The sequence below is a fragment of the Tropicimonas isoalkanivorans genome, assembly GCF_900112335.1.
GTDB classification, from domain to species: Bacteria; Pseudomonadota; Alphaproteobacteria; order Rhodobacterales; family Rhodobacteraceae; genus Tropicimonas; species Tropicimonas isoalkanivorans.
Map to the genome: position 1 here is coordinate 1 of NZ_FOLG01000005.1, position 55,563 is coordinate 55,563.

58 protein-coding genes, 2 tRNA genes and 4 pseudogenes (1 of these 64 only partly in view) are annotated in these 55,563 nt (G+C 62.9%); 42 read left to right on the forward strand and 22 right to left on the reverse strand.

Features of this window, described 5'->3' with window-relative positions; all coding sequences use genetic code 11:
* From BM075_RS25100 to BM075_RS10165, 5 genes are all read right to left on the reverse strand, one after another.
* Window positions 1–248: transposase (locus tag BM075_RS25100; protein WP_342741244.1), on the reverse strand; the 248-nt coding region annotated here is incomplete at its 3' end.
* A gap of 165 nt (window positions 249–413) precedes the next feature.
* Window positions 414–1,685: a restriction endonuclease subunit S gene (locus tag BM075_RS10150; RefSeq protein WP_093360578.1), complete on the reverse strand. Its 1,272-nt coding sequence runs from the start codon at window positions 1,683–1,685 to the stop codon at window positions 414–416.
* The gene (locus BM075_RS10155) at window positions 1,685–4,711 is read right to left on the reverse strand and encodes a type I restriction endonuclease subunit R (protein ID WP_093360804.1); all 3,027 of its coding nucleotides are present in this window, start codon (window positions 4,709–4,711) and stop codon (window positions 1,685–1,687) included. Before BM075_RS10155 ends, BM075_RS10150 begins: the two co-directional genes overlap by 1 nt.
* Window positions 4,712–4,847: 136 nt before the next feature.
* Window positions 4,848–5,045, reverse strand: coding sequence for a type II toxin-antitoxin system Phd/YefM family antitoxin (locus BM075_RS10160; RefSeq protein ID WP_093360579.1), 198 nt, complete (start codon window positions 5,043–5,045; stop codon window positions 4,848–4,850).
* A gap of 91 nt (window positions 5,046–5,136) precedes the next feature.
* Entirely contained in the window at window positions 5,137–5,547 is a 411-nt protein-coding gene (locus BM075_RS10165; RefSeq protein WP_143089856.1) for a hypothetical protein, read from the reverse strand.
* 521 nt (window positions 5,548–6,068) lie between these two features.
* Here BM075_RS10165 and BM075_RS10170 point away from each other — a divergent pair.
* The 7 genes and pseudogenes from BM075_RS10170 (at window position 6,069) to BM075_RS10200 (ending at window position 8,770) form a co-directional block, all read left to right on the forward strand.
* Window positions 6,069–6,311 carry a MerR family transcriptional regulator gene (locus BM075_RS10170; protein WP_093360581.1) on the forward strand — a complete coding sequence of 81 codons (243 nt, stop codon included), beginning with the start codon at window positions 6,069–6,071 and terminating at the stop codon, window positions 6,309–6,311.
* Between the two features lie 68 nt (window positions 6,312–6,379).
* Window positions 6,380–6,505 (forward strand): hypothetical protein, encoded by a 126-nt coding sequence (locus BM075_RS24995; RefSeq protein WP_281244932.1) that lies wholly within the window; start codon window positions 6,380–6,382, stop codon window positions 6,503–6,505.
* 82 nt (window positions 6,506–6,587) lie between these two features.
* Window positions 6,588–6,863, forward strand: coding sequence for a hypothetical protein (locus tag BM075_RS10180; protein WP_093360583.1), 276 nt, complete (start codon window positions 6,588–6,590; stop codon window positions 6,861–6,863).
* A gap of 6 nt (window positions 6,864–6,869) precedes the next feature.
* A complete protein-coding gene (locus BM075_RS10185; RefSeq protein WP_093360584.1) occupies window positions 6,870–7,271 on the forward strand; it encodes a VRR-NUC domain-containing protein in 402 nt (133 codons plus the stop codon).
* Window positions 7,268–7,459: pseudogene (locus BM075_RS25170) on the forward strand (helix-turn-helix domain-containing protein); the annotation flags it as partial. The gene BM075_RS10185 and the pseudogene BM075_RS25170, both read left to right, overlap by 4 nt.
* 340 nt (window positions 7,460–7,799) lie before the next feature.
* Window positions 7,800–8,315: a hypothetical protein gene (locus BM075_RS10195; protein ID WP_245758810.1), complete on the forward strand. Its 516-nt coding sequence runs from the start codon at window positions 7,800–7,802 to the stop codon at window positions 8,313–8,315.
* A gap of 11 nt (window positions 8,316–8,326) precedes the next feature.
* Window positions 8,327–8,770: a DUF6362 family protein gene (locus BM075_RS10200; protein ID WP_093360587.1), complete on the forward strand. Its 444-nt coding sequence runs from the start codon at window positions 8,327–8,329 to the stop codon at window positions 8,768–8,770.
* Between the two features lie 457 nt (window positions 8,771–9,227).
* On the opposite strand, the gene BM075_RS10210 is transcribed toward BM075_RS10200, so the two are convergent.
* The 3 genes and pseudogenes from BM075_RS10210 to BM075_RS10220 form a co-directional block, all read right to left on the reverse strand.
* On the reverse strand, window positions 9,228–10,202 hold the full coding sequence (locus BM075_RS10210; RefSeq protein WP_093360589.1) for a zinc metalloprotease: 975 nt from the start codon (window positions 10,200–10,202) through the stop codon (window positions 9,228–9,230).
* A gap of 16 nt (window positions 10,203–10,218) precedes the next feature.
* A complete protein-coding gene (locus BM075_RS10215; protein WP_093360590.1) occupies window positions 10,219–11,250 on the reverse strand; it encodes a trypsin-like serine protease in 1,032 nt (343 codons plus the stop codon).
* Window positions 11,251–11,558: 308 nt separating this feature from the next.
* Window positions 11,559–11,786, reverse strand: a pseudogene (locus BM075_RS10220) (transposase); the annotation flags it as partial.
* A 563-nt stretch (window positions 11,787–12,349) separates the two neighbouring features.
* Here BM075_RS10220 and BM075_RS10225 point away from each other — a divergent pair.
* From BM075_RS10225 to BM075_RS10355, 28 genes are all read left to right on the forward strand, one after another.
* Window positions 12,350–13,717, forward strand: a complete 1,368-nt coding sequence (locus BM075_RS10225; RefSeq protein ID WP_218152848.1) for a site-specific DNA-methyltransferase — start codon at window positions 12,350–12,352, stop codon at window positions 13,715–13,717.
* Complete coding sequence (locus BM075_RS10230) at window positions 13,714–14,286, forward strand: hypothetical protein (protein WP_093360591.1); 573 nt, start codon at window positions 13,714–13,716, stop codon at window positions 14,284–14,286. Before BM075_RS10225 ends, BM075_RS10230 begins: the two co-directional genes overlap by 4 nt.
* Window positions 14,283–15,014 (forward strand): phospholipase D-like domain-containing protein, encoded by a 732-nt coding sequence (locus BM075_RS10235; protein WP_093360592.1) that lies wholly within the window; start codon window positions 14,283–14,285, stop codon window positions 15,012–15,014. The genes BM075_RS10230 and BM075_RS10235 overlap by 4 nt, the downstream gene beginning before the upstream one ends.
* A 1-nt stretch (window position 15,015) precedes the next feature.
* Window positions 15,016–15,615 (forward strand): elements of external origin, encoded by a 600-nt coding sequence (locus BM075_RS10240; protein ID WP_093360593.1) that lies wholly within the window; start codon window positions 15,016–15,018, stop codon window positions 15,613–15,615.
* Window positions 15,602–17,587, forward strand: coding sequence for a phage terminase large subunit family protein (locus BM075_RS10245; protein WP_281244934.1), 1,986 nt, complete (start codon window positions 15,602–15,604; stop codon window positions 17,585–17,587). The genes BM075_RS10240 and BM075_RS10245 overlap by 14 nt, the downstream gene beginning before the upstream one ends.
* Before the next feature lies 1 nt (window position 17,588).
* Window positions 17,589–17,798, forward strand: a complete 210-nt coding sequence (locus BM075_RS10250) for a phage head-tail joining protein (RefSeq protein WP_093360594.1) — start codon at window positions 17,589–17,591, stop codon at window positions 17,796–17,798.
* Window positions 17,795–19,342, forward strand: coding sequence for a phage portal protein (locus tag BM075_RS10255; protein WP_093360595.1), 1,548 nt, complete (start codon window positions 17,795–17,797; stop codon window positions 19,340–19,342). Before BM075_RS10250 ends, BM075_RS10255 begins: the two co-directional genes overlap by 4 nt.
* Window positions 19,343–19,346: 4 nt before the next feature.
* A complete protein-coding gene (locus tag BM075_RS10260) occupies window positions 19,347–21,395 on the forward strand; it encodes a prohead protease/major capsid protein fusion protein (protein WP_093360596.1) in 2,049 nt (682 codons plus the stop codon).
* Window positions 21,396–21,484: 89 nt separating this feature from the next.
* Window positions 21,485–21,823, forward strand: coding sequence for a DUF2190 family protein (locus BM075_RS10265; protein WP_093360597.1), 339 nt, complete (start codon window positions 21,485–21,487; stop codon window positions 21,821–21,823).
* Window positions 21,823–22,137 (forward strand): head-tail joining protein, encoded by a 315-nt coding sequence (locus BM075_RS10270; protein ID WP_093360598.1) that lies wholly within the window; start codon window positions 21,823–21,825, stop codon window positions 22,135–22,137. The genes BM075_RS10265 and BM075_RS10270 overlap by 1 nt, the downstream gene beginning before the upstream one ends.
* Window positions 22,134–22,793, forward strand: a complete 660-nt coding sequence (locus tag BM075_RS10275) for a DUF6441 family protein (RefSeq protein WP_093360599.1) — start codon at window positions 22,134–22,136, stop codon at window positions 22,791–22,793. Before BM075_RS10270 ends, BM075_RS10275 begins: the two co-directional genes overlap by 4 nt.
* On the forward strand, window positions 22,793–23,230 hold the full coding sequence (locus BM075_RS10280) for an acyl-CoA transferase (protein ID WP_093360600.1): 438 nt from the start codon (window positions 22,793–22,795) through the stop codon (window positions 23,228–23,230). The genes BM075_RS10275 and BM075_RS10280 overlap by 1 nt, the downstream gene beginning before the upstream one ends.
* A gap of 22 nt (window positions 23,231–23,252) precedes the next feature.
* Window positions 23,253–24,206, forward strand: a complete 954-nt coding sequence (locus BM075_RS10285) for a phage tail tube protein (RefSeq protein ID WP_093360601.1) — start codon at window positions 23,253–23,255, stop codon at window positions 24,204–24,206.
* A gap of 8 nt (window positions 24,207–24,214) precedes the next feature.
* Entirely contained in the window at window positions 24,215–24,670 is a 456-nt protein-coding gene (locus tag BM075_RS10290; RefSeq protein WP_093360602.1) for a hypothetical protein, read from the forward strand.
* An 11-nt stretch (window positions 24,671–24,681) separates the two neighbouring features.
* Window positions 24,682–24,888, forward strand: coding sequence for a DUF7697 family protein (locus BM075_RS10295; RefSeq protein ID WP_093360603.1), 207 nt, complete (start codon window positions 24,682–24,684; stop codon window positions 24,886–24,888).
* Complete coding sequence (locus BM075_RS10300) at window positions 24,881–26,899, forward strand: phage tail tape measure C-terminal domain-containing protein (protein ID WP_093360604.1); 2,019 nt, start codon at window positions 24,881–24,883, stop codon at window positions 26,897–26,899. Before BM075_RS10295 ends, BM075_RS10300 begins: the two co-directional genes overlap by 8 nt.
* A complete protein-coding gene (locus BM075_RS10305; protein WP_093360605.1) occupies window positions 26,899–27,525 on the forward strand; it encodes a DUF2460 domain-containing protein in 627 nt (208 codons plus the stop codon). The genes BM075_RS10300 and BM075_RS10305 overlap by 1 nt, the downstream gene beginning before the upstream one ends.
* Entirely contained in the window at window positions 27,522–27,881 is a 360-nt protein-coding gene (locus BM075_RS10310; RefSeq protein WP_093360606.1) for a hypothetical protein, read from the forward strand. Before BM075_RS10305 ends, BM075_RS10310 begins: the two co-directional genes overlap by 4 nt.
* Window positions 27,874–28,005: a hypothetical protein gene (locus BM075_RS25000; RefSeq protein ID WP_281244937.1), complete on the forward strand. Its 132-nt coding sequence runs from the start codon at window positions 27,874–27,876 to the stop codon at window positions 28,003–28,005. The genes BM075_RS10310 and BM075_RS25000 overlap by 8 nt, the downstream gene beginning before the upstream one ends.
* 6 nt (window positions 28,006–28,011) lie before the next feature.
* The gene (locus tag BM075_RS10315) at window positions 28,012–28,635 is read left to right on the forward strand and encodes a lysozyme (RefSeq protein WP_093360607.1); all 624 of its coding nucleotides are present in this window, start codon (window positions 28,012–28,014) and stop codon (window positions 28,633–28,635) included.
* Window positions 28,636–28,637: 2 nt separating this feature from the next.
* Window positions 28,638–28,862 carry a hypothetical protein gene (locus BM075_RS10320; protein WP_093360608.1) on the forward strand — a complete coding sequence of 75 codons (225 nt, stop codon included), beginning with the start codon at window positions 28,638–28,640 and terminating at the stop codon, window positions 28,860–28,862.
* A gap of 4 nt (window positions 28,863–28,866) precedes the next feature.
* Window positions 28,867–29,751 carry a DUF2163 domain-containing protein gene (locus BM075_RS10325; protein ID WP_093360609.1) on the forward strand — a complete coding sequence of 295 codons (885 nt, stop codon included), beginning with the start codon at window positions 28,867–28,869 and terminating at the stop codon, window positions 29,749–29,751.
* Between the two features lie 38 nt (window positions 29,752–29,789).
* On the forward strand, window positions 29,790–30,248 hold the full coding sequence (locus BM075_RS10330; protein ID WP_093360807.1) for an NlpC/P60 family protein: 459 nt from the start codon (window positions 29,790–29,792) through the stop codon (window positions 30,246–30,248).
* A gap of 6 nt (window positions 30,249–30,254) precedes the next feature.
* Window positions 30,255–34,154, forward strand: a complete 3,900-nt coding sequence (locus BM075_RS10335; protein ID WP_093360610.1) for a baseplate multidomain protein megatron — start codon at window positions 30,255–30,257, stop codon at window positions 34,152–34,154.
* 12 nt (window positions 34,155–34,166) lie between these two features.
* Entirely contained in the window at window positions 34,167–35,243 is a 1,077-nt protein-coding gene (locus tag BM075_RS10340) for a DUF2793 domain-containing protein (RefSeq protein ID WP_093360611.1), read from the forward strand.
* A 157-nt stretch (window positions 35,244–35,400) separates the two neighbouring features.
* Window positions 35,401–36,480: a DNA cytosine methyltransferase gene (locus BM075_RS10345; RefSeq protein ID WP_093360612.1), complete on the forward strand. Its 1,080-nt coding sequence runs from the start codon at window positions 35,401–35,403 to the stop codon at window positions 36,478–36,480.
* Window positions 36,477–36,719 carry a hypothetical protein gene (locus BM075_RS10350; RefSeq protein ID WP_093360613.1) on the forward strand — a complete coding sequence of 81 codons (243 nt, stop codon included), beginning with the start codon at window positions 36,477–36,479 and terminating at the stop codon, window positions 36,717–36,719. Before BM075_RS10345 ends, BM075_RS10350 begins: the two co-directional genes overlap by 4 nt.
* Window positions 36,719–38,305 carry a sialate O-acetylesterase gene (locus BM075_RS10355; protein ID WP_093360614.1) on the forward strand — a complete coding sequence of 529 codons (1,587 nt, stop codon included), beginning with the start codon at window positions 36,719–36,721 and terminating at the stop codon, window positions 38,303–38,305. Before BM075_RS10350 ends, BM075_RS10355 begins: the two co-directional genes overlap by 1 nt.
* Before the next feature lie 209 nt (window positions 38,306–38,514).
* On the opposite strand, the gene BM075_RS10360 is transcribed toward BM075_RS10355, so the two are convergent.
* On the reverse strand, window positions 38,515–39,075 hold the full coding sequence (locus BM075_RS10360; RefSeq protein ID WP_143089858.1) for a hypothetical protein: 561 nt from the start codon (window positions 39,073–39,075) through the stop codon (window positions 38,515–38,517).
* Between the two features lie 299 nt (window positions 39,076–39,374).
* Here BM075_RS10360 and BM075_RS10365 point away from each other — a divergent pair, with 299 nt between their 5' ends.
* The 4 genes from BM075_RS10365 (at window position 39,375) to BM075_RS10380 (ending at window position 41,932) form a co-directional block, all read left to right on the forward strand.
* On the forward strand, window positions 39,375–39,611 hold the full coding sequence (locus tag BM075_RS10365) for a ribbon-helix-helix protein, CopG family (protein ID WP_093360616.1): 237 nt from the start codon (window positions 39,375–39,377) through the stop codon (window positions 39,609–39,611).
* A gap of 331 nt (window positions 39,612–39,942) precedes the next feature.
* Entirely contained in the window at window positions 39,943–40,491 is a 549-nt protein-coding gene (locus BM075_RS10370; protein ID WP_093360617.1) for a GTP cyclohydrolase II, read from the forward strand.
* A 10-nt stretch (window positions 40,492–40,501) separates the two neighbouring features.
* Window positions 40,502–41,065: a hypothetical protein gene (locus BM075_RS10375; protein WP_143089859.1), complete on the forward strand. Its 564-nt coding sequence runs from the start codon at window positions 40,502–40,504 to the stop codon at window positions 41,063–41,065.
* Entirely contained in the window at window positions 41,066–41,932 is an 867-nt protein-coding gene (locus BM075_RS10380; RefSeq protein WP_093360619.1) for a dCTP deaminase domain-containing protein, read from the forward strand.
* An 85-nt stretch (window positions 41,933–42,017) separates the two neighbouring features.
* Here the strand turns inward: BM075_RS10380 and BM075_RS10385 are convergent.
* A pseudogene (locus BM075_RS10385) lies at window positions 42,018–42,319 on the reverse strand (integrase core domain-containing protein); the annotation flags it as partial.
* 157 nt (window positions 42,320–42,476) lie between these two features.
* Window positions 42,477–42,553, reverse strand: a tRNA-Met gene (locus tag BM075_RS10390).
* Between the two features lie 200 nt (window positions 42,554–42,753).
* On the opposite strand from BM075_RS10390, the pseudogene BM075_RS10395 reads away from it, so the two are divergent.
* Window positions 42,754–43,960, forward strand: a pseudogene (locus BM075_RS10395) (IS256 family transposase).
* Between the two features lie 247 nt (window positions 43,961–44,207).
* A complete protein-coding gene (locus tag BM075_RS10400; RefSeq protein WP_245758811.1) occupies window positions 44,208–44,828 on the forward strand; it encodes an IS5 family transposase in 621 nt (206 codons plus the stop codon).
* A gap of 109 nt (window positions 44,829–44,937) precedes the next feature.
* Here BM075_RS10400 and BM075_RS10405 read toward each other — a convergent pair.
* Window positions 44,938–45,014, reverse strand: a tRNA-Arg gene (locus BM075_RS10405).
* Window positions 45,015–45,132: 118 nt separating this feature from the next.
* Between BM075_RS10405 and BM075_RS10410 the strand changes: the two genes are divergently transcribed.
* Window positions 45,133–46,200 carry a ligand-gated ion channel gene (locus BM075_RS10410; protein ID WP_177208313.1) on the forward strand — a complete coding sequence of 356 codons (1,068 nt, stop codon included), beginning with the start codon at window positions 45,133–45,135 and terminating at the stop codon, window positions 46,198–46,200.
* A gap of 8 nt (window positions 46,201–46,208) precedes the next feature.
* Here the strand turns inward: BM075_RS10410 and BM075_RS10415 are convergent, their stop codons facing one another.
* The 10 genes from BM075_RS10415 to BM075_RS10465 form a co-directional block, all read right to left on the reverse strand.
* A complete protein-coding gene (locus BM075_RS10415) occupies window positions 46,209–47,429 on the reverse strand; it encodes a cysteine desulfurase (protein ID WP_093360621.1) in 1,221 nt (406 codons plus the stop codon).
* Entirely contained in the window at window positions 47,422–48,036 is a 615-nt protein-coding gene (locus BM075_RS10420; RefSeq protein ID WP_093360622.1) for a YIP1 family protein, read from the reverse strand. The genes BM075_RS10415 and BM075_RS10420 overlap by 8 nt, the downstream gene beginning before the upstream one ends.
* An 8-nt stretch (window positions 48,037–48,044) precedes the next feature.
* Window positions 48,045–48,554, reverse strand: a complete 510-nt coding sequence (locus BM075_RS10425; RefSeq protein WP_093360623.1) for a YIP1 family protein — start codon at window positions 48,552–48,554, stop codon at window positions 48,045–48,047.
* Between the two features lie 3 nt (window positions 48,555–48,557).
* Window positions 48,558–49,853, reverse strand: a complete 1,296-nt coding sequence (locus tag BM075_RS10430) for a SufB/SufD family protein (RefSeq protein WP_093360624.1) — start codon at window positions 49,851–49,853, stop codon at window positions 48,558–48,560.
* A 1-nt stretch (window position 49,854) separates the two neighbouring features.
* Window positions 49,855–50,610 (reverse strand): Fe-S cluster assembly ATPase SufC, encoded by a 756-nt coding sequence (sufC, locus tag BM075_RS10435; protein ID WP_093360625.1) that lies wholly within the window; start codon window positions 50,608–50,610, stop codon window positions 49,855–49,857.
* 83 nt (window positions 50,611–50,693) lie between these two features.
* Window positions 50,694–50,972 (reverse strand): hypothetical protein, encoded by a 279-nt coding sequence (locus BM075_RS10440; protein WP_093360626.1) that lies wholly within the window; start codon window positions 50,970–50,972, stop codon window positions 50,694–50,696.
* A 411-nt stretch (window positions 50,973–51,383) separates the two neighbouring features.
* Window positions 51,384–52,907 (reverse strand): Fe-S cluster assembly protein SufB, encoded by a 1,524-nt coding sequence (gene sufB / locus BM075_RS10450; protein ID WP_093360628.1) that lies wholly within the window; start codon window positions 52,905–52,907, stop codon window positions 51,384–51,386.
* Between the two features lie 27 nt (window positions 52,908–52,934).
* On the reverse strand, window positions 52,935–53,987 hold the full coding sequence (locus BM075_RS10455; RefSeq protein ID WP_245758812.1) for a cysteine desulfurase family protein: 1,053 nt from the start codon (window positions 53,985–53,987) through the stop codon (window positions 52,935–52,937).
* A gap of 63 nt (window positions 53,988–54,050) precedes the next feature.
* Window positions 54,051–54,869 (reverse strand): ChaN family lipoprotein, encoded by an 819-nt coding sequence (locus BM075_RS10460; protein ID WP_093360629.1) that lies wholly within the window; start codon window positions 54,867–54,869, stop codon window positions 54,051–54,053.
* A protein-coding gene (locus BM075_RS10465) for an RNA polymerase factor sigma-32 (RefSeq protein WP_093360630.1) crosses the window boundary here: on the reverse strand, window positions 54,866–55,563 show its 3' portion. It continues 181 nt past the right edge of the window; 698 of the gene's 879 nt are visible here — the last part of the coding sequence; its start codon lies beyond the right edge, outside the window; its stop codon occupies window positions 54,866–54,868. Before BM075_RS10465 ends, BM075_RS10460 begins: the two co-directional genes overlap by 4 nt.

The following is a 55,563-nucleotide window of genomic DNA, read 5'->3' on the forward strand; positions in this document are numbered from 1 at the left end:
GCGAAGGCCGTCGGCTCATCCGACATCTCGGCGGCGGGCAGGACCAGCTTGCCCTCTTTGGCCAGGCATCGCCACGCCGACAACTGGTTCGGCTTCATCCCGTAACGCGCCGCCACGGCGTTGACCGTCGCGCCCGGCTCAAGTGTCTCCGCGACAGCCTGTGCCTTCACCTTCTCCGGCCACCGGCGGTGCCCGCTCTCGAAGATCTCAACTCCCAGCGATCTGAGAAACGCAGTCTGAGCATCCATTGCGAAACGCACTCCCATCTTGAGATGGGTATCACCTCGCAGTCCGCGCCGACGCAGACAACGTGCCGCTCAGACACCGCTTACAGTGGATGTTCGCCACGTCGCTGCGCAACCTGGCCGCGAGCGTCTTCAAACTCTTGTAATGATAGACCTTCGGTGCATTGCTCACGACTTCTCACCTTGGATAGATGGAAAGAGGTTCTGCGAAAGGCCGAGCTTATGAGCTTCTAATTCATTAACTTTTCGTAGTTGCGTTGCCTGTATTTCATCGAGCACCGAGAGGCACGAAGCAATTCGCTTCTGTTCGTCCGGTTTAGGAAAGACCAACTCAAGGTCTTCTAACTCGTCAGTGTTCAACCTGCCGGTTCCGTGGCCAGCGATATCAACCATGATTAGCAAACGCTGCTTATTCGCTTGCAACAGGTAGGCCAAGAAAAGTCTGTGTACTTCAGCGTTTGGAAGGAGAGCTTTGACATCTTGATTGAAACTCATTTCGCGGCGCAATATGCATATAGGTACATCGCTGCGCAGGGTCATCCCACGCGTCAGCATCAGTACCGTGCCGGCGGGGACTAACTTAGCGCCGCCTTCTACAGCCTCTTGAGTGATGTGATCTTCGGTATCCGCCAAATACATGCGCTTCATGTCCTTGGCGGAAACCCATGGAATCGATCCGTTCCAGAGTGAGGGATTCGATTTTGAGGGTGTCCCTCCAGAACGAAACCGGACCAACTTTCCCAGTCTACTCGGCCTCCAATCTCCAGCATCCCGAAATTCCGGGTGCCGAAGTGTAGGTAGAGACTCACCAGGAGCGGGGAAAAGAACAGTCATTAGTGCTTGTTTGTAGCGCTGCAGTGTTTCGAGTTTTGAGCGCTCTGCCGAAAGCAGTTCATCAAGAGAATCAAGACAATCGACGATCCTCTGTTGCTCACTTGCCTTGGGCGTAGGGACTGGCATCTTCATAAAGTCATCGTTGGAGATGGCCATGCGGTCATGCCGTGCACCGCTATTAGAAACGCGCCGTAGATACTCGTGCCAGTTGGACGCCTGGAAGTAGTGAGCGAAATAGTCGTTATTTTCACTCCTAAAGCGAAACACCGTATAAAGGGGCGATATGACGCCCCTTCCAATATGATTTTTGGAAATGGGCCCTACTGGCGCTGTGGCAGAAACACGCGGATTATAGACGTAGTCACCTTTCTCTACGACGAAGTAATTATCCGTTTTGACTGCGATCACTTTGTCGAAGAAATCCTTTTGGTCGACAACGCCATGCTCGGCGGAATTGGTTAGAGCCCGCAACTCGGCTCCGTCAGAGTTCCTCGTTGTAACGCGCTTCGCAAGCTTGCCAAGGGCCGGGCATTCCCAAGGTGGTTCACTAGCGAACTCCGGGAAGCGGAGCTTCGGCAAGGCGCGCACGGGCTTATTTGCTGTCATCACGCGCCACCGTGCTCATAAGCGTCGAGCCCTGAGATGTCCCGACCGTGAGCCCGCTTATTCAGAACGGGCACAAGGTCGGCCATCAACGCCAATTCACGCTCGCGGCGTTCACGCCAGCCCAGATCGAGCGGCGCCATCAGATCGGTAAGTTGTTCGCCGTCAAAGATCATGCGTTGCAGGATCGTGTGGACGAAGTCAGCGAGGGCCTCGGTTGTCAGGCCGTGGGTTTGAGCCAGGTCTTTAATCTCGTCGCTTTGCTTTGCCGCTTTGAAACGCTCGTAGCCGTCGCGGATTGCGGCTTCGTCAAGGCCTTCGCCTTCAGTCAGCGACCGGACGTATTCGGTGATTTCCTCTCTCTCATTGAGGAATTTGGCGTCCGAATGGATTAGACCAATGAGCTGCTCGCGGCTGATCTTGAGTTTCTTCGGATCCTGCGCCGAGTACTTGGCGATTAGCTTCATGATGTAATCGTAGTCGATCATGGCTGAGGCAAAGAGGACGAACTCAAAGTCGAGCTGGTCAACATGGGGGTTGGCAGCCTCGCCATCGCCAACGGGCCTGCCCTGCAGCTCTTTCAGGCGCTGGGCGGTTTCCAGATAAACGCCGCGGAAAGCACGGAGATCATCTTTGGGTAGGGCCTGCTCAATCTGCTCCCGCTGCTCGTCGGTGAGATCGGTGTACTGATCAAGCTGCGTTTGCAGGCGTTGGACTTCTTTGAAGCGGTTAATGAATTGGGCCCGAGCTTCGTCACCCATGAGGTTGTTGACCTGGTCGGGCCTGGCCTCCAAGCCGTGCGACTGCATGAACCTGTCGAGGTCGCCAATAGCCTGTTTGAACTGGTCGATGACAACGGGAGCCTTGTCGACAAGCCAAATCTCGCGAGCCCGGTCTGGCTGTGCCCCGGAAAAGAGGGTGATCGCGGCGTCAACGTTGTCTTGCTGCTGGCGGAAATCCAGGATGTGCCCGTAGGGCTTTGTTGCGTTGAGAACGCGATTTGTACGGGAGAAGGCCTGGATCAAGCCGTGGTGCTTGAGATTCTTGTCGACATAGAGCGTGTTGAGGAACTTTGCATCGAAGCCGGTGAGCAGCATGTCTACGACAATGGTGATGTCGATCTTTTCATCGCCTTTGTGGGGCAGGTCGCGATTGGGGAACTGCTGATCTTTGATGCGCTGCTGGACGTCTTGGTAGTAGAGATCGAACTGGTTGATGTCGTGGTTCGTATCGTACCGCTTGTTATAGTCGGCGATTATGGCTTTCAGCGCACGCTTTTTGCCCGCGGGGTCGTGCCGATTGTCTTCCCTTTCTTGAGGAAGATCTTCCTGGATCTGCTGAACGTCCTTGTTGCCCTCCGCTGGCGGCGAGAAGACGGCGGCAATCTTTAACGGGACGAATTGGGAGTCGTCGGCCAGTCGCTCGGCCTGAAGCTTTGCAAATACATTGTAGTACTCGATGGCATCATTGATCGAGGCAGTCGCTAGAAGAGCGTTGAAGCGCCGGTCTCCCGACGCGGAGTCATGCTTGTCGAGAATTGCCTGGACCACCGCCTTTTTGGCGAGAGTCTGGCCTGGCTTGAGGGCTGCAGCGTCATTGGGCTTGTAGTAATCGACGTGGAAGCGCAGAACATTTCGATCCTCGATCGCGTGAGTGATCGTGTAGGCGTGGAGCTCTTTCTGGAAAAGGTCGTTTGTCGTACGAAGGGTGGCAATGTCTCCCTCGATTTGCTTAACAGTCGCGTTGTCCTCGAAGATCGGGGTGCCAGTAAATCCGAAGAGCTGGGAGTCCGGAAAGAACTCTTTGATAGCCTTGTGGTTCTCACCGAATTGCGACCGGTGGCATTCGTCGAAAATGAATACCATTCGTTTGCCGCTAAGCTGCTTGAGCCGTTGCTTGAACGTTGTTCGACCCTGGGCAATTTTCTGTTTGTTGTGCTTGCTGTTCTCGTCGAGCGCGAGTCCAAGCTTTTGAATCGTTGTGACGATGACCTTGTCCGCGTAGTCGTCGGACAGAAGTCGGCGGACGAGCGCTGCGGTGTTTGTGTTTTCCTCGACGCAGTTCTCTTGGAACCGATTAAACTCCTCACGGGTCTGGCGGTCGAGGTCTTTTCGATCAACGACGAAGAGGCATTTATGGATGCTATCGTTGGTCTTCAGGAGCGTCGACGCTTTGAAGGATGTCAGCGTCTTTCCGGAACCGGTCGTGTGCCAGATATACCCATTGCCGCAGTTCTGATCGATGCAATCGACGATCGCTTTTACGGCATAGATTTGGTAGGGTCGCATCATCATAAGCTTCTGCTCGCTCGCGATCAAAACCATGTACTTGCTGATCATGTGACCGAGCGTGCACTTGGCGAGGAACCGATCAGCGAAATCGTCTAGATGCGTTACTTTTGCGTTGTCGTCATCAGCAAATTGGTAGATCGGAAGGAACCGCTCGTCGGCATCGAAGGCGAAATGGCGCACATTGTTGTTGGCGAAGTACCAGGTGTCCGAGCGGTTGCTTACGATGAAAAGCTGGACGAAGCAGAGGAGCGTTTTGGTGTATCCGTTACCTGGGTCGTTCTTGTACTCGACGATTTGCTCCATTGCCCGCCGAGGGCTGATCCCAAGCGTCTTTAGCTCGATCTGCACAACAGGTACGCCATTAATCAGGAGCATCACATCGTAGCGATGATGGCTATAATCAGTATTTATCCGGAGCTGATTGACCACCTCAAAGGTGTTTTTGCACCAGTCCTTGATGTTGACGAGGGTGTAATTGAGTGGGGTGCCGTCGTCTCGGATAAAAGCTTCCCGGTTTCTTAGGGACCGGGCGGCTTCGTAGACATCCGGGGTAACGATCTCGTCGAGAAGCCGTTGGAACTCGCCGTCGGTGAGTTTGACCCGATTGAGTGCTTCGAATTTCTCCCTGAAGTTTGCTTCAAGCGCAGCTCGATCACGGATGTCAGTGCAATACTCGTATTTGAGGTCTTGCAGCTTCGCGAGAAGGGCCTCTTCAAGATCGCGTTCAGGTTTGTTCATCCCCATCGCGTGGCCTCACATGTTTCGGGTTGTGCTACGCCGGTACAGCCACCCGTCACGAGATGTAATCGCGAGCCGAGGCTGTCTTCCATGTCGGTGATGCGGGAGACAACGTCCTTTGCAGATGCTTGGTCCATCATTCCTTCTGCCCGCTCCCGCTTGGGCGGCTATCGACCATGCCCATCTCGAAGTTCTTCAACCGCTCATACTCTTCCACCGCCATCACCACCACAACCGGCCTCCCGTGTTTGGCGACCATGACTGGCTCAGCGCGGGCCAAGTCGATTAGCCGGCCGAAGCCATACTTTGCGTCTTTTGCGCTCAGGACTTTCATGGCGTGACCTTCCCTATTCGAACGGCAATGTTGGCCAAATTGGCCCAACATGCAATAACTGCCGTTGCGCGAGATCTGCGAAGGAACATCGTCACGCTCGCTCGTGCATGGCCTGCCACAGCGGTGTGATCCGCCTGCGAATGGAACGCTCATCGGGGGCTTCTGCATTCGGCGATCGGTCGATGAACCACTGCTGCATCTCGGCGACCAGATCGCCCTGCGTCTTCGGCACAGCTCGCCGATGGATCTGCAGAGCTAGATGGGACAGCATGCCCTCCCAATCATACCCCTTTGTACCGGTGCTACTTGAACCGTTCGAGCGACGGAGCACGTCGTATTCTTCCTCGAAACGAGCAACCTCGGACGAGGTTACGAACAAGTACTGCGCATCTATCAAGATTCCCTCGGGCGGCGCCAAGACGTGTTTCCAGTCGGTCGTGCCGGACGCGGCGATTTTGCGAACACGACAGGGTGTCGAATACTCCCGGTTCGTCAGAAACATCGGTGTAAGAGAAACCGCGCAGACATCGACTAGCCCGCACAGTATCTCCCCGTCGCAAGCGGTAGAGCCAACTATTGAGCTGATCTGGATTTGATCTGTGACCGCCCACTGGACGATGTCAGAGCGGAGGCAATCCCAGCGGTTCGCTAGGTCGTGGAGAGGCCAATAGGGCCGAGGTGGTAATGCCATTGAGAGTCCATGCCCAACCTGCGCGCCCCAACGCAAGTCTTCATTATTATTAACAACTTACCCTGTGTTGCCACCGTCTACTGGCGGGCTAACTGACCGAAAACCCCTGAGCAAGATCTATCGACATCATCGACACACTTCGCCGCATGAGCCCGGGGTGGCACGTCTCGACGGCGCCTTTGCCGGTTGCCGATTCCACCGCTTTTCTCCTCCCCAACGCAATCCATCCCTTTGGATTTTCGAGGTGGCACAGGTTTTCGATCGGCTTGCCTCCCTGCCACCCGTACCGACCTGCCTTTCTTAGCCCCAGAACTGATTTGGAGGTTAAGGCAATGCAGGAAAATGAAACTGGGGCCGATCCCGGTCCCAGAGACGGAGGGCTCCTAGGCGGCTGGATCACGAGAGCGGAGCTGGCGGAGGAACTCGCCGTCTCGATCGACACGCTGTGCCGCTGGGACACGCGCCGGATCGGCCCACCCAGCGTGCGGGCCGGGCGCAAGGTTCTCTACCGCGTCGAGTCCGTGAGGGCGTGGTTGCGCGAGCAGGAGAACAAGAAGGCGAAGGGCCGCAGATGATCCAGCCCAAGGACGAGTTCACCGGAAGTTGCGGCCGCCAAACGCGCCCATCCAACAAGGAAAACCGAATGAGAGCGGTCTTCGGAACCGCAGCGGTGGCACTCATGGTCGTGATGCTGGCGCATATGGCGCTGCGGACGAGCATCGCGCTGCCCGACATCATCGAGAGATCGGAGGCGCGCGCAGCATGGTGACGTCCAACCCATCGCGACTTTTCACCGGCCGAAACGCCCCACCAAATGCCGCGCCAGACGTGGCCCAGCAGGAGTTTTCCGAATGAACGGAGTTGTCGTGCAGGCATGGATCAGGCCGGAGTATCGGACACGCCCGGATCGTGAATATGAACTGGTGGAGACCGATCTGCCGGATTTCGCCGATTTTCTCGAGGCAATGTCCGACGACGACGTGATCCCCTGCAGCATCCTGATCGCGGGGCGCGGCGTAGAGCCCGGCGAACGGATCATCCACAACAGGATCTCCACCGTGTTGCGCGGCTCAGCGGTCATGCGGGCGCAGATCCCCACCTGGCGCTTTGTCGAAGCGACGGGGTAACTGGGGATGGACGCTCCCTCCGCAATCAGCGGACGTCGCGGAAATCCGGAGGCGGATATCCAGCGCCTCATTGTCCGAACGCTGCGCGCGGTCCTGCCGCGCGGCGCCATCGTCCACCACAGTGCCAACGAGATCCGGGGCGGGCCGAACGCCCAGCGCGCGCAGGCCATCAATGTCGGCATGGGCGTCCATCCGGGCTTTTCCGATTTGCTCGTGATCTCGGAGGGACAGGTGCTGTTCCTCGAGGTCAAATCGAAAACCGGTCGGCTGTCGGAACGGCAGGCAGCATTCCGAGACTTGGTGCGGGCGCAGGGCCTTGCCTGGGCGATGGTCCGATCCGTTGATGAAGCGCTGGGCGCGCTCGCAGAGCACGGGTTCCGGACCCGCATTGCAGGGGCACGGCGATGAGTGTGCAGGCGATCACCTGGGCCTATGCGATCGAGGATCTGGACGATCCGATCGAGGCTTTCATCCTGGTCACGCTGGCGAACCATGCGGATGAATACGGCGTGCTCTGGGTCAAGCAGACGACGCTGGCGGCGCGCTGCAGGTGCTCCAAGCGCAGCGTCATCCGGCGCCTCCAGTCGCTCGAGCAGCGTGGGCTGATCCGGCAGTTGCGCCGACGCCGCGCGAACGGTTCGCAGCAGTCGAGCGCCTTCCTGCTCGTGGGCTTCGAGGACCGTCGTCGGCCCAGAACCTCGGACGAACACCCGGTTCTGGAGGAACAATATCTCGCGGGGCTGCTGGACGCGGCCACTATCGGGGTGACCGCCTGTCACCCTGTTGCAGGGTGCCTGCCAGACACAACCAGGGTGACTGGTGGTCACCACCCTGGTGACTGTCAGTCACCCCTTGAACCGTCTTCTTATACGACTCTTGGAACCTACCCCCCTTACCCCCCTTTAGGAGCCGGCAAATCAGAGCAGGGAGATTGCAATGAAAATGAAAGAGAACCAGTTCGACGCAAACGATCCGCCCACGGTGGCAAACCCGCTGCCTCGATCTGGGAACGCGCCGGGGATGAGGCTGTTGCGAGAGTGGATGCGAAAGACGCTGAACGAGCGCGTGCGCGATCCGATCCCGGTAGCAGAGCGAGCCGACATGATGGCGATCGAACGCGCCCTGTCCGCCTCGTTGTCAGCCGCGACGACGAGTGAGGTGCGACAAGCGGTGACTGCGCTGCTCAACCACTACCCGTCCCGTCCGCTCTCGGAGGAGGCGGCGGCTGCGGTGCTCGAGGACTGGATCACGGATTTACGGACTTGCCCGGCGGACGTCATCCTGGCGGCATGCCAGCAATGGCGCCGGGAACCCAACACCTTTGCGCCGACACCGGGTCACATCATCGAGCGGGCGGAGCCGATCATGCGCGTGCGCCAGGTCTATCTACGGATGGCGCGCGACGCGCTGGGCGTCGAGGCGGCGCATGTGCCCGAACGCAAAGCCGGCTGAAAGGAACGAACATGGCGAGCAAGAACCTGACACCGACGGAGATCGAGGAGCGCTTCGAAGAGGCCGCGCTGACGCTGAAGCGGATGCCGAACCCGCCGGGCAGCGGACCATCGGGCTACGGATCGAGCTGGCCGGCCTACATCCAAGAGGCCCGGCATGCTTACGGCTACCATGAGGCACGGATGCGCGTTGTGCCCAATGCGGCGGAGATCCAGCGTATGGAAGAGGCGCTCGACTGGTTGCGCCTCATCGACCATCCCGAGCCGGGCCGGGCAGCCGTCGATCGGCGGATTGTCTGGATGCGGGCGGACGGGCACCGCTGGCGTACTGTCTGTCACACGGTCGGTCTCGGTCGGTCTCAGGCCTGGCGGCGCTGGTCGGCCGCGCTCATCCAGCTCTCCCGCGCGCTGGGCAAAGACCAGCGTGGCCGGTCAGGACGTAGGAAAAAACTGTAACGCTCTGGCAGCGACCTGGTCGTTTTACCCTCGCTCAATATCGTAGGAAGCGACCAATCAGTCAAAGCCCCCGACGCGGATTGATCGTCATTTGCGCGTTAACGACCCTCTGTCAGTGGCAGCCCGTTTCCTACTTCCGTGTGGCCAGAGATACCATCGGGCCTTTCCCGACACCGGCGTAGCGCGCCATGATGTCGAATTTCCCATGGCCCGAGAGCGGAATGCGACCCCGGCCTGGGAGGTCTGGCAGCTCCGTGGCGTCTTGTCGAAACCCGATCACGATCGGGCCGAACCCGGGCTCAAAGGCTTCGGCAAGTTCAAGGGCAGGTTCCCTGAATGCCTTGATGGCCTCGAGGACATCCCCTCTCGATGTCGGTCGTCCTTCCTGCGTCACCGCGCTCCCGCGGCACCGTAAAGCAGTTGCGACATTGCCCGAATTGCCGCATGCGATGGTGCATTATTGGTAGAAACTGACGAACGTGCGTTTGTCGTCACGGGAGAGGTCCTTGATCCTGGTCTCAACGCTGCAGCGCTCGACACCGGGGCCGGGACGGAAGAATTCCGCCTTAATTGGATAGGTCATGATAGACGAGAGATCCATGTTCTTTGTCGGTTTCACGCGTCCCGATCTCTTTCCGAGGCCGCTAATGACTCTCCTGGCTACCTCAACCTGCTCTTCCGGCGTCAGGTCAGATCCGAAGGTGTAGTCGCTCTCTTTGATGAATAGCTCCGGGAGAAACAGGTCCGGGCAATGGGCCCATTGTTCATGGACCATCTCGTGGTAGAAGCCGAGCGCATGGCCAAACTCGTGCCGGACTGCGGCCATGTCGACCTTATCTGACCTGCCGCCCACTGAAAGTACCATCGTCGCACGAGGCCTGCCGGTGCTGTAGGCATCCGCGTAGTCCTTCCAGCCAATCGAGGTGTAGTTTGCGTAGGCCTGGTTGAACGCTATCAGGACGTGATACTGTCCTCCGTCCTGGCACTCATGGAAGGCACCGGCTTCGTTTCGAAAGTTCAGATCGAGCCGGTTTCCGATTATCCCACCATCGCTGCGCTTGTATGTGGCGGTTTCCCAGACGGCGGCGTATTTTTCTACATCCTCCGCAGTGGCCTTGAACTTCTTCGGTGCCTGCGAGAAATCGGCCGGCTTGAACAGGGCCCTTTCCTTGTCAAAGACGGTTTCGGAGGGACTCTGGAAGAAACAGACGTTAAGCACAATTGGGGTGCCCTTCGGGAATTCCTCGAACTTGTTCCATGTATGATCGGGATCGATGGCGCCGCGATCGGCGTCGAAAGCAAATGCGATCTCACCGGACACATCCTCGGTCGGGCAAAGGCCGGAGAGAATTGTCTGGAAATCACATGCAAGCGCCTCTTGCGCTAGGAGCCCAAGTCCGGCCGACAAGATGAAAGCTGGCAAACGCCGCATGCTATTCCCCTTCTATCTAACGGATGTTTTGTTTGATCCACGCAAAGACATATTCCTGGACATCTTCCTGGAATTCCTGCCACGGCATGTTAATTTGGACGACCGTGTAGATTCCACCTTCGCTACAAGGATCTTCGCCCGATACGTTTACGGCCCGCCGGGTCACACCGACCAAACGGTAATCATACGACAGGATCGGCCCGCCGCTGTCAGCATAGCATGTGTCGACGCGAGGACTGTCATCGCCGGGATCGGCTGGTACAACAAAATCCACACCGAGTGCACAGTCCATTTCATCAGAGGGAATGCCGGGCAGGCCATTATCCTGGGCTTCCGACGTGCAGGGGAACCCCTGGCCCGCCGGAGCGAACCGTTTCCTTCCTCCTGCGCTGTTGGACTCGCTGGCGCCGAACCCGACGATCACGAGGTTATCAAGTCCGCGGAATGAAGGATCATTGGTTGACTGAATAAAGCGTGGGTGCAACTCCTTGTCATTGGCGAAGAATAGCAATCCCACATCCGGAGAGAGTCTCCGTTCTTCTTCCGGTTTGTCGCAGAAATCATCATAGGCCAGGCGGTCCTCAACGCGAAACCGCCAGAGGTCGTAGCGACTGTCATGTTCGTCGGAATTCGGAACGCTTGTGCCGGCGATAATTTCAGCGACTTCGTGTTTATCGTTACAGAGGCAATGTGCGGCCGTCAGGACAGTATTGGATCCGACCAGTGTTCCGCTGCATTCGACGATTTCGGTGCTGTTGATAAGCGCGACCACCGGACGAAACTGGTTCTCGTCTGGAGTTTCCGACCCGGAATTGTCACTGCTCGATGCATCGCTCGTGTCCGTTTCATCGGTCCGAGTTTCGGTATTGCAGGCGGAAGGATCCTTGAAGATGCAGCCGGTTGTCGGGTTGGTAAGTTCGCCATGACAAATAACGTCTGGTGCACACAGAAGGACGGAATTCTCCCCACTCCAAGCTCCCTGGGATTGCGCCAGGCAGGGAAAGAGGAGGATGAGCGCGACGAAGAAATACATGCCTTGCAAATGCATGAGGTTCAGTTCCCACGGCTGGTCCGGGCGATGATCAATTTCCCCATCCTACCCGAAAACACGAAATTATCGAACGTTCAAACCGACATTCCCCAAGTGGCCTGCCGTTTAACGTAAATGTTGCGTGCCGAGGCCACCCAGATCAAGCTATTTTCGCTCCAAATGGCGCTTGGCCTATCGCCGCCGTGCGGTCTTGGGTGGCCGCATGCCATGCGGCGGGGTCATTCTTGGCCTTTTGAGGCGTTTTTCAGCGCTCTGGGCGGACCTATCGAGCCATGTTCGTTCAGTTTCGGCGGGGTTGTCGACCACGCGCATGTCGATGGCGCTCGCACTCGGCGGATCGCGGCAAGGATGGCGCGCACCATCGGGCCGGTGACGGCGACCTCGGCCAGTTGGAACGTGATGGTACGGGCATGGCGCACCACGCGGGCGCCGATCTTGATGAGCTTCAGTTGAAGGTTGGTCAGCGACCAGTCGGCCATCGCATAGAAGCTGTGGGCGTGAAATAGGTAGCACCGCATTATGTTCGACAACTCCGTCGATGATGTGTGGCTGTATGGTTGGCGATTGTCCTCTAGCCTCGTGTGTCATAGCCGGTCTTGGTCGCGCCAGCCGTCATTCACGTCCGAGCCCCCGGATTAGCCCGTGCTTTCGACGGCTCCAAACGGGTCCGATCCGTCGCCCGGGCGGCGCAACGCGCGTCACAAACGGCGCGACAAACCACCGGTTTTGGGGGGATATTAATGGCATGATCGGGAGGGAGGCCGATGCGACGCCCCCGGCGCCCGATCCCCTCCCCGTGCTCGGGTCCTTCGCGGCCGGGCTCGCTATGCGGTGGGCGTTTGCCCGGAAGTTCTCTAGCGACAGGGATTTTATTTGGGTCCGCACCCAGGGTCCGCACTTTGGGTCCGCGGGTCCGCACCATTCGGCATTGCGCCCTGTTCAGCGGCTGAGATGTCGAGCGAGACCGGGAACTCGGCGCCCGGTCCTGCATCAATACGTGTCGAGAAGGTCTTCGGAGCGCGGCTGTCCTCGTGATTGCCGCGCTCCGGTGCGTCTGGGGGATGGTCATGAACAACTGGCGGGAAGGAACACCGGCTTGCAGATCGAGATGATGGCGACGGAGCGGCTCGTTCCCTATGCACGCAATGCCCGCACGCATCCCGAGTGGCAGATCGCCCAGATCTGTGCCTCCATCGCCGAGTTCGGGTTCACGAACCCAATTCTCGCGGCCGGAAATGGCGAGATCATCGCCGGTCACGGACGTCTTCTGGCCGCGCAGCGGATGGAACTGTCCGAGGTCCCGGTCATCGTGCTGGACCATCTGTCGGACGCGCAGCGCCGGGCGCTGATCATCGCCGACAACAAGATCGCGGAAAACGCGGGCTGGGACGAGGATCTGCTGCGCCGCGAACTGGCCGCGCTGCAGAAGGAGTCCTTCGATCTCGATCTCATGGGCTTCTCGGATGCCGAACTGGAGGAGCTTCTGGCCGGTGCGCCGATCGAGGACGAGGACGGTGCATCGGTTTTGCCTGGCGATCCCGACTTCCTGCCGGAACCGCCCCGGACACCGGTCTCGGTGCGGGGCAACATCTGGCTGCTCGGCGATCATCGTCTGATGTGCGGCGACAGCACGAAACGCGGAGATCTCGAGGCGCTCTGCCCGGACGGGCCGGTCGACGCCTGCTGGACCGATCCGCCCTACAACGTGAACTACGAGGGCACGGCCGGGTCGATCCGGAACGACAACATGGGCGACACGGAGTTCCGGCGGTTCCTGACGGATGCCTTCTGCTGCGCCTTCGCGGTGATGAAGAAGGGCGGGCCGATCTATGTCGCGCATGCGGACACCGAAGGGTTCAACTTCCGAGGCGCGTTCCGGGATGCCGGGTTCAAGCTCTCCGGTTGCCTGGTCTGGGTGAAGCCCTCTCTGGTGCTGGGGCGCTCGGACTACCAGTGGCGGCACGAGCCGATCCTATACGGGTGGAAGCCGGGCGCGGCGCATAAATGGTTCGGGGGCCGCGCGAAGACCACGGTGTTCGAGGATGGCCGCGAGCCGCTGCGCCTCATGGCCGATGGCACCGTGCATGTCGATATCGGCGATCAGGTGGTCACCATCGCGGGCGAGAACCTGACGATGGAGACCCATGACGGTTCGGTCCTGCGCTTCGACAAGCCGGCGCGGAATGGCGAGCATCCGACCATGAAGCCGGTCCGGCTGATTTCCGACATGCTCGGCAACAGCACGTCGCGCGGGCACCGGGTGCTCGATCCCTTCGGCGGATCCGGCTCCACGCTCATCGCCTGTCAGGAATTGGGACGGCGGGCGCGGCTGATGGAACTCGACGAGAAGTTCTGCGACGTAATCGTCAACCGCTGGCAGCAGTTCACCGGCGGCGAGGCCATTCTCGAGGGTGACGGCCGCAACTTCGAGGACATCGCATTCTCGCGCGCGAGGGCGGCATGATGGTGTCTTGCCTGCTCGGATCGATCCTGGTGCCGGATATAGCCCATCCCCGGCCGGCGGATGTGGATCCGCGCTTTCTGATCCTCCGCCTTGCGGAGATGCGCCGCTTCTCGGGCAATCCGGCCGCGCTGACCGTGGCGGAGCACCAGACCTTCTGTGCCCTGCTGGCCGATGACATGGGGATGTCCGAGCCGGCGGTGGAATGGGCCGGCCATCACGATGACCACGAGTTCGCGACGGGCGATCTGGTCTCGCCACTGCAGCGCGCCATCGGCGCCGAGCAATTGCCGGCGGTCCAGCAGCGCTGGGATGTCGCCATCGCCCGGCGGCTCGGACTTCGGGAACCGACCGAGAGCGTGCGCGCCGAGGTGGCAGAAGTCGACCGGATCGCGCTCGGTGTGGAGTGGATGATCTGCCTCGGACGGAAACTCGACGAGCTTGGGATCGCGGTCGACGGCGGGCCACTCGGCCGGGCGTCCCGGATCCTTGTCGAGGCGGTGCTGACCGATGATCGCTGGGAGGAAATCGGGGAGGGTCGCGAATTCCTGAAGATGGGGGTTGCGGGATGAAACAGTCTCGCCCGCGCGCCCTGCGCTATGCCACCGGCCGGATCCGCCGGGTTGTGCATCGCACCGGCACCGCCGCGCAAGTGATCGGGCCACTCTCCCCCGGCGTGCGGGTGACCGGGCTGACGGCTGGCCAGTTCTCGGCCGTCGATGCCATGGAGCATATGGTGGACGAGCTGGGCCCGGCCGCTGTCCGCGTCTCGACCTGGACCACGGGTGTCTATGATGTGGAACGGACGCGGGCCATCCGGGTGCAGGGCCGGATCACCGATATCCGGATGTTGCTGGACCGGGGCACTTTCGAGAAATCGCCCAAATATGCCGGGCCGCTCATCGAGATGCTGGGGGTGGATGCGTTCCGTTGCCTGTCGGTGCATGCGAAGATCATCATCGTGACCGGCGAACGCGGCGCGGCGGTGATGCGGTCCTCGATGAACCTGAACAAGAACCTGCGGACCGAGCAGTTCGATATCGATTGCGAGGCGCCTGATGGCGAGGTGGTCGGGTTGTATTCCGGCTGGTTCGATGCGCTCTGGGACGAATCCGGGCGCAGCCAGGACAACCGGGCGATCATCAGGGCGGTCTATGACCGCTATCTCGAGAACCCGGCCGAGGAAAACGCGAGGCCGCGGCGCAGGAATCCCGCGGCCGGCGGGAAGGACGCTCAGGCGCCGCGGATCGAGGATGCCTCCTTCTCGGTGGATGAACTGATGCGCTTCATCGGGGACTGAGGTGGGACTGTCGCGCCGCGCATATGCCGCGCATCGCAAGGAGCGCGGGCTTCCGGGCGGTTCGGAGAAGGCGGTGCGCAATGCCATTGCCTCTGGCCGGATCGAGGTGGGTCCGGACGGCAGCATCGATCCCGATCGCGCCGATGCGCAATGGGCCATGCAGACGGACCCGGCAAAGCAGCGCGCCGAGGTCGCTCCAACCGGAGAGCCGGAGCCTGCAGCGAAGAAGCCCGTGCCGCAGGCGGCGATCGACGCGGTTCAGGATACGCTGCGGGATGCGGGCGAAGCTGCACCGGAGGGCGATGGCGGTCAGGTGTCCTACATCCGGGCACGGATGGCGAACGAGGTTCTGAAGGCGCAGACAGCAAAGGTCCGGCTGCAGAAGATGAAAGGCGAGCTGGTCGACCGGGTGCGTGCCACGACCATGGTGTTCGATCTGGCGCGGCGCGAGCGGGATGCCTGGATCAACTGGCCGCCGCGTGTCTCCGCCAACATGGCGGCGGAGCTGGATGTTGAGGCGCATCTGATGGAGCAGGTGCTGGATCGTCATATTCGCGAGCATCTGGCCGAGCTTGCGGAGATACGGATTGAGCTCCGGTGAGGCATTCGACGGTGCCGAGGATATCCGCCGTGCCTGGCTGGGAGGTCTCGCGCCCGATCCGCCGCTCACGGTCTCCCAATGGGCCGACCGGCACCGGATCCTGTCTTCGCGCGCGGCCTCCGAGGCCGGGCGCTACCGGACGGCGCGGACGCCTTTCATGCGCGCCATCATGGATGCGCTCTCGCCGCGCGATCCGGCGCAGAAGGTCATCTTCGCCAAGTCGGCCCAGGTGGGCGCGACCGAGGCGGGCAACAACTGGATCGGGTTCTGCATGCATGCCGCACCCGGTCCCTTCCTCGCGGTGCAGCCTACCGTCGATCTGGCAAAGCGGCTCTCGCAGCAGCGGATCGATCCGCTGATCGAGGATTCGCCCACGCTGCGCGAGCTGGTCTCGCCGAACCACGCGCGGGATTCGGGCAACACGGTGCTGGCGAAGCGCTTTCCCGGCGGGCAGCTCATTCTCGCCGGGGCGAACAGCGCCGTCGGTCTGCGCTCGATGCCGGCGCGCTGGGTGTTTCTCGACGAGGTCGATGCCTATCCGGGCGATCTCGATGGCGAGGGCGATCCGGTGGCGCTGGCGGAGGCCCGGACCAACTCCTTCGGGCATCGGAGCAAGGTATTCATGGCGTCGACGCCCACCATCGCGGGAATGTCCCGCATCGAGCGGGAATACGAGGCGAGCGACCGGCGGCGGTATTTCGTGCCATGCCCGCATTGCCTCGAGCCGCAATGGCTGCAGTTCGAGCGGCTCCGCTGGGAGGCCGGCCGGCCGGGAACGGCGGTCTATGTCTGCGAGCATTGCGAGGCTCCCATCCAGGAGCGGCACAAGACCTGGATGATGGACGAGGAGAACGGCGCCGAGTGGCGTCCCACGGCCGAGCGCGAGCAGATCGAGCGGGCGCGCGAGGCACGGGTCGTGGGCTTTCATATCTCGGGGCTTTATTCCCCGCTCGGCTGGCTTTCCTGGGAGGACATCGCCCGGTCCTGGGAGGAGGCGCAGGGCAATGACGCGGCGCTGAAGACGGTCAGGAACACCATCCTGGGCGAGACCTGGCAGGAGCGCGGCGAGGCGCCGGACTGGCAGCGGCTCTACGAACGCCGCGAGGGCTGGCGTCTCGGCATGGTGCCGGAGGGGGCTCTGGTGCTCACGGCCGGCGCGGATGTGCAGCGGAACCGGATCGAGATCGATATCTGGGGCTGGGGCCGCGGGATGCAGTCCTGGCTGGTGGATCACATCGTCCTCGACGGCGATCCGGCCCGGCAGGAGCTGTGGGACGATCTGACGGGGCTTCTGTCGGAGACCTGGCCGCTGGCCTCGGGCGAACGCATGGCGCTGGCGCGGCTGGCGATCGACACCGGCGATGGCGCGACCACCGATGCGGTCTATGCCTGGTGCCGGGCAATGGGGCGCGGTCAGGTGATCGCGATCAAGGGTGTCGGCGGCTTCAACCGGTCGATGCCCGTCGACGGGCCAACCTATGTCGAGACCACGGAAGCGGGGCGCAAGATCCGGCGCGGGGTGCAACTCTGGAAGGTCGCAGGTGCGGTCTTCAAATCGGAGACCTATCGCTGGCTGCGGCTCAATGCGCCCACCGACGAGGAGATCGCGGAGGGCGCGGACTGGCCGGCGGGCTTTGTCCATATCCCGCAGGGCACCACGGCCGAATGGCACAAGCAGCTGACCGCCGAGCAGCTGATGACGCTGAAGACCCGCACCGGCGGGCAGAAGCTCGAATGGCAGCAGATGCGGGAACGCAACGAGGCGCTCGACTGCCGGGTCTATGCCCGTGCGGCGGCCTGGCTCATGGGCGTCGATCGATGGGACGAGGCGCGCTGGCAGGACATGGAGGCGCAGCTGAATACCGGGCTCGACGAGGCGCCGCCCGCGGGGCGCCCGAACAGACTGAGGCAACAGACGAGGAAGCGGTCATCCGACTGGATGGGGCCGCGGCAGAGGGGAAAGTGGTTCTGAGATGGCATGGACAGAAGCGGAGCTCGACGCTCTGAAAAAGGCCTACGCGTCGGGCACCACGCGGGTTAGCTATGACGGCAAGACCGTCGAGTATGACAGCCAGGCCGGGTTGCTGGCGCGGATCCGCACCATCGAGGCGGAGGTGCGGGCTGCCTCGGGCAAGGCGCCGCCTGTCGCGGGCTTCGCGTCCTTCCGGCGGAGCGGCCGATGAAACGCCAGACAGGATCTGCTCCGGAGGTGCGCTGGGGCTGGCTCGATGCCGGGCTTGCCTCTGTCGCACCGAGGATCGCGGCGCGGCGCTATGCGGCGCGGGTGGCCATCGCCAATCTTCGCCGCGGCTACGAGGCGGCGGCGCGCGGGCGCGGCACGGATGGCTGGCGGGCCTCCGGCACGGCGGCGGATGCGGAGATCGCCACGGCCGGGCCGGTGCTGCGGGACCGGATGCGGGAGCTGGTTCGGAACAATCCGCTGGCTGCGCAGGCGGTGCAGGTTCTGGTCAACAATATCGTGGGGCCCGGCATCGAGCCGCGCGCCATGACCGGCGATGAGGAGACCGACAGGCGGATCGATGCCCTCTGGTCCGGATGGGCGAAACGCTGCGATGCGCATGGCCACACGGATTTTCAGGGGGTTCTGGGGCTCGCGGTGCGCGAGATGATCGAGGGCGGCGAGGTCTTCGCGGTGAAACGGGCCCGGCGGCGGCGCGGCGGCGAGGTACCGCTCGAGATCGAGCTGCGCGAGGCCGATCATCTCGACGCGGCGCGGTTCGAGGATCGGCCGGGCGGCGGACGGATCTCCCAGGGGATCGAGTATGACCGCAACGGCCGGCGCGCGGCATTCTGGATGTTCCCCGACCATCCAGGCAATCGCTCGCCGGTCTTTCAGCGCAACATCGAGTCGGTGCGCGTGCCGGCTTCCATGGTGGCCCATCTCTTCGAGCGGCAGCGGGTGCAGTCGCGAGGGGTTCCCTGGGGGGCGCCCGCCATGCTGAGCCTGCGCGACCTGGGCGACTGGCAGAATGCGGAGCTGGTCCGGAAGAAGACCGAGGCCTGCATGGTCGGCATCGTCTTCGGGGCGGAGGACGAAGGGCAGCAGAGCATCGCGCCGAGCGTCGAGGATTCGGACGGCAATCGCATCGAGCAGTTCGAGCCGGGCCTCATCGCCTATGCGCGGGGCGGCAAGGACATCAAGTTCAACCAGCCCGCCTCCAGCGCCGGGATCCGCGAGTGGAACATGGTGCAGATGCACATCATCGCGGCGGGCTTCCGGGTGCCCTATGCGCTGATGACCGGCGATCTGAGCCAGACCAATTTCTCCAGCAGCCGGGTCGGCATCAACGAGTTCCGGCGGATGATCGAGCAGCAGCAATGGCACACGGTCATTCCGATGTTCTGTGAGCGTGTCTGGGAGTGGTTCTGCGAGGCTGCCTGGTCGGCGGGCCTCATTGCCTCCCCGGATATCCCGGTCGAATGGGCGCCGCCGCGTTTCGAGAGCGTGAATCCCTGGCAGGACGCGCAGACAGATCTGCTGGAGACCCGCGCGGGCTTCACCTCGCTGTCGCAGCAGATCGCCAAGCGCGGCTACGATCCGCGTTCGATCCTGCAGGAACAGGCGAGCGTTCTGGCGCTGGCCGATGAGCTGGACCTGGTGCTCGACAGCGATCCGCGCCGGGTGACGCGGGCCGGTCTCGCGCAGGCCAATGCGCCGGGCGACGAGGAGCCGGACCCGCCCGCCGGCGGCAACCAGAAGGACTGACAGCATGGAACGGCAAACACGGGACCTGCCCCTGATCGGGCGGGCGGCGGAGCTGCGCCCGGACTCGATCGACCGGGAGGCGCGGACGGTCGAGATCGTCTGGACCACCGGGGCGACGGTGCAGCGTGTCCGCTGGGAGGGCTGGGACGATCGGATCGAGTTCGACGAGGAACTGCTCGTTTCCCCGGAAGCGGTGCGGCTCGAGCGGATGAATGCGGGTGCACCCTTCCTCAACAGCCACAATGCCTGGCGGCTGGAGAATGTGCTGGGCTCGGTGGTGCCGGGCTCGGTGCGGATCGAGGGCGGGCATGGCTATGCCACCATCCAGCTGACGGATGCGCCGGATGCGGCCGGGATCGTGCAGCGCATCCTCGAACGGACCGTTCGCAACGTCTCCGTCGGCTACCGGGTCCATCGCTACGAGATCACCAAACGCGACGGCGAGCGCGAGCACTGGCGCGCGGTCGACTGGGAACCCTTCGAGGTCTCGGCCGTGGCGATCCCCGCGGACCATGGAGCACAGACCCGCGCCGCGGAGGCGCAAGCGGGATCTCTCACACCCTGCGTGCTGGCTCAGACGCAGGAACATCGGAAAGGACAGAGCATGAGTGAACGGAACCAGGCGGCGGCCGGTGATGAAACCCGCGCCGCGCAAACCGGGGAACAGACCCAGGCCACCGGTACCGCCCCGGTGGCCACCGCCGAGGAAACGCGTGGGCAAACGCAGGAACTGGTCATCGACGCGGATGCGATCCGTGCCGAGGAGCGCACACGCGTTGCCACCATCACCGCGCTCTGCCGCCGGCATGGCCTCGAGGGCGCTGTCGCGGACGGGCTGATCTCGCGCGGTGTCTCGCTCGACGAGGCGCGCACCGCCATTCTCGACGCCATTGCCGATGCCGATCCGCTCGAGGGCCGCGTGCATGAGCCGGCGCCCGCGCAGCCGCACGGCGATGGCAGTCGCGATGCTGCCTATCGCGATGCGGTCTCGGAGGCGCTGCTGCATCGTCCCGATCCGGGCCGGAACGAGCTGACCGCCTCGGCGCGCGAGTTCCGGGGCATGACACTGCTGGAGATGTCGCGCCACGCGCTCGAGCGCTCGGGCGTCTCGACGCGCGGCATGTCACGGATGGAGCTCGCGGGCGCGGTGTTCCAGCAGCGCGCGGCCGGGCTGCATGCCACGGGGGATTTCACGGCGATCCTCGCCAATGTGGCGAACAAGACCCTGCGGGGCGCCTATTCTTCCACCCCGCGCACCTTCGGCGCCTGGGCGCGGCGTGCGACCATCACCGATTTCAAGCCGGTCCAGCGCACCCAGCTCGGCGGCGCGCCTGATCTGGAGAAGGTGCTGGAGTCGGGCGAGTTCCAGTACGGGACCATGGGCGAGGCGAAGGAGGTCTATGCGCTGGCGACCTATGGCCGGATCATCGGCATCACCCGCCAGACGCTGATCAACGACGATCTCGACGCCTTCACCCGCATTCCTGCCGCCTTCGGGGCATCTGCCGCGGATCTCGAGTCGGATATCGTCTACGCGATCCTGATGCAGAACCCGGCCATGGGTGATGGCAAGGCGCTGTTCCACGCCGATCATGGCAATCTCGGCACCGCCTCGGTCATCGACGAGGCAGCACTCTCGGCGGCCTGGCGCGCCTTTGCCGAACAGACCGGTATCGAGGGGCGCAAGATCTCGATCCTGCCCTCGCAGATCATCGTGCCGCCGGGACGCAGGTCGCTCGAGGCGCGCAAGCAGATCACGGCCACCACCCCGGTCAGCACCTCGGACGTCAACACCTTCGCCGGCCGGCTGCAGGTCATCGAGGAGGCGCGTCTCATTCCCGATGCGGGCGAGGATCCGTGGTTCCTTGCCGCCGATCCGTCGCGGATCGACACGGTCGAATATGCCTATCTCGACGGTCAGGAGGGCGTCTTCACCGAGACCCGCATGGGCTTCGAGGTCGACGGGATCGAGATCAAGGCCCGGCACGATTTCGCGGCGAAGGCGATCGACTGGCGCGGCCTCTACAAGAACGCCGGCGCAGCACCGGAATGATCCGGCTCCGGCCGTGATCGGCCGGCGCCCGCCTTTTCCTCCCTGTTGGGCGGGCGCCGGTTTCTCTCTTCTGAAAAGGGGTCTCCCTCATGAAAAACTTCCTCTCCCATGGTCACACGCTGACCTTCACCAACGGCTCGGGCTCCGATCTGGCTTCCGGCGCGGGCTATCTGCAGGGCGCCATCTTCGGTGTTTGCGCGGATGCTGTCGCGAATGGCGCCGAGGGCACCCTGAACCTTTCGGGCACCTACGAGCTGCCGAAAACCGCATCCCAGGCCTGGGCGGTTGGCGCGAAGATCTACTGGGACGGCTCGGAGGCGACCACGGTCGATACCGACAACACCCTGATCGGCGTTGCCGCGGCGGCGGTGGGATCCGGGGCGACCGAAACACTTGGCGCCGTGCGCCTCAACGGCGCTGCCGCCTGATGAGCATCTTCGCCGCGGTCATCGATGCGCTCTTCGCCGATCCGCATATGGCGCAGGATGCGCTGTGGCGACCGGGAGGCACGGGCGGCGGCATTGCCATCCGGGTCATGCGCCGCGCGGCCGATGACACCGCATCCTTCAATGGCGGGCGGTTCGTGGTCGACACGGTGCTGTTCGATCTCCGGCTCTCGGAGGTACCAGACCTGGCGCCAGGCGACACGCTCGAGGTCGCGGGCGAGGTCTTCGAGATCGCGGGCGAGCCGGTGCGGGATCAAGAACGGCTCATCTGGCAGGCGGAGGCGCGGGCGGCATGAGATTCGACATCCGCATCGAGGGCGATCTTCGCGAGCGCATGGAGCAGGAAATCCTCACGGCCGAGCGTGCCGTCACCGGGGGCATCCGCGCGGCTGGGTCCGGTCTGAAGATGGACTGGCGGGCGCAGTTGCGCGGCGGGGGTCTCGGAGACCGGCTCCCGCGCGCCATCCGGGCGAACAATTATCCCGCTCGAGGCGAGAGCATCAGCGCGGCCGCGCTCGTCCATGTGAAGGGCCGGCACACACCGGAAGTGATCGATGCCCATGACCGCGGGACGCTCATTCGTTCCCGTGACGGTTTCTGGCTGGCCATCCCGACTGCCGCCACCGCGAAGCTTCGGGGTCCTGGCAACAAGCGCATCACGCCGCTGGGCTTCGAGCGCAAGACCGGCCTGCCGCTGCGCTTCGTCTATCGGCGGGGCAAGCCCAGCCTGCTGGTCGTGGATCAGGCACGGATCAACCGGAAGGGCCGCTTAGCGAAGAAGGGCGGCCGGCGGCGCAGGGACGGCATTCTCACCGGCGAGCAGACGGTCATCGCCTTTCTGCTGGTGCCGCAGGTCAAACTGCCGAAGCGGACCGATCTTGGCCGCGATGCCGAGAAATGGGGCAACCGGCTGGCGGGAATGATCGTCGCGCGCTGGAAGGAGCGCGGGTGATGGCGAGCAGATCCGAGATGGTGCTTCAGGCGCTGCATGCGGCGCTCGCGGCCTCCGTGCCTGCAGGCGTTACGCTGGCGCGCAATGCCGGGCTTCCGGCGCGGGTGCCGGCGGCCGGCATGATGATCCTGCGCGATGGCGATCCCGGCGAGCCCGAGTTCCTGTTCTCGCCGCCGCTCTATGTGTTCGAGCATCGGGCAGAGGTGGATCTGATTGTCGAGGCCGGCGCCGATGCAGAACGAGACGCGGCCTTCGATGCACTGAAGCTGGCGCTGGGCGCCACCATCGCCGCCGATCGCACCCTGGGCGGTCTTTGCGACTACGTGCTGGGCGAGGTGCCGGCACCGCTCGACCTGCCGGTAGAGGGGGCCGAGGGGCTGAAGGCTGCAACGGTCGGCATCCGTCTCAGCTACGGCGCCAACGATCCGCTGAACTGACAAACCGAAAGGACTTTGATACATGGCACGCGCACAGGGCGCGCGGGCGCAAATGGCGCTCGCCTTTGAATCCGTCTACGGCACGCCGCCGGCCGCGGACAGCTACTGGCGGATGCCCTTCGCCAGTTCCAGCCTCGGCAGCGAACAGCCGCTGCTCAATTCCGAGCTTCTCGGCTATGGCCGCGATCCGCTGCCACCGGTCAGGGATGCGATCACCGCCGATGGCGATGTCTCGGTGCCGATCGATCTACGCTTCCTCGGCATCTGGCTGAAGGCGCTGTTCGGGGCACCCACCACCACCGGGTCGGTCGCACCCTTCACGCACGAGTTCCAGTCCGGCAGTTGGACGCTACCCTCGATGGCAATCGAGATCGGCATGGCGGATGTGCCCCACTATGCGATGAACGTCGGCTGCGTTGCCAATTCGATCAGCTGGACCATGCAGCGCTCCGGACTCGTGACCGCGACGGTCAATGTGATCGCTCGAGGAGAAATTACCGGCGCGGCATCCTCGGCCGGCACGCTGACCGGGCTCGAGTTGCAGCGCTTCGGCGCCTTCAACGGCTCGGTGTCCCGCGACGGGTCACAGCTCGGCAGCATCGTCTCGGGCGAGATCACCTATTCGAACAATCTCGACCGGATCGAGACCATTCGCTCGGACGGCATGATCGACGGGGCCGATCCCTCCGTGGCCGCCCTCACCGGCTCCATCAACGTGCGCTTCGCGGACACGGTGCTGCTCGATCAGGCCATCGCCGGCGATCCCTGCGAGCTGAGTTTCGCCTACGAGATCGACGCGGATCGGCGCTTCGAGCTCAAGGCGCACGCGGTCTACCTGCCAAAGGCCCGCCTGCCGCTCGAAGGGCCCGGCGGGGTGCAGGCCACCTTCGAATGGCAGGCCGCGCTCGACACAATCACCGGCCGCATGGCCACCGCAACCCTGATCAATGATCAGGAAACCTACGACAATCCGTGAGGTCATCCATGATCCGTCTCAATCTCAACAGGGAGCCGCAATGGATCGCACTCCTGCCCGGCGTGCGCGTCCTCGCCGCACCGGCAACCACCGCCATCATGGGGACCGCGCGGCGCGATCCCATCCTCGAGGGGGTCGACGAGACCACCGATCAGGACGAGGCGGCGCTGCGCTTTGCAAAGGCCGTCGCCTTCCAGGTGATCTCGGACTGGGAAGGCATCGAGAGCGTGGATGGCGCGCCCGCAGCCGTGACGCGCGAGCACATCGATGCGCTTCTGGACAACTACCGGATCTTCGAGGGCTGGCAGCTCGAATACATGGCGCGCTGGCTCGGTCTGGAGCAGGAAAAAAACGGCTCCGCGCCCTTGCCGAATGGCACTTCGGCGGGGGCGCCGAATACTGCGGAGCCTGCCCCACGCGCTGCGAAGCCTGCCCGCAAGACCGGCACCGGCCGGAAAGCATAGAGGGTGCGCAGGTGTGGGATCTGGCGCTGCGGATGGGCGGTCAGATCCGCGCGGTGTCGGGGATGAGCGGATATGCGGTGCTCGGCTGGGATCTTGGCGCCGGGCTGCGGCTCGCCGAGGCGCTGGGCTGTGATCTGCTCGCCGCGGCCGAACTGCTGCCGGAAATCGAGGCGATCGCCTGCCTGAAGGCAAACGAGAGGATGCGGGAGAATGGCTGAGAAACGGGTATCCGTCCGTCTCGCGGCGGTCGGCGGTCAACAAGTCAAGGCGGAGCTGCGATCGCTCGGCGCCGAGGGCCGCGCCGCGCTCGAGGGTATCGGGTCCGGGGCGGCACCGGCCGGGGCCGGCCTCGATACGGTCGGCAGTGCCACGGCGCGAGCGCGTCTGGAACTGGAACAACTGGCGGCGCGCTCGGCAGAGGCGGCACGCTCGCTCAACACCACGGCCGCCGCCGCCACGCCCATGGTGGCCCAGATCAACCGACTGACCGGCGTCACGCCTGCCATCGGTCAGACGACGGCCGAGTTCCTCCGCCAGGGTCAGGCGCTCGACGATCTCCGCGCGAAATACAATCCGGTCTATGGCGAGATCCGGCGCTACCGTTCGGCAGTCTCCGAGCTGAAGGCCGCGCATCTTCAGGGGGCGATCTCGGCCGACGAGATGTCTGCCGCCATCGCTCGCGAGCGCCGCGCCTCGCTTGACAGCATCGCCGCGCTCAAGGGACGGACCACTGCGATCACCCGAATGGCGGGCGCTTCGCGCAGCGCCGCCTTCCGGACGCAGCAGATGTTCTACCAGGTCAATGATATCGGCGTCTCGCTGGCCGGCGGCATGAACCCGTTTGTCGTCATGGCGCAGCAGGGCACGCAGATCGCGCAGATCTACGGTTTCGGCAATGGCGGGGTCTCCGCCATCTTCCGCGATCTCGGCAAGCTGATCGGCGGTGTCGTCACTCGCTTCTGGCCGCTGCTCGCGGTCATCGGTGTGGCATCTGCCGCCATCGCGGCGATGAGCCACGAAATCAATCAGGTCTCTGATGTCACGGTGAGTTTCGGGGATACCGCGCTGGCGGTCTGGCAGGTTGCGGCGGACGGGCTGAAGAGCCTCCTGAAGCCGGTGGTCGACGCCATCGCGCCCTGGTTCGCCTCGGCCTGGGAGTTGGTGGTAACCAGCACGGTCGATGCAAGCAATTCGATCATCAAGGGCATCCAACTCGCTGTGCTCGGGATCCGCACCTCGGTCGCCTCGATCCCCGATCTCTTCCGCGCGGCCTTCAATGGGGCTGTCTCGCATGTGCTGACCAAGTTGCACGACATGGTCTGGTATGTGGGCAACGCGATCGATGGGATCGCCGAGAAGCTCAACGAGACCTTCGGGACCGATCTCTCGACCGGCACGCTCTCGGGGACGATCGACATGCTCAGCGAAGCAAGCGGCAGCTATGCCCGCGCAGCCGCGGCGGCGCGCGATCGGCTGAGCGGGCGATGGGAGGACGCCCGAACCAGAGCCGAGGAGATCGATGCGAGCAATCCGCTCGGGGAATTCTTCGACGCGCTGAAACAGCGGGCGGTCCAGAACGCGCTGAAGCGCACGGCGGAGGAAGCGGAGAAGACCGGCGGCGCGGGCCGCGCGGCGGCAGAGCAGATGGTGTCGACCGGCAATATCGGCATCTCGGTGTGGGAGTCGCTGCGCGACAAGCTCGCGGAATATGCGAAGGAGGCGCGAAATACCGGTGATGCCATCGCCGATCGGCTGGTAGGCGCCTTCGCGTCGGCCGAGGAGGCAGTCGGTCAGTTCGTGAAGACCGGCAAGGTCAATTTCACCGACCTGGTGACGTCGATGATCGCGGACCTCGCGAAGCTGGCCGCGCGCCAGTACATCCTCGGGCCCATCGCGGACGGAATTTCCGGCATTCTGGGCAACGCCTTCGGCAGCGCGGTCACCACCAGCATCCGGCCGCAGGCCCGTCCGACCAGCTTCGCAGGCGGCGGTCATACCGGCTTCGGGGCACGCTCGGGCGGTCTCGACGGTCGCGGCGGTTTCCTCGCCATGCTCCATCCGCAGGAACGCGTGACAGATGAATACCGGAGCGGCAGCGGGCGGCAGGCGGCGATGGCGCCGGTCACGGTCAATATCGCCACGCGCGACGCGCCTTCCTTCCGGCAATCGCGGACACAGGTCGCCGCAGACATCCAGCGCGCCGTCGCAATGGGCAGGAGGGTTCTCTGATGGGTTTCCACGAGGTGCGCTTCCCCGACAATATCAGCCGCGGCGCTCGCGGCGGGCCGGAGCGACGGACGCAGATCGTGGAGCTGACCTCCGGCGACGAGGAGCGCAATGCGAGCTGGGCGAACTCCCGGCGGCGCTACGATGTCGCCTATGGCGTTCGCCGGGCCGATGATCTGGCGACGGTCGTCGCCTTCTTCGAGGCGCGGAACGGCAGGCTCTACGGCTTCCGCTACAAGGACTGGGCCGACTACAAATCCTGCCTGCCATCGCAGAACCCGAGCGCCACCGATCAGGGCCTCGGGACCGGCGACGCGACGGCGGTCACATTCCAGCTCGCGAAGACCTACACGTCGGGATCGCAGGCATGGACACGGCCGGTCACGAAACCCGTCTCAGGCTCGGTGCGGGTGGCGCTCGATGGCGCGGAACAGGCCACGGGCTGGTCGATCGACACCGCTACCGGCCTCGTCACATTCGATGCGGCGCCCGGCGCGGGCGTGCTTGTCACAGCGGGCTTCGAGTTCGACGTGCCCGTGCGCTTCGACAGCGACACACTCGATGTCTCCCTCGATATCGAACGGCTTGGCTCCATCACCTCCATTCCGCTCGTGGAGATCCGGCGATGAATGAAGAACCGGGATTCATTGCGACCGTCCTTCGCGATCTTGCCACTTCGACCGCGGTCATTCTCGCGGCCTGGGGCGCGCTGGGCGGGGCGACCAACGCGCTGACGACGAAGATGCACCTGCGGGATGCGGTGCGGCACATCCTGCTTGGCGGCATCATCGCGGCTGGCATGGGCAGCCTCTCCATGGCCGTCATCACCAGCTGGATGGGTCTGCCGCCGGCGGCGATCCCTTCCGGCGGCGCGGCCGGTTCCGCCGCCTATCTGGTCGGCGTCTTCGGTCCCGCTTTCATCGAGGTGATGCTGGAGCGCGTCCGGGGCGGAAACGGGTCTGACGATGGCGCCCACGATGCGTGATCGCCATCCCTTCGTCCGGCATCTGCGCCGCGCCTCCGGCGCGCCCTTCGATCTCTTTGCGCATCGCATGCGGGTCGGTCTGACCGTGGCCGCATTCATCCTCATCTTCTCACTGCTGGGATAGCTCACCATGAAAATGACGGATCGGGGGCTTGTCGCCCTCATCCGGCACGAGGGTATCGTGCCGGCTCCTTACCTTGATGTCCGCGACGTCTGGACCTTCGGCATCGGTCACACCGGCGCGGCGGGCGACCCGAACCCTTCCAGCATGAAGCGCGGCATGCCGGCCGATCTCGATCAGGGCATCCGGAAGGCATTCGACACCTTCCGAGCCGATATCGCCCGCTACGAGCGCGATGTCTGCAATGCCATCGCGGTGCCGGTCGAGCCGCACGAGTTCGATGCGTTGGTCTCGTTTCACTACAACACCGGCGCGATCCATTCCGCGCGCCTCACCCAGCTGCTGAATGCCGGGCTGCGCGATGCCGCGGCGGAGGCCTTCATGGGATGGCTGAAGCCGGGTGCGATCCGGCCGCGCCGGGAAGCCGAGCGGGACCTCTTCCGGCATGGGCGCTATCCCGAGGGCACCATTCCCGTCTGGCCGGTCGACGCGAAGGGGCGGGTCAGCTTTGCCCGCGCCGCGCGCCTTCTCTCCGAGAACGAGGCGCTGGCCCTCCTGCAGCCGGTACCTGAACCGGCCGGGTGGCTCGCCCGGCTCTGCATCTTTCTTTCATCGCTGATCAAAAGGAGCTGACCATGCGATACTTCCTCCCCAAATCCCTCACCTGGTGGAGCGGCATTCTCGCGGTGCTGACCGGCGTCGCGGCGGGCGTGCTGCCCGAGGGTGAGACCATGTCCGAACTGGCGGTCCTGGTTTCGCGGCTCGCGGGTGCAGGCGACGCTTCACCGGCCACACTGATCTTCGTCGGGATGGGCCTCATCGGTTTGCGCGACAAGTTCGAGCGCGGGCTGGGCGGCTGATCCGATGAAGGCGCTCGTCCCTGCGCTCCAGTCCCATCTCGACGAAGGGACCACGACTCTCGCGTGGTGCTGGCGCATCACGCGGGCGGATGGCGTGGTTCTCGGCTTCACCGACCATGACCGGGTGCTTGCTTTTGCGGGCACCGACTTCGAGCCGGAGAGCGGGTTCACCGCCTCCGAGGTTCGTTCGGGGTCTGATCTCTCGGTCGATGCGCAGGATGCGGAGGGCGTGCTCACCTCGGATCGGATCTCTGAGACGGATATCCGCGACGGGCGCTGGGACAACGCGCAGGTCGAGCTCTGGAGGGTGAACTGGGCCGATCCCTCCCAGCGGGCGCTGATGCGGCGCGGTGCGATCGGCCAGATCCGCCGCGGCCGGCTCGCCTTCGTGGCAGAGATGCGCTCGCTCGCGCATCTGCTGGGACAGAACTCCGGTCGGAGCTTTCAGGCGACCTGCGACGCGGTTGTCGGCGATGCCCGTTGCGGAGCCGATCTCGAAGCCGCTGCCTTCCGGGGCACCGGCGTGGTGACGGGCCTGTCGGGCGATCGGTCCTTCACCGCTTCGGGGCTCGACGGCTTCGCGGCGGGCTGGTTCAGCTTCGGCACGATCACCTGGTCTTCCGGTGCAAATGCCGGGCGGCAGGCAGAGATCTCCGGTCACAGCCTGGATGGCGGAATTGTCACCGTGACGCTGCTCGAGGCGCCGGTTCTGCCGGTGTCGGCAGGCGACGCCTTCACTATCCGCGCAGGCTGCGACAAGTGTGCGGAGACCTGTTCTACGAAGTTCGCCAATATCGCCGGTTTCCGCGGCTTCCCGGACATTCCTGGTCAGGACACCGTGCTGCGCTACGCGAGACGAAGCGGCGCGAATGACGGAGGCGTGCTGTGACTTGCGTCGTTTCCAACGGAAATGACGGGCGGCAGTGCATCGCCGCGCGATGCACGAGAGCCACCAGCGCCGATCCCGATCGGGTCATCGCCGTTTCGCGGTCCTGGCTGGGCACTCCGTATCATGATCAGGCGAGCGTGAAGGGTGCGGGCTGCGATTGCCTCGGGCTCGCGCGCGGTGTCTGGCGCGAGGTCGTCGGGCCGGAGCCCTTCCCGATGCCGCCCTATTCCCGCGACTGGGGCGAGACCGGCTCGGTCGAGGTGCTCGCCGAGGGGGCGCGGAGCATGATGCCGGAGATCGCCCCCGCCGAGGCCGGTCCCGGTGCGCTGGTCCTGTTTCGCATGCGTCCACAGGCGATCTCGAAGCATGTCGGCATCCTCACCGGGTCTTCCACCTTCATCCATTCCTACGAGCGGCTGGGCGTCATCGAGCAGCCGCTCTCACCTTCATGGCAGCGGCGCATCGCCTTCGCCTTCCTGTTCCCTCGCATGGACTGATTTCGCATGGCCACTCTTGTGCTTGGCGCCGCCGGCGCCGCCATTGGCGGCAGCATCGGTGGCGCAATCCTCGGCGTCAGCGCCGCCACGATCGGCGGCTTCATCGGTTCCACCATCGGCTCCTATGTCGACAGCTGGATCATTTCCTCGCTCACGCCGGGCCAGAGCTTCGAGGGGCAGCGCCTCGATACTCTGAATGTGACGTCGGCCACCGAGGGCGCGGTCCTGCCGCGTGTCTGGGGCCGGCTGCGGATGGGCACAAACATCATCTGGGCCACGGATTTCCGCGAGAAGAAGGAAACCACCACCCAGGGTGGTGGCGGCAAGGGCGGCGGCGGCGGGGGCAAGGTGAAGACCACCGAATATTTCTACTTCGCCTCCTTCGCGCTGGCGATCTGCGAGGGGCCGATCACCGGCGTGGGACGCATCTGGGCCGATGGCGCATTGATGGATCTCTCCGGCGTCACCTGGCGCTGGTATCCCGGTGACGAAAGCCAGTCGGCCGACCCGTTCATTTCCGCAAAGATGGGCGCGGCCAACACGCCGGCCTATCGCGGCACTGCCTATCTGGTGTTTGAGGATCTGGAACTGACGGGGTTCGGCAACCGGATTCCGCAGATCAATGTCGAGGTGTTCCGGCCGCTGGCCGAAGCCGACACCGCTGAAGGGCTGGTGCGGGCGATCACGCTGATCCCGGCCTCGGGCGAGTTCGTTTACTCCAGCGAGGCCATCCGCAAGAGCAATGGCGCCGAGAACCTAAATGCATCTTCGGGAACGCCCGACATGGTCGAGGCGCTCGACAGGCTGGAAGCCTCGGCGCCGAATGTCGAAAGCGTGAGCCTGGTTGTCTCGTGGTTTGGCGATGATCTCCGTTGCGGTTCCTGTCAAATCCGGCCGGGCGTCGAACTCAGCTCGAAATCGACCAAGCCGGAGACCTGGAGCGTCAACGGTGTAGGGCGCGAGGCCGCGCATCTCGTGAGCCGAGATGACGAGGGCCGTCCGGTCTATGGCGGCACGCCGGCGGATTTCTCTGTGGTGCAGGCGATCCAGGAACTGAAGGCCCGGGGCAAGCGCGTCGCCTTCTATCCCTTCCTGATGATGGATGTGCCCGGCGACAATACCCTGCCGGATCCGTATTCCGACAACGCGGCCGGAACGGGCCAGCCGGCCTTTCCATGGCGGGGCCGGATCACCTGTTCTCCGGCGGTGGGCTATGCCGGCACGGTGGACAAGACCGCCGAGGCAGCGGATCAGGTTTCCGCCTTCTTCGACGGCATCTGGGGCTTCCGGCGGGTGGTCATGCACTATGCCAGTCTCTGCGAATCGGCGGGCGGGGTCGATGCCTTCATCATCGGCTCGGAAATGCGCGGGCTGACCACGATCCGCGACGGTGCGGCCAGCTATCCCGCTGTCACCGCGCTCCGCCAGCTCGCAGAAGATGTGCGTGCCATCCTCGGAGCCTCGACGCAGATCAGCTACGCCGCGGACTGGTCGGAATACTTCGGTCACCACCCCAACGATGGCTCGGGCGACGTGTTCTTTCACCTCGACCCGCTCTGGGCCGATCCGGAAATCGACTTTATCGGCATCGACAATTACATGCCGCTCTCCGACTGGCGCGATGGGTTCGAGCATCTGGATGCGCAGGCGGGCTGGCCGGCCATCTACGATCGCGCCTATCTGCAATCCAACATTGCCGGCGGCGAAGGCTTCGACTGGTTCTATGCCTCCGAGGCCGACCGGGCGGCGCAGATCCGAACGCCGATCACCGATGGCGCCGCCGGCAAGCCCTGGGTCTTCCGCTACAAGGATCTCTGGAGCTGGTGGTCGAACGCGCATCACAACCGGCCGGGCGGTATCGAGTCCGGGACGGCTACCGCCTGGGTGCCGGAGTCGAAACCCATCCGCTTCACAGAACTCGGATGCCCGGCGATCGACCGGGGCACCAACCAGCCGAACGTGTTCTACGACCCGAAGTCTTCCGAGAGCGAGTTGCCGCATTTCTCGCGGGGCTGGCGCGACGACGCGATCCAGCGGGCCTATCTCGAGGCGACATATCTCTTCTGGGGAGAGGCGTGGAACAACCTGGTCTCGTCGGTCTACGGCGGACGGATGGTCGAGGTGGCGGACTGCGCCGCCTGGACCTGGGATGCGCGTCCCTATCCCTTCTTCCCGGAGCTGACCGATGTCTGGAGCGATGGCGAAAACTGGCGTCTCGGCCATTGGCTCACAGGCCGGCTTGGCTCGGCGTCGCTTGCCGCGCTGGTGCGCGATCTCTGCCTCCGGGCCGGGCTGACCGCAGATCAGATCGACGTCTCCGGCCTCTGGGGCGCGGTCGAGGGTTATGCAGTCACCGGGATCGAGGCACCGCGCAAAGCGCTGACAACTCTGGGACGGCATTTCGGCTTCGATGCTGTCGAGAGCGAGGGTGTCATTCGCTTCTTCATGCGGGGCCGCGCCGCGGTGGCGACGCTTTCCCTCGATGATCTGGTGGCCGCGGATACCGGCGAGCCGATTGAGCTGACCCGCGCCCAGGAGACGGAGCTGCCGCAGGCGCTGAAGTGGAGCGTCACGCGGGCCGACGAGGATTACGACGCGGTGGTAGTCGAGACACGGAGGATCACGGTCGAGTCCTCGCGGATCAGCAGCGAGTCCTTCCCCATGGCTGTGCCGGCCGAGGAAGCAGAGCGGCGCTGCCGCCGCGCGCTGATGGAGGCGTGGGTCGGACGGGAAACCGCGAGTTTTCGGCTTCCGCCATCCCGGCTCGCGCTCGATCCCACGGATGTGGTCGTGCTCGATCATGACGACCGGCTCACCGAATATCGACTGACCTCCGTAGCGGATGGCGAGGCGCGGAACATCGAAGTGATCCGCCAGGATCGCGCCACCGGGACGCTGGCGCCGGGCACGCCGCGGAGGTCGACGCCGGAGGTGCCGGTGGTATTCGGCGAGCCTGAGGTGGTGCTGCTCGATCTGCCGCAGATCTCCGAAGACGTCGCCGCGCATCGTCCGCTCATCGCCGCATATGCCGCGCCCTGGCCGGGGGAGATCGCGGTCTGGCGTTCCGCCTCCGAAGATGGTTTCGAATGGCTGACTGGCGTCACGCAGGCTGCGCAGATGGGGCTTCTGGTGTCCGATCTGTGGTCCGGGCCCATTTCGCGCTTCGATCATGGCAATGAACTGATCGTGGATCTGTCCTCCGGCACGCTCGGGTCTGTTGCGGATCTCGCCCTCTTCGCCGGGGCGAATGCCTTTGCGGTCGAGAGTGCTCCGGGCGCCTGGGAGATCCTGCAAGCCGGCACGGCCGAGCTTCTGGCGGAGGGGCGCTATCGGCTCACGCGGCTGCTGCGCGGGCAGCGCGGGACCGAGCATGCCATCGGCAACCCGGCACCGGCCGGGGCGCGGGTGGTGGTGCTGGATGCGAGTCTCGCGGCCTTGCCGGTTTCGGAAGCGGAGCTGGGCATCGCCTGGAACTGGCGCATCGGACCCGCGAGCCATCCCGTTTCCGGCGATACCTATGTCGCCAAGACCTTCACGCCCTCCGGCGCTGGGCTTCGGCCGTTCTCTGTCGCGCATGTCGAACAGCCATGGCGCAGGCCGCGTACGCCGGACGATCTGACCATCCGCTGGGTGCAACGGTCGCGGGCGCTCTCGGCCGATAGCTGGGCCGCGCTCGAGGTGCCGATGACGGAGCAGATGGAGGCCTACGAGGTGGAGATCCTCGATGGTGCAACCGTGCTTCGGACACTGACCACCACGACCACCAGCGTCCTCTACACCGCCGCGCAGCAGATCGCCGATTGGGGCGCGCCGCTCGGGCCGGGCGACAGCCTCTCCATCCGCATCTTTCAGCTCTCCGCCCTCGTAGGCCGGGGAGCGCCCAAGACAGAAACGCTCTATTTCTAGAAAGCTCCGCCCATGTCCGATGCCACCACGAACCTGCAACTGCCCTATCTGCTGGCCTCTCAGGCACAGAAGCACGTCACCATGAATGAGTCTCTCCGGCTGCTGGACGGGCTCGTGCAGATGGCGGTGATCGACCGGGATCTGACCGCGCCGCCGGCATCGCCCTCAGACGGGGATCGATACATCGTCGGTGCCGGCGCCACCGGAGACTGGGCGGGCTGGGATCTGAGCGTGACCCTTTACGCCGATGGCGTCTGGACCCGGCTCGCGCCGCGGCCGGGCTGGCGGGCGTGGATCGAGGACGAGGGTATTCTGCTGGTCTGGGACGGTGCGGCCTGGGTGAGCATCCTGCCCACCGTTCTGCAGAACATGGGGCTGCTCGGCATCGGCACCATGGCGGATGCGGCAAACCCGTTTTCGGCCAAGCTGAACGCGGCGCTCTGGACGGCGCTGGGCGCGGCCGAGGGCGGGACCGGTGATCTCACCTACACCATGAACAAGGAGGCAGCGGCGGACGATCTCGGGCTCACGCTGCAGACGGGCTACGTGACGAAGGCGCTTCTGGGCCTGTTTGGCTCCGATGATTTCCGCCTTGCGGTCTCCGACGATGGCAGCACCTTCTTCGACGCCCTCACCGTGGACCGGCTGACCGGCATCGTCGAGCAGCCGCGCCTCCCCCGCTTCAAGGGCTACACCAACTACGACAACTATGTCGGCGTCGATTCTTGGACGAAGATTGCGATCAACAACACCGACTACAACGACCAGAGCGCCTTCGACGCGGCCAACAATTACTTCGTCGCGCCGGCGGATGGGACGTATCTCTTCGGTGCCACGCTGACCTTCAAGACCAACGGCAGCACATCCTCCCGGATGCGCGGCCGGCTGGTGCTGAACGGCTCGACCGATATCAGGGGCTCCTTCGGTGAGATCTCCGGTGCGCATGTTTCCGAGGCCACGGCTCTCTGGCTTCAGACCATGGTGGCGCTGGGCGCCGGAGATACCGTCGAGCTGCAGGGGTATTTCCGGGCCGCGGATGGGTATTTCGCGGCCGATCGCACATCGTTCTGGGGCGCGAAAGTGGGCTGACAACCACGGCCGGCGTCGGGGCAGGCAGATTTCAGTTTGCCGGATTCTCAGGATTCACTCTGCCGCGCATATGCCAACCCGTTGATTTGCCACGGGTGGCACAGATTTCAGAGGCCATTGCCATGCGCCACCCCTGCCGGATCTGCAGCCTGCGCGCATGTTCGAGCCAGTCAGATTCCTTTCCGTCTGCAGCGGTATCGAGGCGGCGTCCGTCGCCTGGGAGCCGTTCGGGTGGCGCGCAGTCGCGGTGTCGGAGATCGACCCGTTTCCCTGCCACGTCCTGTCCCACCGATTGGGCGCGGGACGGCCGCTCCACATGCCATCGCCAACAGCGGCTGGTCTGTCGCTGAAGGACAGCCGCACCCGTGCGAACGCCATCAAGGGCATGACCACCGTTCCCGAGGCGGGCCGCATTCCGAATTTCGGGGACATGACCGCCTTCAGGGAGTGGCCGGATGCAGCAATTGACCTTCTGGTCGGAGGAACCCCCTGTCAGAGCTTCAGCGTCGCCGGACTCCGCAAGGGCCTGGACGATCCGCGCGGCAACCTGGCCCTTGTCTATCTTGCCATTGCTGCACGCTATCGGCCCGAGTGGCTGGTCTGGGAAAACGTGCCCGGCGTCCTGTCCAGCGGACGCGGACGGGACTTTGGTGCCTTCCTCGGGGCGCTGGCGAAACTCGGGTATGGGTTCGCCTGGCGAGTGCTGGACGCTCAGTACGTGCGAACATGCGGTCTCCCCTTCGCTGTCCCGCAGCGACGCCGTCGTCTGTTCGTTGTCGGATATTCTGGAGACTGGCGACCTGCCGGAGCGGTTCTTTTTGACGGCGCGAGCCTGCGCGGGGATCCTCCGCCGCGCAGGCTCGCGGGGAAGGAAACTCCCGGTCTTGTGGGCGGAGGCCCTGACAGCGGTCGCATCTCCGGAACCGTAAGCAGCAAATGGGCAAAGGGTTCGGGCGGCCCTGCCGGCGACGAATGCTACAACATGGTCGCGCTGGCGCCGTCGCACCACGCGGGCGGCGGGACGCGCTGGGCCGTCCGTCGTCTCACACCGCTCGAATGCGAACGCCTGCAGGGCTTTTCAGATGGCTGGACGGATGTGCCCTACCGGGGCCGCAACGCGACGCCGGACGGGCCGCGCTACAAGGCGCTGGGCAACTCCATGGCGGTCAACGCGATGGAGTGGATCGGCGCCCGGATCGACCATGTGCGGCGGGAACTGGCGGAGCTGGGCGCATGACCTTCGCGCGCCTGTCGGCGGACGGTTCGACCGTGATCCATGAGAGCGACAACTGGCAGGGCCGATTTCCGGTCACCGATCTCCCTCGCTGGATCGCCTTCTACAAGCGCCTGCGTGACCGCAAGGGCGGCAGATACCGCGCCTCATACGCAGACGATGTCGCCGCGCTCGAGGCAATCCGGCGGCGCCTGTCGGCTGCGCAAAACCGGAACGACCGTGAAACCGAAAGGACCACCTGATGACGATGATCAATTGCACCCCGGAATGGAGTTCCACGACCCTGGTCGCGGCCGAAGGCTGGCAGGTTCGCAGCGGCGCGGCCTATCTCTCGACCGAGGCCACCGGGGCGGAGGATCGCGGCGTCCGGGTGGAAAAGGGCCAGGCATGGCCGTTCCCGGCCGAGGCAACGGTCTATTATCGCTCGGGAACCTGTTGCATGAGCGCTGGGGTGTTTCCGTTTCTCCCCTACCAGGCCGGCGGACGGACGCGGGGCAACAGGACGCCTGTCACGGAAGTGTTCATCCTGGCGGGGCAGAGCAACATGGTCGGACGCCCGGCTTTCGACGGCGGAGCGGGCTATCCCGAGGGGGTGCTGCAATACGACATGACCGGGGCGCTCATCCCAGCCACATCGCCGCTCGATCATCACGACGAGCAGGCCGGCGACATGGGCCTCGCGCTGCAGTTCGCCATCGACTACGCGGCGGCGCATCCCGCGCGGCAGCTCGTCCTGCTTCCGGCGGCGGATGGCGGAACCGGATTTACGACAGGCCATTGGGGCGTGGGCGAGAGCCTCTACGCCAGTCTCGTCAGCCGGGCCAACACGCTCTTTGCGGAACATCCGGAGTTCCGGCTTGGCGGTATCCTCTGGCATCAGGGCGAGAGCGACAGCACGTCCGAGACTGCGGCCAATGCCTACGCCACCGAACTGCTGGCGCTGATCGAAGGGCTGCGCAGTGAGATCTCCGCCGCGAATGAGACCACGCCCTTCATCGTGGGAGACATGGTTCCCGACCTCTCGCCAACAGGCTACGCTTTCCAGGACACGGTGCGCGGTGTTCTCTCCGGCATTCAGGCACTGGCGCCCCATTCTGCCTTCGTCGCCGCGGCCGATCTGACGGATGGCGGGGATGATCTGCACTTCGACGCGGCCTCGCTGCGTGTTCTCGGAAGCCGGTATTTCGCGGCCGTCGCGGCGGCGAAGGCGCACACGGAGATCCCGACGACGGTTTCGATCCTGTCGACCGGCTTCGCCGCCTCCACCGTCGATCTGTCCGAATATACCTTCATGGTCGATGTCGGGGCCGGCGGCACGGTCGCGGTCGGTGTCGTGGGCCGGTTCGGAAATGGCGGCGAAATTGCCACCAGCGTGACTGTGGGCGGCGTTTCGGCGACCTTGTTCGACTACCTCGACAACAGCAACTCGCAGGTGCGGTTTGCCATTGCCGAAGGTGTTCCTGCCGGGTCTGTCGAATTCGTCGTGACCTGTTCCGCTGTCGCCTCGCGTCTCGGCATCCACACCTGGACGCTCGAGGGGGCCGATACGTCCGGAGCGGTTTCCGTGATCGTCAATGGCACCGCGGCCTCCATCGACGCTCCCGCGGCCGGTGCCGTGCTCGCCATCGGCGCCTCCGTCAACCCGGCAAGCCAGAACATCGACTGGAGCGGTCTCGCTGAAAGAACCGAGTGGACGAACTACGGGTATACCTTCGGATCGGGTGCGGCCGATGCCGAGTTCCGGAGCGCAAGCACGGGCCATGCAGTCGGGATGACTACGGATGGCAATTTCCTTCAGATGGCGTTGTTGGCGGTTCCGGCGATTTGATTGCCCTAGAGTCGCCTGACTCTTGTAGGGAAATTGCCGAGCTTGATGACAATCTGGCCACGGTCTCTGGCTTTGAAGGCGGGGCACATCCTCGGGTGCACGACCTTAGACGTGCGGGAAGACGCCCCCCTTCAGAACCCTAACTCAAGCCATAGAGCTCATTGATACGCCTAGTTGTTCGGCGCTTTCACCACTCGTTGCAGGCTGCATCACTTTGAGAACAAAGAAAGTTGTGCCTCGTCGAGATCAGCTTTATCCAGCCAAGGGTGCAGACGCGGCGGATTTGGATGGTTCGAAAGGTCGAATTTCAGGAAGTCTTCCGGTACGAAATTGTCGACGACACCAGACTTGGCAACCGTCAGTTCGGGAGGGGCATACACATCCTGAACGTTGCTCATCTTGCCAATGCACGCACTAATGTGATGCATCTGGGGATCGCCAACCTTCCCTACCACGCGAATCAGATAGTCTGCGTTTCGACCGGGAATATGGTCCCACTCGATAACACCGGGCACATCCTGCAGAGCTTTCTGGAACGATTTGTATGCTGGCATACCCTTTTCCCTGAGCTTCACCATCAAGAAACTGGTGCCAGCCCCGAAGGGATATCTTGCGGGTTTGATGTCCACACGAAGCCTGATCACCGAACCCAAAACTTCAGCTAGGTCGGGCGCAGAGAGCTTTTTGGCGTTCGGGAAGCCTGCCGCTTCCAACGCCGACACTATCTGAGCACGCAGCCCCGATCGCTTCTCGAACGAAAGTGTGTCCATCACAGTCTTGATAGCGACGTAGCCCCAACCGTCAAACGGTTCGTCCTGCGTCCCTTTTCCCTGAATGTGATCGTTCGTCTGAATGTCCGCCCTCGCCACGCACTCGCCCCCAAATGGCCGCAAACACGGGTGAAACTGACTGATTGAGCGGAAATCCGCAAGGTAGGACCTGCCCTTTCCCGGACGTCTTGCCGAAGAAACAGTGTTTTGACTGGACTGGTCGCCGACGGAGGGTGTAAACAACCACAAGTGTTTACGCCAAACGCGCTTTAGATCAACCGAACGGAAAGAACAAGGTCATGGTTGCAATCAAAGATCGCAAGATCGCATTCCCCCGCCGCCCAAATGAACTGCCGCGCCCCGACCTCCCGCCACAAGCTGAGGCGAACAAACGCCAGAAGGTACTCGCGGTTCGCGTCGATCCGACGATAAAGGAGCAGTTCGACAAGTTCGCGGAGACCACGGACAAGTCCAAGCGGGAAATTATGGAAGACATGGTCAAACGATATATCAGGAGCCAAGCGCCGGCCGCCTAGTTGGCTAGGCATGACCCCGAAAATTGAGCGCTTCGCGGTGTGCCGGGAAGCGCTTTTTTGTTCCCCGTGAGTAAACATTCCTGTGTGTGCACCCGCAAGAGTGTTTACACTCATGTTTGTTTACGATACATGTAGCATCGACAACGAGGAGACCTGCCGCATGCTCTGCTGCCAAGACATTGCCGCCACACTCGCACTCCAGCATGGCTACTGCGCACACGCGAAGCCCAGAGCGCATCACCATCGCAGCTTCGATGCGACCACATTTGTGATCGTTCCGTTGGAAGCATTGAGAGGATAAGTCATGATCATCAAACTGGGCTAAACCTCACTGACAGCAAAGCAGGGCAGTTTCCGCTTTTGCGGTTGGTATGATGGCCACTCCGAAGTCTACTCGATCCATCTTGGAGACATTGAGGGCGCGGAAAACGTTCCTGTTCGTGTTCACTCTTCGTGCATCACCGCCCACTATTTCTCATCGACGGAATGTGACTGCCGTGATCAATTGGAGATCACACAGGACGAAATCGCGAAACGCGGAATAGGCATCATCATTGTTCTCAATCAGCAAGCGAAAGACAATGGAATCCTAGCCACTCTTCACTACAAATCCGTTGCTGGCGAAGTTTCCTACTCCGCCACCGCCTATCAGATGATGGGCTATCCCGCCGATTCCCGGTCTTATCTGTCAGCCGCCTTCATCCTGAAAGAACTTGGCGTCAAGAGCGTCGAGCTCCTGTCCAATAGCCATGACAAGCGAAAGCAGCTTCAAGACGCTGGAATAGCGGTTGTGGACAGAAAAAGCGTGGTGGTCGAAAACCGGCCTGACCTAGTAGCTCACTACAATGGGAAGAGAGACGTCGAAGGACATGATCTCTGAGTAATCTATTATGCTGCATTTTTTCGTTGGACCAAGTGGTTGTGGAAAAACAACCCTGATGCATAGCCTCAGGGACCGTTTTGGCTGGCGGATTGTGCAGACTTACACCACGCGGCCAGCTCGCGAAAACGATGACAAAGTCTCCGTGTCACCGGAAGTGTTTGCTCGAATGGCTTTGGACGAGCGAATGTTCACAGTGAAGCACCTGTTCGGCGAAATGTATGGTGAAGATCGGAGATCGATCCTAGACGCCATTTCGGCAAGATCGTCCGACAGGTGGTGCCTAGACTTAGCTGTGGGCGAGATTGCTAAATATAGCGCGTACAATACTCTAAAGTTCATACTCCTGCCAGAGTCCCTCGATCAATTGGTGGCGCAACTGGAAGCAGCAGGGAGAAAGGAACGAGTGGAGGGGGCCAAGGCCGACCTAGAAAAATACACCCAGCTAAGCAATAGCGTTCAGGGAGAAAACGGGTACGTCACGATTTTCAATCGCCACACAAGGCTGAACGACAGCTTGGAACTCATCAGGAAGATCTCATCTTCGTTTTTCAATCCGACGGTGGAGGCATAGATGTCAGCACTCGGTCAACGCGATCTCTTTGCGCTACATGGTCGGCAGTTTGTAATTCATCCTTGCGAACCGAACCTTTTTACGCCGCTTGGCTACGATCTTCGGATTGGACATCAGATCATACTGCCAAACCGGACAAAGAGTCCGGACGAAGACCTTAACCCTCCGATCCATGTAAACAATGGAGAAAGTGGGAGCTTCGTTTTCCCTCCACAATCCACCAGCATTATCGTGACAAAAGAACGGGTTTGGCTCTCTAGGCATCTGATGGGATCAATTCATGCACGCGGATCTCTTGCCCTTCGCGGTCTGTTTATCAACGCCACAACGGTGGATCCCAACTGGGATGGAAAAATGTTCATGAGGGTATTTAACAGTAGCCCCAAGGAGGAACGAATTGCCGCCGACGAGGCGTTCTGCACGATGGCATTGTACACACTGCGTAGCCCATCGCTAGAGCCGCCCCAGACTAATCCTTCGAGAGCAATAGACAATCTCAAGGAAATCTACGGCGAGGCAATCGGATCGTCGCTTTATAGTCACGCCAACTCAAAAGAGGCGTCGCAAGAACGAGTTCGTGGCGACGAGCTTGTGCATTTGGGAAAATTGCATTCTGCCAAGCCAATGGTATATCGCCGGGCTTCCGAAACGGCATATTCCATCAAAAGTATGGCACCCGTGCGCACTCGATATGGGAAATTCGGTTTGGCCACGACCACTGCAATCGCCGCTCCTTATGTTGGCGACTTGCTCCTTGATGGCGGGCTTCTCAGCCTAACCAGCACAGCGCCTCTTTATGTCGGGCTGTCTCTTGCAGTCTTCGGATTGTTTTATATGGGGGACTTTTTTGAGTACAGACCCAAGTAACTGCTCCAATGGGTTTTTTCTGTACTCCAAAGTCTTTCGTCACCCCGAATACCGGTTGCGCGGGTCAAGACCTAAGGGGGACGACCTAACCTTCTTGGTCAACGAATGACATGACGGTTCTGCTGGAGCGGCGCTCCTGGTTGCGATAGCCGAGATGCAGGCTCTCGGTCTTGTAGTGGAGCAGCCACGTGTCGAGATCGGCCTGAAGCGCTTTGACCGTCTCTAGAGGGACTCGTGCATCTTCACCCGAAAGAACTCGTCGACGACGGTGCCGTCGAAACGTTCGACGAAACCGTTCGTCTTTGGCGTTTTCACCTTCGTCCGACGGTGCTCGACGCCGTTTAGGTCGAGATAGCGTTCGTAGGGGTGACGGTCGGCGCCGCAAAACACGAGTTCATCGAGAGTCAGCGAACACCGCTATGACCGGCAAATGAGAGCACGTCTGGAGAACAGGCGTTTTGGTGAGCAAGTGGTGAGCAAGAAAAAACAGCTTACGAGCGCCTTTGCGGGCGCCGTCGTAAGCGTCTGTTTTTCATTGTATTTTTGGTTGCGGGGGTAGGATTTGAACCTACGACCTTCAGGTTATGAGCCTGACGAGCTACCGGGCTGCTCCACCCCGCGTTAGGAGATGCTTATCTAGGCTTGGTTCCGGAGGTGCGCAAGCGAAAAACGGACTCGAACTCAAAAATTCATCCAACTAATTAGTGTCCGAGGAGGTGGTGGAATTTCGGCGCCGCTTGTCGGTGAAAGCGGGGTGGCCATCAAGGTGTACGGTCGGGGTGGAGTTTGCCGACTTCAACCCGTCACCGAAGGAACCCACGATGACCAAGACCACCATGTCCCTTGCCGAGCTGCTTGAGAAGCACGATGACGGCGATTTTCTCCGGGCCGTCGCTGAGGCTGTGTTGCAGCTGATCATGGAAGGCCGATGTCGAAGGTCTGATCGGCGCCGGCCGCCATAAACGCGCCGATGCCCGCACGACCTACCGGAACGGCTATCGTGACCGCAGCCTCGATACCCGCCTCGGCACGCTGAACCTGCGGATCCCGAAGCTGCGGCAGGGGTCCTACTTCCCGGGTTTTCTGGAGCCGCGCAGAACGTCCGAAAAAGCCTTGGTGGCGGTGATCCAGGAGGCCTGGATCGACGGCGTCTCGACCCGTCGGGTGGACGAGCTGGTGCAGGCGATGGGGCTTTCGGGAATTTCCAAAAGCACGGTGTCGAAGCTCTGCAAGGACATCGACGAGCGGGTCGGCGAATTCCTGCACCGGCCGCTTGCCGGCGATTGGCCCTACCTCTGGCTCGACGCCACCTACCTGAAGGTGCGCCAGGGCGGCCGGATCGTCTCGGTCGCCGCAATAATCGCCGTGGCGGTCAACACCGACGGCCGGCGCGAGATCATCGGCCTGGGCACCGGCCCTTCGGAGGCCGAGACCTTCTGGACGGAGTTCCTGCGTGGCCTCAAGGCACGCGGGCTGGACGGGATCAAGCTGGTGATCTCGGACACCCATACCGGCCTGAAGGCGGCTATCAAGCGCGTGTTCGATGCGATCTGGCAGCGCTGCCGCGTGCACTGGATGCGCAATGCCCTGGCCGATGTTCAGCGCGGACAGCACACGATGGTGGCCGCGGCGATCCGCCAGGCCTTCAACCAGCCCGACCGCGAAAGTGCCGGTCAGACCTGGCGCCACGTCGCCGATCAGCTGCGCGCCCGCTGGCCAAAGCTCTCGGCACTCATGGACGAGGCCGAGCACGACGTGCTGGCCTTCATGGCGTTCCCGGCGCAGCACCGCGCCAAGTTGCACAGCACCAACCCCATCGAGCGCCTGAACAAGGAGGTGAAGCGCCGCGCTGACGTCGTCGGCATCTTCCCCAACGAGGAGTCCATCACCCGCCTGATCGGCGCCGTCCTGTTCGAGCAGAACGACGAATGGCAGACACAGCACCGCTACATGCAGGTCGAGGCCTTTGCGCAGATCGACGCCGCCGACACCGATCCTCTTCTCAGCCTAACAACCTCGGCCGCCTGATCATGACCTCAGGCCATCTCACTATTTCCACCACATTGACGGACGTGACCTCCAACTACGAACCGGTGCTTGTTTGGTTGAAGATAGAACAATGTGCCGGACCCGGATGCGGCCCTCGGTTACGGTTTCAGGTTCCTGATCCCGGACGCGCCGATGGCGCGTCTGGAGCCTTACTCCCCGAAGTGCCAAGGCAAGCCGCGCGTCGATGACCGACGTGTGCTGAGTGGGATTATCTTTATAGGTCGCAATGGGTTGCGTTGGCCGTGATGCGCCTTCGAAATATGACCCGCACAAGACACTCTACACCCGTCGGAAGCGGTGGAGCGACAAGGGTTTCTTCGCGCTGATCATGGCTGGCCTGGCCGCCGAGCACGGCGAGGAGAAGACGGTCCTGAGTGATGCGACCTATCTGAAGGCACACCGGACCGCGACCAGCTTGGCCGCGAAAAAGGGGGCGCGGCCGTCTGATTGGCTGGACCAAGGGCGGCATGAATACCAATATGCACGCTATCTGCGACAGCCGCTGAACCTCTTTGTCACCGCCGGACAGGTCAGCGATTACATCGGCGCGCGGGCTCGGCCGGGCAATCTGCCGGACGTGGACTGGCTGCTTGGAGACCGAGGCTACGACGCCGATTGGTTCAGAGGCGCATTGAAGGACAAGGGGATACGCGCCTGCATTCCGGGTCGGAACCAGCGCGAGGCCACCGTCAAATACGACAAGCGCCGATATAAGCGACGCAAGCGGATCGAGATCATGTTCGGCAGGCTCAAGGACTGGCGGCGCGTCGCAACCCGATATGACAGATGCCCGAAGGTCTTCCTCTCCGCTATCGTGCTCGCAGCAACCGTCATCTTTTGGCTATGAGTCCTGACCCTAGAGCCTTTGCCCTATTGCCGAAACAAGGGATTTCGAACATTTAATTTAGCCTTACCGTTCAAGGCATTAGGCTCTTTTCGCAGCAACAACCGTGAGATGGCGCACCCGACAGGATTCGAACCTGTGACCTCTGCCTTCGGAGGGCAGCGCTCTATCCAGCTGAGCTACGGGTGCGTGCTGCAGGCGTATAGCCGTTCGTGCGAAGGCCTGCAACATCAAGCTTCATTCGGATAGCTTGAAGATGCATCACGCGCTACGCTTGCACATCGTGGACTGCCTGAGGGCGTGGACCGTGTTTAAATTGAAGCACTTGCTGCTCTGTCTGGCCCTGTCTGCAATGGGCTTGACGGCCATGGCAGACGCGACGCTCGCGCAAAATAATGGCTTTCGCCAGCAGTTGATCAACCGGGCGGCTCCAGATGAACCGCTGGATGTGGCGGTGGGCGTTCGCATTACGCAGATAACCGGCGTCGATCAGAAGTCGGAGAATTTCGGGGTGGTCGCTCGAATTCGGATGCGGTGGCAGGACGACGCGCTTTCGTTCGATCCACCGGACGGGCAGAGTCCCTTCCGCACCATGACGGCCGACAGCTTTCTTCGGTACGCCCGGGAGAACGGCATCGGGGTGCCGGCCTTCAGCATCGAGAACCAGCAGACGCGAAGCTTCGACAAGGCGTTTTACGTCACATGGGCGGCCGACGGATCAGCCCTTCTTGCGCAGGAAGTCATCGTAACGCTGCAAGCGCCCGATTTCGATTTCAGGCACTTTCCCTTCGATCGCCAAGCCTTTTACCTCAGGATTCTCGCTAATCTACCCAGTGAATTCATACGCTTCGTCCCAATGGCCGATGCCAACGGCGTGGGCGATACACTCGGCGAGGAGGAGTGGGTCGTCAGTGACACGTGGACCGAAGTCGATGAGGTGGAGGGAATTTCCGGCTTCGACTCGTCCCGTTTTTCGTTGGGATTCTCGGCCCACCGCCACCTTCTCTACTACTGGGCCCGGATTTTCGTGCCGCTCCTTCTGCTCCTGACGGTCACCTGGGCGAACCTGTTTCTCGAGGAATACAGGCGCCGAATTGACGTCGCAGCCGGCAACCTGCTGGCCTTCATAGCCTACAACTTCGCGATTTCGGGGGATCTGCCCCGCCTGGGATACCTGACCTTCCTGGATTCGCTGATGCTTGCGATGTTCGCCGTCTCGGTTGCATCCGTGGCCTACAACGTCGCGTTGCGCCGCCTCGCGGTTGCCGACCGGGAGAAACGCGCCGCGGCGGTCGATTGGCACGTAACGCTCTGGGGCTTCCCGCTCCTGATCGCGTCCACGATCATCATTCTGTGCCTGGTGTTTTTCCTCTGACCGGACGGTCAGGCGAAGAGCTCATGGCACAGTTCCAGCGCATCGACCAGCACGTCGACTTCCTCCGCCGTGTTGTAGAGGCCGAACGAAGCCCGGCAGGTCGCCGTAAGACCGAGGTGGTCCATGAGAGGACCGGCGCAGTGATGGCCGGCGCGCACGGCCACGCCCTTTTTGTCGAGCACGGTCGAAATGTCGTGCGGGTGCGCCCCGCCCTCCAGCGTAAAGGAAAAGATTGCCCCCTTGCCCGCTGAGCGACCCTGCAGGTTCAGCCAGTTGATCCCCTCCAGCCGGTCACGTGCATAGTCCCGCAGACCACGTTCATAGGCGGCGACGTTCTCCATGCCCAGTTCCATCAGGTACTCCAGCGCCACCCCGAGGCCGATCTGCTGCACGATCGCCGGAGTTCCGGCCTCGAACTTCATTGGCGGGTCGGCATAGGTCACCTGGTCCTTGTGAACCTCCCGGATCATATCGCCCCCGCCGAAGAAGGGGCGCATCTCCTCCATGCGCTCCTTGCGGATGTGGAGCGCCCCTGAGCCGGACGGGCCGTAGAGCTTGTGGCCGGTTATCGCGTAGAAGTCCGCCCCGATCGCATCCAGGTCCGCAGGCGCGTGCACCACCGCCTGGCTGCCGTCCACCAGAACAGGCACGCCCTTGTCGTGCGCGCCCGCAACCACGGTCTTCATGTCCACAACTGTGCCCAGCACGTTCGACATGTGCGTGAGAGCCACCAGCTTGGTTTTCGGTCCGATGGCGGCGATCACCGCTTCCGGGTCGAGATCTCCGTTGACGTCCACGTCGACCCATTTCAGCACGACACCCTGCCGCTCCCGCAGGAAATGCCAAGGCACGATATTGGCGTGGTGCTCCATCACCGACAGCACGATCTCGTCCCCCGGCTCGAAGCGTGGCGCGGCCCAGGCATAGGCGACAAGGTTGATCCCCTCGGTGCTCCCGGACGTCATGACGATCTCACGCTCGTCCGCCACGCCCAGAAAGCGCGCGATAGTGTTCCGGACGCCCTCGTATTTCTCCGTGGCGATGTTGGACAGCGTGTGCAGGCCACGGTGTACGTTGGCGTATTCCTCCGAATACGCCCGCGTCACGGCATCGATGACCACTTGCGGTTTCTGCGCGGAGGCGCCGTTGTCGAGGTAGACCAGGGGCTTGCCGTTGATCTCGCGGGAGAGGATCGGGAAATCGCGACGGATTGCGTGGACGTCATACATTCGGAGGGGCTCCAAGAAAGATCGCAGCCAGCAGCCCGGTCACGACGGATATCAGCAGGTAGATCCCGATCATCGTCAGGATAATCATCCCGAACACGGGTACGCCGCTGTCGAACCCATGCAGGGCGCAGACGAACTGCGTCAGCAGGTAGAAATAGAAGCCGATCAAGCCGATCAGCAGCACCGGCATGACGGCGGGAACGACCGCCCCGATCACAACGGCGCCAATACCCGCGATCAGCATGACCATCTGGTGCCAGGCGACGAGCGCGATGGCGCCGGCGCGGTCACCCGTACCACCGAAGATCCGGCCCACATGGAAGACGGCGAAAACCATGATGGCGCTATTGATCGCCTGCCCGAGGGTCACAAGGAACGGCTGACCGTAGACCTCCCCGAGCATCTGGGTCGTCGGGTCCGTTGCATCCTGCGTGGCCATGAGAACCATGCCTTCCAGCAGGATAACCGTCAGCAGCACACCGAGCGCCAGCCCCTCCCACAAGATGCGCTCGGGCAACTGCAGCGCGAGGATATGGCGTGCCGCCGCGCGCGGGTCGCGCAGCGTGGCCTGAACGAGGCTGAACAGTGTGGGAAACGTATCGCTCATCGGTCTTTTCACTTGCCTGCGGCCGCTGTTTCGGCCTCCACCAGCGATAGGCCCCACAGCACGCAGAAGGCAAGGGCAACACCAAGATCCAGAATGAGGGTCGCTCCCCCATGCCCAGCCGCGGCCTGAACCACAGCTCGCACCAGCATCAGGGGCGACACGGCCAGAACCGTCCAGAACAGTGCGACGCGCGCGTCGGCAAAGGTTCCCTGCCCGCCCAAAGGACGAGCGACCAGGTGGGCGACGGCGGCAAGCAGGTAGAACAGGAGCGGCCAGACGAACAGCCAGGCGAAAAACGTGATCCCCACGCGGGCCTCCAGCGGTGGCGCGTCCTCCGCCGGCATGTCGAAGGCCATGATGCCCGGCACCTGGGACAGGAACACGATGAAGCAGCCCAGAAGCAGAAAGACGAGCGCCCGCGCCTCCGGCCGATCGTCGTTATGCAATCCGGTCAGAAGGCGCCGCATCACCCGACGCGGCGCCCGATAGGTGCGCAGGATTTCTGACGTGACGGCCACGCCTCAGCCCCTGCGCCGCTCCAGCCAGGCCTGCAGCCGGCTCAAGACATCGGCGGCAATCGCCTCGTCCTCGATCTCATCAATCGCCTCGGCAACGAAGGCCACGACCATCAGATCGGTTGCAATCTCTCGCGGCACGCCACGCGAGCGCAGGTAGAACAGTCCCTCCTCGTCAATCGCACCGGACGTGGAGCCGTGCGAACAGGCCACGTCATCGGCGTAGATCTCAAGTTCCGGCTTGGCCAGGAACTGGCTGTCGTCGTCCAAAAGCAGCGACTGGCTGATCTGATACCCGTCGGTCTTCTGGGCACCGTCCTTCACCAGGATCTTGCCTTGGAAGACGCCTACGGCTCCGTTTCGCAGAACCTTCTTGAACACCTGCCGGCTTTCGCAATTCACCGCGTCGTGCGTAATGAAAACCGTGTCGTCGTGGTGGAAATCTCCGCTTGCGCCGTCTCCAAGCGCGGCGCCCGCCACGTGGGCCACGGCATCGTCTCCAGTCAGTTCGATGACCGCCTCATTGCGAGTCAGCGCGCCGTTGACGGTCAGCGTGAAGGACTTGAACGTGCTTTCCCGCCCCAGCCGGGCAAAAACATGGGTGGCCGCGCGCCGTTCATGAGCGCGCCCTTGCGTGCGGACGTGATGGAATGCGCCGCCATCGGCCACGTCGACCTCCATCACCTTGTTCAGTCGCGCCCCTCCAGGACCGTTCTCCAGAAGCGTCAGGTCGCCCCCCTCTTCCACCTTCACCACATTATGGATGACGACGTCCGCGTCCTCCGTCTGGTGCAGGTACGTCAGGTTGACAGGCCTATCGGCCTTGCCGGTCACGCGGATGAGAACCCCCGCATTTGCACAGGCCGTGTTCAGAGCCGCCAGGGATCGCTCCACCGGGCTCTGCCCGCGCGCTTCCAGCACGCCGTAGAGGTCCCGCGCCCAGTGAATATCCGCAGCGCCAGCCGCGTGCAGCGGCTCGATCTCGACGCCGGAGAGCGTGAGGTCGTCCGACGCCTCGGGATCGAAAACACCATCGACAAAGACCATGCGAAGCCGCTCGATGTCGTCGAACACCGCCGACTCGTAGGCTTGGAAGACTTTCGCGTGGGGCACTTCGGGCTGAACTAGCGTCTGCGGCCTTGTGTACTTCCAGTATTCGTCGCGGGCGTGCGGCAGGCCCATCGAGCGCACCCGCCCCAAGGCCGCCTGACGTGCGTCGCTCAACCAGGCACCGCTTTCCGGCACTTGAATGGCGGCAAGCCGCTCTTCCGTGGCGTCCAGTTTCTGTTGCGGCAAACCCATGTCAGGCCACCTCCGCCTGGATGCGGGCATAGCCGTGATTTTCGACTTCCAGCGCCAGGTCCGGCCCGCCGCTCTTCACGATGCGACCGTCCACCATGATATGCACCACGTCGGGCACGATGTGGTCCAGCAGACGTTGGTAATGGGTGATCACGAGGAATCCGCGACCTTCATCACGCAGCGCGTTCACGCCGTCCGCGACAAGTTTCATCGCGTCCACGTCGAGGCCGGAGTCAGTTTCATCGAGGATGCAGAGCTTGGGTTCCAGCATCGCCATCTGCAGGATCTCGTTGCGCTTCTTCTCCCCGCCGGAGAACCCGACGTTGACGGGGCGCTTGAGCATGTCCGCGTCGATCTGGAGCGCCTTCGCCTTTTCGCGCACCAACTTCAGGAAGTCGGCGGCGCTAAGTTCCTCCTGCCCACGCGCCTTGCGCTGAGCGTTCACCGCGGTCCGCAGGAAGGTCATATTGCCGACCCCCGGGATTTCGACCGGATATTGAAAAGCGAGGAACAGACCCGCCGCGGCCCGTTCCTCGGCTTCCATCTCGAGCAGATCATGCCCGTCAAGCTGGGCCGAGCCCTCGGTGACCACATAGCCGTCCCGCCCAGACAGCACGTAGGACAGTGTCGATTTCCCTGACCCATTCGGCCCCATGATGGCATGCACCTTGCCGGCCTCAACGGTCAAGTCGACACCTTTGAGGATCTGTTTGTCCTCTTCTTCGAGTTTGACGTGCAGGTTCTTGATCTCAAGCATTTCTCATCCTCACATGCAAAGAAGGCCGGCACCCGCGGAGGGGCCGACCAATTTGTTCGAATTGTTGGGTTGGCGGAGCGCCGTCAGAGGTCCGCGACAGTCCTGACCGCCATCACAACGAAGTCTGCCCCGTCCGAGGCCACTTGGTTTGCGAGTTCCGGATCGTGGCTGGAAAAGGCGATCCAGGTGCCGCTGACCAGCACGAGCGCCAGAAAGAACGACATCCGCCGGCTGCCACGATTGATGTCCGCCTTGCGCCGCTTGCCGCGTTTCGGAACGATCACGCCCTCGGGCGTCCACTGCTTGCCCGCTTCGATCCGAGCGATGCGTTTGGTGAATCCCTGATCTGCGGCGATAGCCATAATCGTTACCCTTACGTCTGAGTGTCTGGGCACAACTTCGGAGAGAATCCGGGCGATATTTCGACGAAATAAGCACTTATCCGAGCCTGACCGCGGTGCCCGTGGCCAACACATGGCAGGTAGCGTTCATAGCGTCATAGTCCACAACGACCGTGTTCGCAGCGCTCTCAAGCACGGCTCGTTTTGCGGCGTGTCGCTCTATGCCGCAGAACCTATAGCGAGGCGCGGATTCCATATCGATCGCCTCCCCACGCGAAATGCCGCAGGACACTTCGGTCTGCCGATCTTCGACCGCCAATGTGGTGGTAACAATCATTTGGTATCTCCCCCTGCGGAGCCAAAGGAGCGCGATGTAAGGTCTGACCCGTGCCCTACACTGGGGCCCGGCAAGACGTTTCGGCGGAAAAATCGCTACCCCACAGACCCTTCCAGCGAAATCGCCACGAGCTGCTGCGCTTCCATCGCGAACTCCATCGGCAGCGCCTGTAGCACATCCTTGCAGAACCCGTTCACGACCAGCGCCACTGCTTCCTCTTCATCCATGCCGCGCTGGCGGCAGTAGAAAAGCTGGTCATCGTCGACCTTGGACGTGGTCGCCTCGTGCTCCACCCGCGAGGAATTGTTCTTCACCTCGATATAGGGAACGGTGTGCGCCCCGCAGGTCGAACCGATCAGCAGGCTGTCGCACTGGGTGTAGTTGCGGGCTTCCTTGGCGCGGGGATGCACCGACACCAATCCGCGATACGTATTCTGCGCGTGGCCCGCGCTAATTCCTTTCGACACGATCCGGCTGCGGGTGTTCTTGCCAAGGTGGACCATCTTCGTGCCGGTATCGGCCTGCTGATAGTTATTGGTGATGGCGATGGAATAGAATTCGCCCTGGCTGTCGTCGCCCCGCAGAACGCAGGACGGATACTTCCACGTGATCGCGGAGCCGGTTTCGACCTGAGTCCACATCACCTTCGAGCGGTCTCCGCGGCAGTCGGCACGCTTCGTCACGAAGTTATAGATGCCACCGTTGCCGTTTTCATCTCCGGGGTACCAGTTCTGGACGGTGGAGTATTTCACTTCGGCGTCTTCGAGGACCACGATCTCCACCACCGCCGCATGAAGCTGCGCGATGTCGCGCTGCGGTGCCGTGCACCCCTCAAGGTAGCTGACATAGGAGCCCTTGTCGGCAATGATGAGGGTCCGCTCGAACTGGCCGGTGTTTTCAGCGTTGATCCGGAAATACGTCGACAGCTCCATCGGGCAGCGCACCCCGGGCGGCACATAAACGAAGGAGCCATCGGAGAAGACCGCCGAATTGAGCGTCGCAAAAAAGTTGTCGGATTGCGGCACCACAGAGCCGAGGTATTTTTTCACAAGCTCCGGGTGCTCCCGGATTGCCTCCGAGATCGAACAAAAGATCACGCCGGCCTTGGCCAGCTCCGCCTTGAACGTCGTGCCGACCGACACCGAATCGAACACCGCATCCACGGCGACCTTCCGCCCCTCCTGCGGCGCCTCGCCCGCGCCCTCGACGCCCGCCAGGATCATCTGCTCCTTGAGCGGGATGCCCAGCTTCTCGTAGGTTTCCAGCAGCTTCGGATCGACATCGTCGAGCGATTTCGGCTTTTCGTGCATGGAGACCGGGGCGGCATAGTAATACTGCTCCTGGTAATCGATCGCCGGCACATTCAGAAGCGCCCAGTCGGGCTGCTCCATCTGCTGCCAGCGGCGGAACGCGGCCAGGCGCCAGTCTGTCATCCACTCCGGCTCGCCATTACGCTCCGAGATCAGGCGGACGATGTCCTCGTTGATGCCCTTGGGGGCATATTCCATTTCGATGTCGGTCTGCCAACCATACTTGTAGGCGCCCATGTTCCGGACGGTCTCGACGGTTTCGCGGTCAACGCCTTCGCGGACGTCCAGCTTCTCTTCCACTGAGGTCATGTGCACTCCATTCCGTCGTCCGGCGGTTCACCCCGCCCTGGCTATCCGTTTGCGGTACGCGGCCGACCATGCTTCGGCAAACCGCATCACCTCATCCTCTGTCGTATCGGGCCCGATCGAGACCCGGATCGCGCACGCCGCCCCGTCGCCGAGTCCCATCGCTCTCAGCACCCGGCTTTCCTTCACCTTGCCGGAGGAACAGGCCGACCCCGCCGATATCGCAAAGCTCGCGAGGTCCATCTGCATGACTTGGGTCTCGCCCCGCCACCCCGGCACGACAATGCACGAGGTGTTGGGGAGTCGCCGCGCGCCTTTCCCGACAAAAATAATATCCTTTGCGGAAGATTCCAGCGCTTTCTCTAGAATGTTTCTAAGCTTTTCGACCCGCTCCCAGGCCCCCGCCTCCAAATCGCGCTGAGAAGCGGTCGCAGCGGCGCCAAAACCGGCGATTCCGATCAGGTTTTCGGTGCCAGAACGTCGCCCCATCTCCTGTCCGCCGCCGAGGATTCGGGGGTCCACGTCCAGTCCGCGGCGCAAAACGAGCGCGCCCACCCCCTTCGGCCCTCCCAGCTTGTGAGCGGAGACCAGCGCCATATCGCAGCCCGACCAGTTGCAGGCGAGGGGAATTTTGCCGAATGCCTGGGTCATATCGCTGACCGCCAAGCCCTCTGGAAGGGTCTGGAGAATGCCGGTCTCCGAGTTGGCAAGTTGCAAGGTGGAGCGTGCCGGCTCCTCCACGTCCACCAGACCCTCCGGCGTGACCGGGAGCACCGGGTCCACCCAACTTGACACGGCGTCGTGCTCGATTGGCGCCCCCACGAGGCCCCGCCCCGCGAGCGCCAGCGCCGCCGCTTCGGTCGCGCCCGAGGTGAAGACGATGTCCGCGCCTTCCGCTCCAAGCGCCGACGCCACCTGGGCGCGTGCCTGCTCCACCAGACGCTTCGCCGCCCGACCCTCGGCGTGCACCGACGACGGATTGCCAACAAGCTCCATCGCATCGAGCATCGCCTCGCGCGCCTCGTTCCTCAGCGGCGCCGTCGCGTTCCAGTCCAGGTAGATCCGCTGGGTCGATTTGGTCAAAGTCCCTTTCCTTCGCCACTCAATGCCGGAGGGTGTCGCCAGAGTAGCCGTCTTCCACGCGCCTCATCCCTTTTGAAACACCGCGCATGGGTCTTCACGCTCGGCAGGTTCGGTCACAAGCCACACATCATGGGGCACGGCCTCCGGCGGGTCCTCGAACGGGGATTCGAACTGACCAAGGCTCACCACGGTCACGTCTGGCGCGGCCGACGCCAGTGCAACGGGCATCCCGCGGTCTTTCCGGGCATGGCCGTTGCCGGTAATGACGACGACCGGCCCACCGGTTTCGTCCAGCGCCTGAAGCGCCACCTTGGAGAACCAAGCATCCCTCAGCCGTTGGGCCTCAACCATCCCGCCCAGCATATCCTCCGGCAGCGCGTTGCAGTGGGCCTCCATCTGGAACGCCTTACGCTCCTCCAACGTGTCCGTCGGCAGTGGTCCCAACGCGAACTGTTCGGCATCGCTCCCGAACACTGCAGCCGCCCCCTCCCGCACCGCGTCGGACAGGTCCTCCCGAGGGACTGCCGCGCCGTAGATCGGCGCGTTCGGAGCGGCAGTGAAAATTGGGTGATAATAGGTGAAGTCAGGCCAACCGCCGTGAGCCCAATCAAGCGCCTCCGCCATGTCATTCACATCGGTGCGATCTAGGCCATTCGCGATGTCGGCTTGCTCTGCCGTCAGCATCTCGAACACGAGAGCCGTCGGTGCAATAGCCGCGACAGCCTCGGCCTGATTCTGATGGTGTGCCGGGTTGTCATGAACCTCGCCCAGCAGGAACACCTGAGCGTCGGTGGCATCCAATTGGTCGATGGACTCAATTTGAGCGGCCGGAACCGTTGTGGCACCGACCGCGAAAGCAAGGGTAATCAGCGGCAATCTCATGCCAAGAGTTGATACACCTCTGGCGATTGCCCTTCCAGCGTCTTGCGCATCTTGGTGAAGGCCGCACACTCGAGCTGCCGCACACGCTCTTTGGAGAGCCCAAGTTCGTCACCGAGCGATTCAAGCGTACGTGGCGCGTCGCGCAGTTTCCGCTCGCGCACAATAAACTGCTCGCGCTCCGGCAGGCGGGTCAACGCGGAGAGCAGCCACCCGCGCAGCGCTTCCTCATCGTGATCGCGCTGAACAGTAGCTTCACCGTCGGGGCCATCGTCTTCGATGGTCTCCATCCATTCCCGGCCTTCCTCATCCGAAGATTGCGTGGCGTTCAGCGAGAAGTCGCTCCCCGATAGACGGCCCTGCATCATCTCCACGTCCTGCAAGGGCACGCCAATCTCTGTCGCGATCCGCTGGCGCAGTTGCGCCCCGTCGAGCGGCATCCCGGCCACTTCCGCCTCCCGTTCGAGGCGAGCCTGCACGCGACGCAGATTGAAGAACAGCGCCTTTTGACTGGAGGTCGACCCCGTCCGAACGAGCGACCAGTTACGCATCACATGGTCCTGGATCGACGCCTTGATCCACCAGACGGCGTAGGTCGAAAACCGCACGCCACGGTCCGGATCAAACTTCTCCGCTGCCTTCATGAGCCCGAGGGACGCTTCTTGAATGAGATCGTTCATCGGCGCCCCATAGCGGC

What these genes read in the sequence shown, in the direction of transcription:
- BM075_RS10305 (WP_093360605.1), top strand. Translation starts at nt 26,899, where the DNA reads ATGGGTTTCCACGAGGTGCGCTTCCCCGACAATATCAGCCGCGGCGCT.
- BM075_RS10340 (WP_093360611.1), top strand. Translation starts at nt 34,167, where the DNA reads ATGTCCGATGCCACCACGAACCTGCAACTGCCCTATCTGCTGGCCTCT.
- BM075_RS10365 (WP_093360616.1), top strand. Translation starts at nt 39,375, where the DNA reads ATGGTTGCAATCAAAGATCGCAAGATCGCATTCCCCCGCCGCCCAAAT.
- BM075_RS10255 (WP_093360595.1), top strand. Translation starts at nt 17,795, where the DNA reads ATGAAACGCCAGACAGGATCTGCTCCGGAGGTGCGCTGGGGCTGGCTC.
- BM075_RS10235 (WP_093360592.1), top strand. Translation starts at nt 14,283, where the DNA reads ATGAAACAGTCTCGCCCGCGCGCCCTGCGCTATGCCACCGGCCGGATC.
- BM075_RS25000 (WP_281244937.1), top strand. Translation starts at nt 27,874, where the DNA reads ATGCGTGATCGCCATCCCTTCGTCCGGCATCTGCGCCGCGCCTCCGGC.
- BM075_RS10185 (WP_093360584.1), top strand. Translation starts at nt 6,870, where the DNA reads ATGGACGCTCCCTCCGCAATCAGCGGACGTCGCGGAAATCCGGAGGCG.
- BM075_RS10375 (WP_143089859.1), top strand. Translation starts at nt 40,502, where the DNA reads ATGCTGCATTTTTTCGTTGGACCAAGTGGTTGTGGAAAAACAACCCTG.
- BM075_RS10400 (WP_245758811.1), top strand. Translation starts at nt 44,208, where the DNA reads ATGGGTTGCGTTGGCCGTGATGCGCCTTCGAAATATGACCCGCACAAG.
- BM075_RS10360 (WP_143089858.1), bottom strand. Translation starts at nt 39,075, where the DNA reads ATGGACACACTTTCGTTCGAGAAGCGATCGGGGCTGCGTGCTCAGATA.
- BM075_RS10315 (WP_093360607.1), top strand. Translation starts at nt 28,012, where the DNA reads ATGAAAATGACGGATCGGGGGCTTGTCGCCCTCATCCGGCACGAGGGT.
- BM075_RS10320 (WP_093360608.1), top strand. Translation starts at nt 28,638, where the DNA reads ATGCGATACTTCCTCCCCAAATCCCTCACCTGGTGGAGCGGCATTCTC.
- BM075_RS10250 (WP_093360594.1), top strand. Translation starts at nt 17,589, where the DNA reads ATGGCATGGACAGAAGCGGAGCTCGACGCTCTGAAAAAGGCCTACGCG.
- BM075_RS10325 (WP_093360609.1), top strand. Translation starts at nt 28,867, where the DNA reads ATGAAGGCGCTCGTCCCTGCGCTCCAGTCCCATCTCGACGAAGGGACC.
- BM075_RS10350 (WP_093360613.1), top strand. Translation starts at nt 36,477, where the DNA reads ATGACCTTCGCGCGCCTGTCGGCGGACGGTTCGACCGTGATCCATGAG.
- BM075_RS10380 (WP_093360619.1), top strand. Translation starts at nt 41,066, where the DNA reads ATGTCAGCACTCGGTCAACGCGATCTCTTTGCGCTACATGGTCGGCAG.
- BM075_RS10335 (WP_093360610.1), top strand. Translation starts at nt 30,255, where the DNA reads ATGGCCACTCTTGTGCTTGGCGCCGCCGGCGCCGCCATTGGCGGCAGC.
- BM075_RS10430 (WP_093360624.1), bottom strand. Translation starts at nt 49,853, where the DNA reads ATGGGTTTGCCGCAACAGAAACTGGACGCCACGGAAGAGCGGCTTGCC.
- BM075_RS10210 (WP_093360589.1), bottom strand. Translation starts at nt 10,202, where the DNA reads ATGCGGCGTTTGCCAGCTTTCATCTTGTCGGCCGGACTTGGGCTCCTA.
- sufC (WP_093360625.1), bottom strand. Translation starts at nt 50,610, where the DNA reads ATGCTTGAGATCAAGAACCTGCACGTCAAACTCGAAGAAGAGGACAAA.
- BM075_RS10155 (WP_093360804.1), bottom strand. Translation starts at nt 4,711, where the DNA reads ATGAACAAACCTGAACGCGATCTTGAAGAGGCCCTTCTCGCGAAGCTG.
- BM075_RS10285 (WP_093360601.1), top strand. Translation starts at nt 23,253, where the DNA reads ATGGCACGCGCACAGGGCGCGCGGGCGCAAATGGCGCTCGCCTTTGAA.
- sufB (WP_093360628.1), bottom strand. Translation starts at nt 52,907, where the DNA reads ATGACCTCAGTGGAAGAGAAGCTGGACGTCCGCGAAGGCGTTGACCGC.
- BM075_RS10460 (WP_093360629.1), bottom strand. Translation starts at nt 54,869, where the DNA reads ATGAGATTGCCGCTGATTACCCTTGCTTTCGCGGTCGGTGCCACAACG.
- BM075_RS10200 (WP_093360587.1), top strand. Translation starts at nt 8,327, where the DNA reads ATGGCGAGCAAGAACCTGACACCGACGGAGATCGAGGAGCGCTTCGAA.
- BM075_RS10345 (WP_093360612.1), top strand. Translation starts at nt 35,401, where the DNA reads ATGTTCGAGCCAGTCAGATTCCTTTCCGTCTGCAGCGGTATCGAGGCG.
- BM075_RS10265 (WP_093360597.1), top strand. Translation starts at nt 21,485, where the DNA reads ATGAAAAACTTCCTCTCCCATGGTCACACGCTGACCTTCACCAACGGC.
- BM075_RS10160 (WP_093360579.1), bottom strand. Translation starts at nt 5,045, where the DNA reads ATGAAAGTCCTGAGCGCAAAAGACGCAAAGTATGGCTTCGGCCGGCTA.
- BM075_RS10415 (WP_093360621.1), bottom strand. Translation starts at nt 47,429, where the DNA reads ATGTATGACGTCCACGCAATCCGTCGCGATTTCCCGATCCTCTCCCGC.
- BM075_RS10275 (WP_093360599.1), top strand. Translation starts at nt 22,134, where the DNA reads ATGAGATTCGACATCCGCATCGAGGGCGATCTTCGCGAGCGCATGGAG.
- BM075_RS10290 (WP_093360602.1), top strand. Translation starts at nt 24,215, where the DNA reads ATGATCCGTCTCAATCTCAACAGGGAGCCGCAATGGATCGCACTCCTG.
- BM075_RS10280 (WP_093360600.1), top strand. Translation starts at nt 22,793, where the DNA reads ATGGCGAGCAGATCCGAGATGGTGCTTCAGGCGCTGCATGCGGCGCTC.
- BM075_RS10310 (WP_093360606.1), top strand. Translation starts at nt 27,522, where the DNA reads ATGAATGAAGAACCGGGATTCATTGCGACCGTCCTTCGCGATCTTGCC.
- BM075_RS10270 (WP_093360598.1), top strand. Translation starts at nt 21,823, where the DNA reads ATGAGCATCTTCGCCGCGGTCATCGATGCGCTCTTCGCCGATCCGCAT.
- BM075_RS10165 (WP_143089856.1), bottom strand. Translation starts at nt 5,547, where the DNA reads ATGTTTCTGACGAACCGGGAGTATTCGACACCCTGTCGTGTTCGCAAA.
- BM075_RS10180 (WP_093360583.1), top strand. Translation starts at nt 6,588, where the DNA reads ATGAACGGAGTTGTCGTGCAGGCATGGATCAGGCCGGAGTATCGGACA.
- BM075_RS10355 (WP_093360614.1), top strand. Translation starts at nt 36,719, where the DNA reads ATGACGATGATCAATTGCACCCCGGAATGGAGTTCCACGACCCTGGTC.
- BM075_RS10440 (WP_093360626.1), bottom strand. Translation starts at nt 50,972, where the DNA reads ATGGCTATCGCCGCAGATCAGGGATTCACCAAACGCATCGCTCGGATC.
- BM075_RS24995 (WP_281244932.1), top strand. Translation starts at nt 6,380, where the DNA reads ATGAGAGCGGTCTTCGGAACCGCAGCGGTGGCACTCATGGTCGTGATG.
- BM075_RS10170 (WP_093360581.1), top strand. Translation starts at nt 6,069, where the DNA reads ATGCAGGAAAATGAAACTGGGGCCGATCCCGGTCCCAGAGACGGAGGG.
- BM075_RS10260 (WP_093360596.1), top strand. Translation starts at nt 19,347, where the DNA reads ATGGAACGGCAAACACGGGACCTGCCCCTGATCGGGCGGGCGGCGGAG.
- BM075_RS10300 (WP_093360604.1), top strand. Translation starts at nt 24,881, where the DNA reads ATGGCTGAGAAACGGGTATCCGTCCGTCTCGCGGCGGTCGGCGGTCAA.
- BM075_RS10420 (WP_093360622.1), bottom strand. Translation starts at nt 48,036, where the DNA reads ATGAGCGATACGTTTCCCACACTGTTCAGCCTCGTTCAGGCCACGCTG.
- BM075_RS10150 (WP_093360578.1), bottom strand. Translation starts at nt 1,685, where the DNA reads ATGACAGCAAATAAGCCCGTGCGCGCCTTGCCGAAGCTCCGCTTCCCG.
- BM075_RS10215 (WP_093360590.1), bottom strand. Translation starts at nt 11,250, where the DNA reads ATGCATTTGCAAGGCATGTATTTCTTCGTCGCGCTCATCCTCCTCTTT.
- BM075_RS10195 (WP_245758810.1), top strand. Translation starts at nt 7,800, where the DNA reads ATGAAAATGAAAGAGAACCAGTTCGACGCAAACGATCCGCCCACGGTG.
- BM075_RS10230 (WP_093360591.1), top strand. Translation starts at nt 13,714, where the DNA reads ATGATGGTGTCTTGCCTGCTCGGATCGATCCTGGTGCCGGATATAGCC.